Genomic DNA, 57523 nt, shown 5'->3' with positions numbered 1-57523 from the left:
GATGGACGGCGCCGCCGCGGACAGCGACCTGATGTTCCTGCTCACGACCAACCGCGTGGAAGTTCTCGAAGAAGCGCTTGTCGCGCGTCCCGGACGTATCGATGTGGCGGTGCACATCGACCGCCCGGACGCGCAGGCCCGCGCCCAACTGTTCCGCCTGTATGCCGCGAACGCACCGCTGGAAGTGACGACGAAACTTGCGGACGAGGTCAGCGAAGCGACCGAGGGCGTCACCGCTTCTTTCCTGAAGGAGCTCGTTCGCCGCAGTGTTCTGACTGCAGCACAGCGGGATTCGTCCTTGCCGTCCGTCTCTGCCGACGACGTCCGATCCGCGCTGGCGGATCTGCTCGACTCCTCCCAGGGTGTCACCCGTGCGTTGCTCGGAGCCGGTGACGAGCACATCCGCGACTCCGACGGCGAGGTCCCGGAGGAGTACTTCCCCGGCATCCAGAACCTCGACGGTCGTGCACGGTTCGGTGGAGAGCCGGGCGGTGCAGGTTGGTTCGCCTACGCGCCCGACAGTGACTGCTGACTACACCCGTAGTAACGGATCCCGGTCGCAACAGCGGCCGGGATCCGTCATCGGCGCTGCCTGTCCGGTCGCAAGCCGACGAACGTCAGTGCAGCGCCGACGAGCACCCACCCGGCGCACCACCACATCGACGCGCGGTAGGCGTCCGCCACCTGGTGCGGGATGCGGAATCGTCCCCGGACAGTCCGACCAGGAGTGGCAGCGCCGCGATCGCGAGGAGCCCCGCGGTCCGCGAGACCGCGTTGTTGATGCCGGACGCGACCCCGGACCGGCTGTCGGGAACGGCGGCGAGCACCGTGCCGGTGAGTGGCGCGACCAGCATCGACAGTCCGAAGCCCTGCAGCAGGACGCCGGGAAGGATGTGGAGCAGAAAGTTCGGTCGGTCGGGGGCGAGGGCGAGCAGTGCGAGTCCGGCGGCGAGCACCAGGGCGCCGTCGACCATCGGCGTCCGAGCTCCGTGCCTGGTGGCGTACCCGCCGAACCAGGAGGCGAGGAACAGCATCACGACCGACACCGGAACGGTCGCGGCCCCGGCTTCGAGCGGCGTCCACCCGGCGGTCACCTGCAGGTAGACGGCGAGGAAGAACATGCTTCCCGCGAGCGCCGCGTAGACGAACAACGTGACGACGTTGATCACCGTGAACACCCGACTGGCGAACAACTGCGGCGGCGTCATCGGGTGGGACCCGTGCCGCTGCGCCACCACGAACGCGACCCCCGCGACCACACCCACCACCGCTGCGGCGGGAGCGCCCTGCCCCGGCCATGCCGTCAGCGCCCAGGTGATTCCGGCGAGCGCGATTGGTGCCAGCAGCAGACCGGCGACGTCGTACCGGCCCGCGGCTTCGGCGTCCCTGGATTCCGGAGCAGTACGTAGCAGCCAGTGCACGAGCGCCGCGATCGGCAGGTTGACCCAGAAGGCGATTCGCCAGTCGATCCCGACCAGCCAGCCACCGAGCACCGGACCGCCCGCGGTGGCGACGCCGAGCATCCCGGTCCAGGCGCCGATGGCCTTCATCCGATCGTCCGGATGGAAGCCGGCTTGCAGCAGCGCCAGACTCCCGGGCGTCAGAAGCGCTGCGGCCACGCCTTGGAGTACGCGCGCGGCAACCAGCAGTTCGATCGTCGGCGCAACAGCCACCAGGACGGACGCCAGCGCGAATCCGACTGTGCCCCAGCCGAAGACACGTTTGCGTCCGAGTCGGTCACCCAGCGACCCGCCGACCAGGATGAGCGAGGCGAGCGCCAGCGTGTAGCCGTTGACCACCCACTGCAGTCCGGCGAGTTCGGCGTCGAGCTCGGTGCCGATCCGCGGGAGCGCGACATTGGCGACCGTGCCGTCGAGGAACACGAGCCCGGAACCAGTCACCGCGGTCGCGAGCAGCCGTCGTCCGGCGGGATCGGTCAGGCGCAGCGAGGTGGACACCGAAGCACCGTAGACCGACCGTGCAGCGGCCGTTGGTGCGACCGCCTTCATCGACTACGGGTGTAGCGGACGGTCCTGGTGAAGCAGTGCGCGCAGGGCACACGCGCACAGGTAGATCCAGAGCGGGCAGCCGAACGCGAACTCCACCGGCACCATCCCGGCGTTCCGGACGCTCCCGCCCTGACCGTCTGCGTCCGCGCCGGACAACAGCATCACCGACGAACCGATGATGAGAGCGGGCGCAGCAAGGAGCGCGTACCATTGGACCGGCAGGCTCGGGCGTCGCCGACCGGCGCGTCCATTCAGCGGAGGGATCGACATGCCCCACGGCGACATCACGCACATCGACATCCCGGTGGCCGACACGAAGAAGGCCTCGGAGTTCTACGGCAACCTCTTCGGCTGGCAGATCGCGGAAGTGCCCGGCTACGAGGGCTACCCGATGTGGCAGGCACCCAACAAGATCAGCGGCGGCGGCCTCGCGCCTCGCAGTGACGGTTTCACCCAGCCGCGCTCGTACGTCGAGGTCGACTCGATCGAGCAGACCCTCGCGAAGGTGAAGGAGACCGGCGGCGAGGTCGTGATGGAGAAGAACCCCATCTCCGAGACGAGTTGGTGGGCGATCTTCCGTGACCCCGACGGCAACGATGTCGGACTCTACGAGGGTGTCACCGACGCCGGCAGCTGAGTGCCTGTCACGTCGGGCGGTCCACCCAACGTGTGCCGGCCGGTTGCAATATGCCTGCGCCCGAGGTGATCTCGGCGACCGCGGGAGCCAGGTCGTCGAGGTCTCCGGCCAGGTGCAGCAACGCCCGGTCGAGGTAGTCGACGCCGAGCACACCGACGCCCCGGGCCCGCAGATCCGACTCGACCTTGCCGGCGTCCGCATGGGAGACCGACAGGTCGAAAAGGTCGTCCTGAGCCCGCCGGACGAGCGGTGCACCGTCGAGCGCCGCCGCGACCGCATCGCCGTACGCGCGGACGAGACCGCCGGCTCCGAGCAGCGTGCCGCCGAACCATCGGACGACAACCGCTGCGACGTCGCTGAGTTCGCGTCCACGCAGCACGTCGAGCATCGGGCCACCCGCAGTACCGGCAGGCTCGCCGTCGTCGTTCGACCGCTCGATCGAGGGTGTCGGCCCGAGGATGAATGCGCTGCAGTGATGTCGGGCGTCGTGGTGCTGCTTGCGCAGGTCGGCCACCAATGCGCGGGCGGCGTCCTCGTCGCCCACCCGGCGGACCACCGCGAGGAAGCGGGAGCGCTTGATCTCGATCGCGGCTACCCGGTCGGTGCGCGAGGAGAGAGTCAGGTAGCTGCTCACTGGCCCGACGGAGTCGGAACGGGATGCACCTTGGGGCGCATCAGCTTGCCTCCCGCACCCGGCCTGTGGCGCAGGTGGCTCATCCAGAACAAGACCGCGACGATCTCCAGAGCGAGCGCCATGAGGGCCATCTGCGCGAACGAGCCCGTGACATGTGGTGCGACGAACCCCGCCATGGAGCCGTTCAGCACCAGGGTGAAGAAAGTGAACAGGGACACCGTCGCCCCGCGGCTGCCGGGAAACATGTCGAGCAGGGTCAGTTGCAGTGCCGGGTAGGACGCGCCGGTTCCCACTGCGATCAGGGCCGGGCCGATGACCGCGTAGGGCAGACCCTGGGTCGCCGGGATGACCGCGAACGCCAGGTTCACGAGTGCGCCGAACAACGCGAATGCCATTGCGGCACTGACCAATCGGTTGATCGTGACGTGGCCACTCGTTCGCGAACTGATCCACGAACCGAGCACGACCCCTGAGATCATCGGCACGAAGAACATCCAGAAGTCCTGCTCGCCCTTGCCGAGCAGGTCCATCACGAAGATCGGCGCGGCGCCGATGTAGAGGAACTGGCCGGCGAAGCTCAGCGATGCGGCCCAGGACACCCGGTGAAAGGCAGGCGAACGTCCGGCTTCCACCAGGCCGCCGAAGATCGCCGAGGGGGTGAACGCCGTCCGCCGCTCACGCGGGTGCGACTCCGGCAGTACGAAGATCACCAACGCCATCAGCACGACAGCGACGCCCACCAGGAAGTAGAAGATCGCGCGCCACGACCCCATCGTCAGCAACCAGCCACCCACGATCGGCGCGACGGCCGGGGCCACACCGAAGATCATCGTGACTCGGCTCATCAGCCGCTGCGCCTCGGCGCCCTCGAACATGTCGCGGATCACGGCACGAGAGACGATCACTCCCCCACCGGCCGAAAGCCCTTGCAACACACGGAAACCGAGCAGCATCGGCAAGCTGGTCGAGAGGGCACAACCGACCGACGCGACGGCGTACATCGACAGGCCGGCGAGCATGACCGGGCGGCGACCGACCGCGTCCGAGATGGGACCGTGGAAGGGACTCATCAATGCGAAAGCGAGCATGTAGGCGGTCACGACCAACTGCATGTCGTCGGTGCTGACGGAGAACTCGCGGCCCCATCCTGCTGAACGCCGGGAAAGGAGTGTCGATCGAGAACGGGCCGAGCATCGACAACGCCGCCAACACGACCAGCAGCAACCAGATGCTGCTCTTCGTCGCCCGCTCCACGTCCACTCCCCTGCTGGTTCGAAAAGGCGAAGGCCCCGGACGGAGCCGGGGCCTTCTGCACGTGGTGCCAGGTGAAGGATTCGAACCTTCGTAGCTTTCGCGACGGATTTACAGTCCGCTCCCATTGGCCGCTCGGGCAACCTGGCGTAGTGCGCGTGTAAGGGTAGCAATCCGCCCGCGTCCGAGCCAATCGGATCCGGACGTCGTGGTGAGCAGTTGGTGGCCACCGCCTGAGTCGGTGGCCATCGGCGCAGTTCCAACTCCGCACTCAGCCACCAACCCGTCCAGGTCAGTGACGGGAGAGATCCGCATCTTCCGGCTTCACCTTGGGTGCCTTGGTGGCCAGCTTGTGCCCCCACCAGAGAGCCAGGAACAACGGCAGGCCCAGGTAGGAGGACAGCAGTCCCTTCATGTCGGGCGTCGAGGTCAGCCAGGCCTCGTAGTTCTGACCGATGATGACGAGCACACACATGCCGAGGGCGAGCACCGGGCCGAGCGGGAACCACAGCGCCTTGAACGGCAGGTCGTTCACGTCGCCACCCTGGGCCACGTACGCACGGCGGAACTTGTAGTGGCTCCAGGCGATTCCGCACCAGGTGATGAAGCCCGCGAGTCCGGACGCGTTCACCAGCCAGGTGTAGGCGACGCCGTCACCGGCGAGACTGGTGATGAAACAGAGTCCACCGATCGCCGTGGTCGCGAGCAGAGCCGGCATCGGGATGCCCCGCTTGTTGAGCCGACCGAAGATTGCCGGTGCTTTGCCGTCGCGCGCCAGGCCGAACAGCATGCGGCTGGAGACGTAGAGACCGGAGTTACCGGCGGACAGGATCGCGGTGAGGATTACCGCGTTCATCACGGCGGCCGCGAACGCAATGCCGGCCTGGTCGAAGACGAGCGTGAACGGGGCGATGGTGATGTCCTCGTTCTCCGACGCCGACAGCAGTCGCTTGTCGGTGTAGGGAATGAGGAAGCCGATGATCGCGATCGCACCGATGTAGAACAGCAGGATCCGCCAGAACACCGCGCGGATCGCCTTCGGGATCGTCTTCTCGGGGTTCTCCGCCTCACCGGAGGCGACAGCCACCATCTCGGTGCCCTGGAACGAGAAGCCGGCGATCATGAAGATCGCGAGGATGCCGCCGATACCGCCGACGAAAGGCGCCTCACCACGCGTCCAGTTGGAGAATCCGGGCGAGTCGCCACCCATGACACCGAGGATCATCAGCAGGCCGATACCGAGGAACACGATCACAGTGATGACCTTGATCGCGGAGAAGATGAACTCGCTCTCGCCGAACGCCTTCACGTGAAAAGCGTTGAGTCCGAACAGAATCGCCAAGAAGACGGCCGACCACACCCACGAGGGCACGTCCGGCAGCCAGTACTTCATCACCAGTGCGGCGGCGACGAGTTCGGCCGCGACGGTGATCGCCCAGTTGAACCAGTAGTTCCAGCCCTGCGCGAAGCCGAAGGACGGCGAGACGAAGCGGGTGCCGTACGCTTGGAACGAGTCGGCCACCGGCAGGAAGGTCGACATCTCCCCCAGACTCTGCATCAGCATGAAGACCATGAGTCCGATGAGGGCGTACGCCAGCAGCGCGCCACCCGGGCCGGCTTCGCTGATCGTGCCACCGGACGCGAGAAACAGACCGGTGCCGATCGCACCGCCGATGGCGATCATGTTCAGGTGACGCGCCTTGAGTCCGCGATGCAGGTCGTCGGTGTGACCGTGCTTGCTTTCCTGCTCGTTGACGGCCGTGGTCTTGTCTGACAAGAGCGGAGCCTCTCGGTTGTGGTGGCCCGCAGCACGGTATCGGATCGAGGCGGCCGACGGGCCTGCACGACCACCAGGCGTCCGCGTACGCTCGGTGCCGATCACGACTGCCCCGACCCGAAGGAGCCCGCCATGGCCGACTCATCGTTCGACATCGTCAGCAAGGTCGACAAGCAGGAGGTCAGCAACGCTCTGACCCAGGCCGCCAAGGAGATCTCGACGCGGTACGACTTCAAGAACGTCGACGCCAAACTCGAGTGGTCGGGCGAGAAGATCCTGATCGAGGCGAACGCGACCGAGCGCTGCCTGGCCGTGCTCGACGTGTTTCAGACCAAGCTGGTCAAGCGGGGCGTGTCACTGAAGTCGATCGAGCTCAGCAACGACGGCGAGCCGAAGCTGTTCGGCAAGATCTACCGACTCGAGGGCACTCTCAAGGAGGGCCTGTCGCAGGAGAACGCGAAGAAGATCAGCAAGATCATCCGTGACGAAGGCCCGAAGTCGGTCAAGGCACGCATCGAGGGCGACGAACTCAAGGTCAGCAGCAAGTCACGCGATGACCTGCAGGAAGTGCAGCGCCTGCTCAAGGCGTCCGACCTGGACGTCGCGCTGCAATACACGAACTACCGCTGACTCAGCGAGGAGACAGTTGCTCCGCGAGAAGGGAAAGTCTCCTTCTCGCGGAGCAAAACCCTCCTTGTTTCTGCGCTGACTTCGGTCAGGACGAACTGACCATCCGCAGTGCGATGTCGGCGAAATGGTCGGCGATGCGCTCCGGCGTCCACCGCGCGTCCGCCTCGTACCAACGCGCGACGTCCACGCACATCCCGCTGATCGCGTTGGCGGTCATACCCACCTGGTCGATGCTGAACACACCGGCGTCGACTCCGTCCTGGACGGTGCGGCGCAGACTGTGCTGGATGCGTCCGCGCAGACGCTCGATGACCTCGCGGTGCTCGGGCGTGAGTGCTTCGAGTTCGTAGTTCACGACGCGGGCCGTCTCGTGATCGATCGCGTGGGTGAGGACGAGTTCGTGGACGATCGCGCGCAGCCGCGTCCGGGCGTCGCCGTCGGCACCCGCTGCCGCCTCCACACGATCGGTGATCCGTTCGTGCCCGGCCCGACTGATCTCGAACAGCATCGCCTCTTTGCTGCGGTGGTGTACGTAGACGCCGGCCGGCGACAAGCCGGCGGCGGACGCGATGTCACGCGTTGTCGTCCCGTGAAATCCCTTGCGGGCAAAAGAGATCCGAGCAGCATCGAGTAACCGGTCACGCGTTGTCGTCGTGTCGACAGTCATCCGCTGCAGCTCCTTGTCGCCGGCCAAACCCTACGCGCTCGCCGCACAGGGTGCGCCCCACTCATTGACGAGGATTCACCGGAATGAGACGCTAAGCAAGCGCTTAGTCAGCGCTCCCGAGCCGCCTGTGTATAAGGAAGTACGCCATGCCCCGCAACGTCTACACCGAGGACCACGAGGCCTTCCGCGCCTCCGTCCGCGAATTCGTCGACCGCACCCTAAAGCCGCGTGCCGAGGAGATGCTCGAGCAGAAGGTGATTCCACGGGACATCTGGAAGGAAGCCGGCCGCCAGGGCCTGCTCGGCCTCGACATCCCCGAGGAGTTCGGCGGGGCCGGCGCGGACGACTACCGATTCAATGCGGTCGCCGCCGAGGAGATCGCCGCCTTCAATGCCGCCGTCTCCAGCTGCTTCGGCATCCACTCCGATGTCTGCCCGCCCTACCTGGTCGACCTGGGCACGCAGGAGCAGAAGCAGAAGTGGTTGCCGGCAATGGCTGCCGGCGACCTGATCTGCGCGATCGGCATGACCGAGCCCTCCGGCGGTTCCGACCTCGCCGCACTGAAGACCACCGGTGTTCGCGACGGCGACGACTGGATCATCAACGGCTCCAAGACCTTCATCACCAACGGCCACCAGTGCGACATCGCGATCGTCGCCGTCCGCACCGACCCGAGCAGGGGTTCGAAGGGCATCACGCTGTTCATGCTCGAGGCCGACATGCCCGGCTTCACCAAGGGCAACAAGCTGGACAAGGTCGGCCAGGTCGAGTCCGACACGTCCGAGCTGTTCTTCGAGAACGTCCGCGTGCCCGACGCCAACCGCATCGGCGAGGAGGGCATGGGCTTCATCTCGATGATGCAGCGCCTGCCGCAGGAACGCGTCGGAGCTGCCGTGTCGAACACCGCGCACGCCAAGCAGATTCTGCTGGAGACGATCGAGTACACCAAGGAGCGCAAGGCGTTCGGACAGTCGATCGGTTCCTTCCAGCACAACAAGTTCAAGATCGCCGAGCTGGTCACCCAGATCGAGGTCACCGAGGCGTACGTCGACGACTGCATCGCAGCCCATGCGGAGGGCAAGCTGACCCCGATCGACGCGGCGAAGGCCAAGTGGTTCTCCGCCGAGGTGCAGAACAAGGTGCTGGACGAGTGCGTCCAGTTGCACGGTGGATACGGCTTCATGAACGAGTACCGCGTGGCGCGCGCCTGGCGCGATGCGCGCGTCACGAAGATCTGGGCCGGCTCGAACGAGATCATGAAGGAGCTCATCGGGCGCGACCTCGGCCTCTGAGCGCCAGCCGGAGCGGAGCGTGACCCAAGATGCTGGACAGCGTCTCTAAGGAGCGAGCCCACCATGACGAAGGTGGCCACCCGATGGGGTGGCCACCTTCGTTTGCTACCACCGAGCAAACGCGGACCGGCACACCCGCAGTGGTCGAATAGCGATGAATTTCGTTGCACCTTCGATCACCGCGACACGAACCGCACCGACGGCACCTGCCGTCGCTGAACACGCACCGCGAATCCCGCGGGCGCGGCCCATGCGCAACAGCCGAATTCATCCACGCACGACCAACCGCAGCCGGATCGCGAGCCAACCCGCCGCCGGGACGGCGCGAACGTAGCCGGTGAACTCGATCGTCGGCACCCAACCCACCTTTCGTCTTTGTCACGCCCCGATGAGAGACACTGATCACATGTTTTCGGCTCCACCCAGGAGCGCATCCGACGAAGGGAACAGCAGTGACTGAAGCACGCACCGCGATCGTGACCGGAGCAGCCCGAGGAATCGGCGCAGCCGTGGCCGAGCGCCTGGCCTCGGACGGCTTCAAGGTCGCCGTGGTCGACCTCGACGAGGCCGCCTGCCAGAACGTCGTCGACAAGATCAAGGAATCGGGCGGCGAGGCCCTCGCCGTCGGTTGCGATGTCTCGAACGAGGAGGCCGTCAACGCCGCCGTCGAGCGCATCGCGTCCGAACTCGGTGCGCCGACCGGGCTGATCAACAACGCCGGCGTGCTGCGCGACAACCTGCTGTTCAAGATGAGCGCGGACGACTGGGACACCGTCATGAACGTGCACCTTCGCGGCAGCTTCCTGATGACCCGCGCGACCCAGAAGTACATGACCGAGGCGAAGTTCGGACGCGTGGTGAACCTCTCGTCGACCTCGGCACTGGGCAACCGCGGCCAGGCCAACTACGCCGCGGCCAAGGCCGGTCTGCAGGGCTTCACCAAGACCCTCGCGATCGAACTCGGCAAGTTCGGCATCACCGCCAACGCCATCGCCCCGGGATTCATCGTGACCGACATGACCGCGGCCACGGCCGAGCGCGTCGGCATGGACTTCGATGAGTTCCAGAAGGCCGCGGCCACCCAGATCCCGGTGGCGCGCGTGGGCCGTCCGGACGACATCGCTGCTGCGGCGTCGTTCTTCTGCCGTGAGGACGCGGGCTTCGTCAGCGGCCAGGTGCTGTACGTCGCCGGTGGACCGAAGGACTGAATCATGCGTGTTTTCAACGGAATCGAAGACCTCCAGGCCGCTGTGGGCGAACACCTCGGCTACAGCGAGTGGCATGAAGTCACCCAAGACGCGGTCAACCAGTTCGCTGAGGCCACCGGTGACCACCAGTGGATCCACGTCGACGTCGAGAAGGCGAAGTCGGGACCGTTCGGTGGCACCATCGTCCACGGGTACATGACGCTGTCGCTGTTGCCGATGCTCTCGTGGGAGGTCTACACGGTCGAAGGCGTGGAGATGGGCGTCAACTACGGCTCGAACAAGGTGCGCTTCCCCAACCCCGTTCCGGTGGGTTCGAAGGTGCGCGGCGGCTTCGAGATCGTGTCGGTCGAACCGTCGCCCCTGGGCTTCACCGTGACGACCAAGTGCGTCATCGAGATCGAGGGCCAGGACAAGCCGGCCTGCGTCGCGGAGACGCTGTCGGTGATCGTTCCCTGACGTTCGCCGAACACGACGGCGGTCCCGCTTCGGCGGGGCCGCCGTCCGTCCTTCAGGCGAGCAGCGTCTGCTGCGCCAGCGAGCGCATCTCCCCGGCGATCCGCCGGGTGAACGGCTCCCCCGGCTGCCAGTGAGCCATCGCGCAGTAGTGCACGGTGCGTCCGTTCGAGGTGATCGAGCCGAGGTCCACCCGCACTCCGTCGTCCGAACCCGTCTTGTTCAGCAGACCGGGTTCGTCGTCGATGTGGGCGAGCGGATCGAGCGCGAGCACACCGGCCGACAGACTGAGGTCGACGTTCAGCTTCATCCAGTCACGCACCCTCGCCGACACCACACCGTGGTGCACCAACCCCATGAACCGGATCAGCGACGCAGCCGAGCCGAGGGCGAAGGTCGGCGCCGTGTCCGGCCCACGCTCGTCACGGATGAAGTCGAGCAGTTCGTACGGGGTGACGTCGAGGCCGGTGGCGAACTCACGCACCCGGTCGAGCCCCGCCCGCTCCAGCAGCACGTTCGTGGCGAGGTTGTCGCTGACCACCGCGACCAGTCGGCAACAGTCCAGTACCGACAGGGCGGCAGCATCGAGGTGCTGCCACAAGCCCGAGTCCTGCACTCGCAGTACGGATTCCTTGGCGAGCAGTTCAGCCCCGTCCAACCGCTCGGCATCCAGTTCGGCGGCGACGTGCGCGAGCAGCAGCAGCTTGCCGACGGACGCGATCGGACGCACCGCATCCACGTCACCGACGCGGTGCAGTTCGCGACCGTCCGTGTCGACGACGAGCAGCGTGTGTTCGGTCCTCGACGTCATCGACCGAACCGCTGCAGCGAGGCGAGTGCCTCGTCGAGTTCGGCGGTGCCGTCGACGATGGCTCGTCGGACGTTTGCAGTCATGCGCCCGGATCGCAACGCTTCCTGCGCGGCGTCCGACGTCGCCTGCTCGGTGACCCCGACCGGGAAAGCGGCAGCCGCGATCTTCTGCGAGGCGAACTCGCCGAGGCGGTCGGCCAACTTCGGCAGCACGCGGAAGTAGCGCTCGACGTGAGGACGAACCAGTTCTGACGACGGCGCGACGAAGATGGTCTCTGCGATCGCGAGTGCCTCGTAGTTCGACAATGAGGCGTTGGACTCCAACTGGGTCCATGCCCATTCCTTCGCCTCGGGAGTCGGGCGAACAGCCTTGGCCCGCAACGCATTCTGTTCGCCGGCCATCGTGCGGTCTTGCGCCGCGAACGCGTCGATCGCCGCATCGTCCGCATGGCCGAGTTGGGCGAGACGGGTCAGTGCGGTCCACCTCACGTCCAGGTCGCCCGCGAGTGCGTCGGGTAGGTCCTCTGCAGCCACCCACCGGCGCAGCATACCCTCGTCACTCGAGGTCGCTGCCAGCAGACGACCAGGAGTGACCGCGCGCTCCGCGTCGGCCGCATCCAGCGCGACGGTCGCTGCAACCGCGATGCGCTCGGTCGCCTCCTGCCTCTCTGCGTCCGGCAGGAAGTATCCGAGCCTGCGCCGCACGAGACGAGCCGTCCAGTGCCGCAACGACTCGTTCTCCTCGGTCGGGAACGACGCCTCGAACACCGCCAGCACGGTTTGTGGGTCGACGGTGGACAGGGCCATGCCGTTGAGCAGGCCGGCCCAGACGACCTGCCTCACCTGCGGGTCTTCGACCTTCGGCAGTTCGTCCGGCATCGCGGCCAGGGTGTTGTCGTCGAACACCGGGATCGTCCAGGTGAGGTCGGAGGCGTTCGGCACCAACAGCTTCGGACGCTCCAGCCCGGTCAACGGCGTCTGCTCTCCTGACGTGGCACCGAGGGTGAAAACCGGTGTGCGCCATACCTCCTTACCGCCGCAGAAGCCTGCGATGTCGAGCATGTGCGGTCGGTCCGCCGGGTGCGCTTCGGGCGTCGTACGTACCGCCTCCACCACACCGATCGGGTCACCGTCGACCACGACGGCGATCTCGTCCGTGCCGGCGGTCTCGAGCCAACCCTTGGACCACGCGTCCAGATCGACATCGGTGTGCGCGCTGATCGCGTCCAGGAAGTCGGCAAGCGTCGCGTTGCCGTAGGAGTGATCACGCAGGTAGTCGCGCACTCCCCCGACGAATGCGTCGTCACCGACATACAGCGCGAGCTGACGCAATGCAGAGCACCCCTTCGCGTAGGAGATGCCGTCGAAATTGGTGAGCGCGGAGTCGGTGTCGTCGGCAGCGTTGCCGGCGATGGGATGGGTGGACGGCGCACGGTCGGCGGCGTAGCCCCAGTTCTTGCGACTGATCCCAAAATCGACCCAGGCGTCGTCGAATTCCGTTGCCGCGGAGCATGCTCGGTGCGCCATGTACTCGGCGAACGATTCGTTGAGCCACAGATCGTCCCACCACTTCATGCTCACCAGGTCGCCGAACCACATGTGTGCCATCTCGTGCAGGATCGTGTTGCTGCGTTGCATGATCTCGGCGCGACCGACAGAACCGCGGAAGATGTACTGGTCGCGGAAGGTCACGCAGCCGGGGTTCTCCATCGCGCCGGCATTGAACTCGGGCACGAAGAATTGGTGGTACTCGCCCCACGGGTAGTCGATGCCGAAGAGGTCCTCGAAGTAGTCCAGCCCCTGCTTGGTCACATCCAGCATCTGCGGGGCATGACGACGCAGGTCCTGCCCGAGCGAGGCTCGGGCGTGCAACGCGAGCGGAATGCCGCGGTGCTCATCACGCACCGTCTCGTAGGGTCCGGCGCAGATCGTGAAGAAGTACGTCGCCAGAGGCTTGGACGTCTCGAACTCCCAGCGACCAGGGGATGTCTGCTTCGCGGCGCTGTTACCGGCGACCACCCAGTCCTGCGGCGCGGTGACCGTCAGGTCGTAGCCGGCCTTCAGGTCGGGTTGGTCGAAGCAGGGAAAGATCTGCGGTGCCGCGTCCAGGAACGACATCCCGTACACGTACGCCTTCTCGTCCGCCGGGTCGACCGCACGATGCAGACCCTGACCATCGCGGGTATAGGCCATGCGAGCGGTGACCGAGAGTTCGTTGGCCTGCTGCAGCTGGGAGAGGGTGAGCCGGCCGTCCGAGATCGCGGATGGGTGAATATCGTTGCCGTTCAGCGTGATCGACTCGACCGACACTGCCTTGAGATCGATGAACGTGGACGCGCCTGGTTCGCTGCATGAGAAGCGGACGACGGTGCGAGACCCGAACTCGGTGTCACCGAGCGTGAGGTCGAGGTCAACGGTGTAGGAGATGCCGGCGATCAGCCGGGCGCGTTCGACCGCTTCGGTCTGCAACAGGATGGCCATACGCCCACTCTGCCAGGCGACCCGATGCTCGCTCTCAGGCCTGCCGCTGTCGCAGAGCCTCGTGCAGCACGATCGAACCGGCGACTGCTGCGTTCAACGAACTCGCGCCTCCGACCATCGGGATGCTGACCACCTGATCGCACGCCTCGCGCCAAGCCTGGCTGATGCCGCGGGTCTCGTTGCCCACGACCAGCAGCGTCGGTCCGGTGAGGTCGACCGCGCGCAGATCCTGCTCGCCGCCCTCGTCCGTGGCCAGCACTCGCCATGAATCGGGCTGTCCGGCAATCCAGTTCAGAACCACGTCGGCCGAATCGAGCCGGACGGTCGGGATGTTGAAGCACGAACCCGTGGACGCACGCACCGCCTTCGGGTCGTACGGGTCGGTGGCGTGCCCGGTGATGATCAGACCGGTCGCACCGAAGGCGTCCATCGACCGTTGCAGGGTGCCGATGTTGCCTGGTTGCGTCGGCCGGTCGAACACGACGAGCAGCGGATCGGGTGCGCGGAGTCGGTCGAGATCGTCCGGCGGCATTGCGACCACCGCGACGAGTTCGGGTGCGGTGTCGGCACGGTCGCCGAGTTCGCGCACCATGTCGGCGGGCATCTCGACCCGCTGACAGGACGCCTCGTCCCACACCCGCGCCGCCCACTTCGACCGGCGCCCGTCGTTCGGGCGGATGAGCGCGAGCAGCTCCCAGCCGCCATCGATCGCGAGCGTGATCGGCCGCACCCCGTGTACCAGGAACTGGGCCTGACGATGCCGCTTGGTGCGGTTGGTCAGCAACGCCTGCCACTGCTGGAAGGTCGCATTTCGGGTGTGGATCCGGGTCGGCGCGCTCACCCGGTCACGGTATCCACAACCGCCGTGGACGCACGGACGCCGCCGTGGTCGAGCCACGACGGCGTCCGTTTCGACGTCCTCGGGAAGCGGTCGCTGTTACGACCGGTTCCCTGGACTACGGGCGTCGTCACCTCAGGCGACGTCCGAGCACCCAGGCTCCGGCGAGGAGCATCGCGAACAGCGCACCGGCACCGGCGAACACACCGCCGTTGCTCGATGACGATCCGCCGCTCTGGTCACCGTCGGTCACGACGGGCGGGCCGGTCACCGTGCTGGTCGGCGTGCTGGTCGGCGTGCTGGTCGGCGTGCTGGTCGGCGTGCTGGTCGGCGTGCTGGTCGGCGTGCTAGTCGGCGTGCTGGTCGGGGTGCCGGTCGGGGTGCCGGTAGGCGAAGCCGTCGGCGACTCGGTGCCGGTGGGCGAAGCCGTCGGGGTCGACGTCGGGCTCGGCTGGTCCGCGGCTACCACGGTGAGCGGCATGGTGACGGTCGTGCCGGTCTGCGCGGCCTTGACGACGAGCTGCTGTGCTCCGGTCATCGCGTCGGCCGGGATCTTGACAGTGATCGTCGCGGTCTCGTTACGCGTGGGGAACGGGGGCGCCGTGGTCAGCACCTTCTGCACCGGGAACGTGCCGAGCGACTGGGTGCCCAGGAAGACCTCGACCTCGGTCGTGGTCGGGGCACCCGCGCTGGTCATGTCGAGCCCGGACACCGTGAACGTGACCTCTTCACCCTGGGTGACCGCCTTCGGCTGGTTCTCGACGGCCACACCGTTCTTGGCGAACGAGGGGCTTGCGGGGTTGTGCTCCTTGAACCATTCGACGAACAGCGACTGGTCGATCAGGCCGGAGTCCTTGCGCGTCGCGTCTGCCGCCTCGAACGCGGTGAAGTTGTCACCACCGCCGACCAGGAAGGAGTTGGACGCGACCGTGTAGGTCTTGCCCATGTCGAGGGGCTGCCCGTCGACAGTGACCGAGGTGATCCGCGAACCGGCGGCCGCGTTCGGGTCGTAGGTGTAGGTGACGTTCTTGCTCAGTCCGAGCTTGAGGAACGCACGCGAACTGCCCTCGGGCTGCCACTGCTGCTCCAGCACCTGCTTGAACTGCGCGCCGGTGACCTCGATGGTCTGCACCGTGTTGTTGAACGGCATGATCGCCGCGACATCGGCATAGGTGACCGTGCCGTCGGTGCCGTACTTCAGGTCGGCACGCACACCGCCGGGGTTCATCACACCGATCTCGACACCGCCGGGGCGACCCGGCTTGTTGATCGAGTCGACGTACGACTGGGCGATGAGGTTCGACAGGGTCGACTCGCGCAAGCGGTCGTCGCGGCTGCCGTCCGGCTTGAGGGCCGTGGTGATGTCGGCGGTGATCTTGCCGACCGGCTGCTTGCCGATGACATCGGCGCGCGCATTGGCGTTGTCGACGATCGTGGCGGCGGACCGGTAACGAGCGTCGGCTTCACAGGCCGCAGTGGTTGCGGTGACCTCGCGGTTGGTCACGGAGTACTGGGTGACCTTCTTGGTGGTCGGGTCATAACCGAGTTGCAGCACACCGAGGTGGGAGGCGTAGTAGTCGGTCTGGATGACCGGGCGCGTGCCGCCACCGGGAGCGGGTGCGTCCCAGGCGTAGATCTGGTGGGTGTGACCGGTGAAGATCGCGTCCACGCTCGCAGCGGTCCCGTTCACGATCTTGGCGAAGATTCCACCCCGCGCAGTCTGCGAGGCGAGGGTGGCGTCCCCGCCCCCGGCGGCGCCCTCGTGGTACTCGGCGACGACGACGTCCGCCTCACCGTTGGAGGCGTCACCGTCCTTGAGCTGTGCTGCGGTGCGGTTCACGGCAGCGACCGGGTCGCCGAAGGTGAGACCGCTGATGCCGTCGCCGGCGACCAGCGACGGGACGTCGGAGGTGACCGCGCCGACGACGCCCACCTTCACGCCGTTCACATCGATCACCTTGTACGCCGGCAGCGCCGGGGTGGTGGTGCCCGCCCGGTAGACGTTCGCTCCGAGGTAGGTCCAGTTCGCACGGGCCTGGACGCGTCCGGTGAGGTCGGCGAAGCCCTTGTCGAACTCGTGGTTTCCGACGGCCGACGCCTTCAGGTCGAGCGCGTTCAGGTAGTCGATCGCCGGCACGTCGTTCTGCGAAGCGGACGCGAACGGCGTACCGCCGACGTTGTCACCGGCCGACAGGAACGTCGCCCCGAGTTCGTTCTGCGCTGTGGTGACGGTGCAGGCGAAGTCCTTGGTGAAGTGACCGTGGAAGTCGTTGGTGTTGAGCAGGCTGATCTTGGTGAGATTAGGGCTGATCGGGCCGTCGCCGACGTTCGTGGCGGCGAGGGCCGAGGGCGATGCAGCGAACGACGCGGCGAGCGCGACGGTCGCGGCAGCGCCGAGCAGGCGGGCTGACTGCATGGAAGGAGCTCCTTGACGGTTCGGGGATGCGCCGCTGCACGGCCATCTCCAGCACGGACCGACTTCGGCTCGAGGGTCAGTCTGCACCTCACTGCCCGCCACGTCGACTGTTGTGACACAGCGTTATACGAACGTCCTTCGAGAGTTCACCCCGAACGTGCGACTCACAGACCTCGCTGCGCCATCGCCTGCAGTCGGGCGATGCGGTCGGCGGTCGAGGGGTGGGTCGACATCAGTCGGGACACGTCCTGCGCCCGGAACGGGTTCGCGATCATCATGTGGCTGGCGTTGACGACCTTCGGGGTCGGGGCCAACGGGGCGCGGGCAACTCCGTGTTCCAGCTTCGCGAGCGCGGACGCGAGCGCGAGCGGGTCGCCGGTGAGTCGGGAGCCGTCCTCGTCCGCGTCGTACTCGCGAGTGCGGCTGATCGCGAACTGGATGATCATCGCCGCGAACGGCGCGAGGAAGGCCATCAGCAGCATCGCGATGGGGTTCGGACGGTTCTCGTCGCTGCCACCCAGCGCGCCCGCGAACATCATCATCTGTGCGACGGAGGTGACGATTCCGGCGAGCGCCGCCGCGATGGACGAGGTCAGGATGTCGCGGTTGTAGACGTGCATCAGTTCATGCCCGAGCACCGCTCGCAGTTCACGCTCGTCCAGCAGTTCCAGGATGCCCTCGGTGCAGCAGACCGCTGCATTCTTGGGGTTGCGGCCGGTCGCGAACGCGTTCGGTGCCTGCGTGGGAGAGATGTACAACCGCGGCATCGGCTTGCCTGCGGCGTTGGAGAGTTCGCGGACGATGCGGTACATCTGCGGCGCCTGGATCTCGCTCACCGGGTAGGCCTGCATCGCGCGCAGGGCCAGCTTGTCGCTGTTCCAGTAGCCGTAGAACGTCGTCGCCACGCCGATCAGCGCGAACACCCAGATGAACTTGCCGCCACCGATGAGCGATCCGACACCCAGCAGCAGCGCCCAGATGGCGCCGAAGAGCAGGGCCGTCTTCAGGCCGTTGTAATGCTTGTGCACATCTGGATGAACGTCGCGGACGGTTCGCGTGTTCCATACCGCGTTCACCGTCGTAGGTTTGTGCTCATGCCCAAGCCGTTGGCCGAACTCGTCCACCCCAGCTGGGTGCCCAGCCTCACCCCGGCGGCGGACGCGCTGACTGCGTGCGGGGAGTTCCTGCGTGCCGAACTCGCCGCCGGCCGCGGATACCTTCCGGCGTCGGAGAACGTGCTGCGTGCTTTCTCCGGGCCGATGGACGAGGTGCGCGTACTGATCGTCGGCCAGGACCCGTATCCGACCCCCGGGCACGCCGTCGGCTTGTCGTTCTCGGTGGCGCCGGACGTCCACCCGATCCCGCGCAGCCTGATGAACATCTACACCGAGCTGGGGTCCGATCTCGGGGTGCCCAGGCCCTCGACCGGTGACCTGTCGCCGTGGAGCGAGCGCGGGGTGCTGCTGCTCAACCGGGTGCTGACCGTGCGACCGGGCACGCCCGCGAGTCACCGCGGCAAGGGTTGGGAGACCGTGACCGCCGCCGCGATCAGCGGACTGGTGGAGCGCGGCGGACCGCTGGTCGCGATCCTGTGGGGCCGCGACGCCCGCAACCTCGCACCGCATCTGGGTGAGGTGCCGTACGTCGAGAGCGCCCACCCGTCCCCGCTGTCGGCCCGATCGGGATTCTTCGGGTCGAAACCGTTCAGCCGGTGCAACGAGCTGCTGCAGCGCCAGGGCGCCGAACCGATCGATTGGAGTCTCCCGTGAGTTGGCAGCGCTACGTCGCGATCGGCGACAGCTTCACCGAGGGCATGGTCGATGAGCACCCGGACGACCCCGGCGCCTACGTCGGTTGGGCCGATCGGCTCGCCGCGCAGTTGGCATCCGATGCCCGCCCCGAGGGGCGACCGTTCGGGTACGCCAACCTCGCCGTGCGTGGCCGGTTGCTCGCCGACGTCGCGGGTCCGCAGTTGGAGGCGGCGCTTGCACTCGAACCCGACCTCGTGTCGATCGTGGGCGGTGGCAACGACATCCTGCGTCCGAAGGCCGACCTCGACCGCATCGCCGACGAACTCGAAGCAGCCGTCGAACGCATCCGATCGACCGGAGCCGACGTCCTGATGTGCACGATGGCCAATCCGAAGGGCGCGGCGGTGCTGCGCCGTCTGGCCGGACGCATGGGATCGCACAACGCGAACATCTGGGGCATCGCACAACGACAGGGCGCGTACGTGATCGACCAGTGGGGGCTTCGTTCCCTACGCGACGCCCGCATGTGGGGCATCGACCGCATCCACCTGTCCAGCCTGGGCCACGAACGCATTGCCGCACAGGCGTATTGGGCACTCGGCCAACACACCGGTGAACGTGACTGGGCGGTCCCGCTCGACCCCGCTCCCCCACTCGGCCGTCGCGAGTCGATCGCGGGTCACGCCGCCTGGGCCAAGGAGTACGCGGCGCCATGGGTGCAGCGGCGCCTGCAGGGGCGCAGCTCCGGCGACGAGGTTCAGCCCAAACGCCCGACGATCACGCCGCTCGACTGAGTCCCCGGCGGGGACCTTGGTCCCTGGGTCGACCGGCGAAGCAGGCGTACCGTCGAGAGCACGATGTGTACGTATTGCGGGTGTGAGTCGATCACGATCATCGGCCGGTTCATGGATGAACATGTGGCCATCATCAACGCGAACGGCGAGTTGCGCCGGGCCGTCGAAGCCGCCGACCGCCACGGCATCGAGCGCTCGGCCGACCTGCTCGCCGGACTGCTGTTCCCGCACACCGAAGCCGAGGAGGCCGGCGTCTTCACCGTGCTGGCCCGCGACGAGGACTTCACCGAGCACATCGAGCACCTGTGTGCCGAACACGACAGCCTGGACGCGCAACTCAAGCGCATCCGCGCCGGCGCCCACGACGAGATGCACGCGTTCGAGATCGCTCTGCGAGAACACATCAATCGGGAGGAGAACGGTCTCTTCCCGGCCGCGGCGATCGCGTTCGCCGGCCCGGAGTGGGACGAGGTCGACGCGCTGACGCCGCCGGCCGCGGTGTGACGAGATGACGTCACGGTCTGTCACATCAGGACGCCCCAGCGCGGGGTCGCGCGGCCGCTGGGCGATGCGCGATCGCCCGTCGGTGGTCTGGCTGATCCTCGCGTTCGTCGTTGCCGTCAACCACCGCTTCATCCCCGAATCCCGTTGGCTCATGGTGCATCTGGTGATGCTTGGCGCGGTCACCCACTCGGCGATGGTGTGGAGCACGCACTTCACGCAGGCCTTGCTGAAGTCGCCGGAGTCCATCGATCCGCGCAAGCACCAGACGCTGCGCCTGGCCATGCTCTTCGCGGGTGTCAGCTCGATCACGATCGGCGTCCCCACCCTGTGGTGGTGGCTGGTCGTCGCCGGGGCGTGCCTGGTCGTCGGCGCCGTCTGCTGGCACGCCGTGCAGCTCGGACGTCGGTTGCGCGCCGCGCTGCCCGGCCGCTTCCGGATCACGATCCGCTACTACCTGCTCGCCGCCGCGTGCGTCCCGGTCGGGGCGACACTCGGTGTGCTGCTGGCCCGTGGACCCCAGGAACAGACTCACGCCGAACTGCTGGTCGCGCACTCCATGACGATGGTGCTCGGCTGGCTCGGGTTCACCGTACTGGGCACGCTCGTCACCCTGGGGCCAACCATCCTGCGTACCCGGATCGATGAGAAAGCGGAGGCCTACTCGATCCGCGCTCTCCCCTTCTTCGCGATCTTCCTGGCGACCACGGTCACCGGCGCGTTGCTCGACAACCGGCCCACGCTGCTCGCCGGCCTGTTCGGCTACGTGCTCTGCGTCGTTGCCTGGGCGGTACCGCTGGTCCGCGCCTTCCGCGGCGCCAAGCAGCGGCGGGAGTTCGCCGCGTGGTCGACCGGCGCCGGGGTGCTCTGGCTCGTCGCCGCTGCCGTCACTCTGCTGGTGCGGGTGGCGCGTGACCCACTCGTCGAGATCTCCGCGTCCTACGGCCGGGTCGCCTCGATGGTGGTCGTCGGGTTCGCGCTGCAGCTGGTCACCGGTGCGCTGTCGTACCTGATCCCGAGCGTCGTCGGCGGCGGACCTCGCGTCCTGGCCGCCGGACGTTCGGTGTTCGAGAAGTGGTCGACCGCGCGGCTGGTGCTGATCAACGGTGGGTTGCTGCTGTGCGTGCTGCCGGTCCCCAGCGCCGTCCGTGTCGTGCTGTCGGTCGTCGTCCTGCTTGCCCTCGCTGCATTCATCCCGTTGATGTTCAGGGCGATTCGGTCGATGGTCCGCACCAGGATCGCGCTCGCGACCGGTGCCCCGACCGAGCCGCCGGCCGCGCTGTCCGGCTCGCGTATCGTCCAGGCGCTGTCCGCCGCACTCGCACTTGCGGTGGCCGTCGTCGCAGGCCTCGCACTCAACCCGGTGATCCTCGGCGGCACGCCCGACCAAGCCCTGTCGCCGTCGTCCGTGGTTGCGACCGGCCGGACGACCACGGTGCAGGTGACCGCGCACGACATGCATTTCATGCCGAAAGCGGTGCAGGTGCCGGCAGGCGACCGCCTGGTCGTCGTGCTGACCAATCGGGACACCAAGAACTCGCACGACCTGACGTTCACGAACGGCAAGGCCACCGACCGGCTGCGTCCGGGTCAGAGCCAGACGCTGGACGTCGGTGTCGTCGGTGCGAGCACCCAGGGTTGGTGCAGCGTCCTCGGGCACCGACGGATGGGGATGGTGTTCGACGTCGTCGTCACCGGAAAGCCTGCGGTTCAGGCCAATTCACCTGTCCCGGCAAATGCGGAGCAACCGTTGCGCCCGGACGACCGGGCCCCGAGGTCCGTCGTGGACGCTTCCCTTCCTCCCGCGCCGAGCACGAAGGTGCACAGGCTGCGATTGCCGATCGTCGAACAGGAGATGGAGGTCGCACCCGGCATCAAACAGAAGCGCTGGACGTTCGGCGGCACCGTCCCCGGCCCGACGCTGCGCGGCAGGATCGGTGACACCTTCGAGATCACCTTGGTCAACCAGGGGTCGATGGGTCACTCCATCGACTTCCACGCGGGCTCGCTGGCACCGGACCGGCCCATGCGGACGATCGCGCCTGGTCAGTCGCTGGTGTACCGGTTCACCGCGACGCGCGCCGGCATCTGGATGTATCACTGCTCGACCATGCCCATGTCGATGCACATCGCGGCCGGCATGCACGGTGCGGTGATCATCGACCCGCCGAACCTGCCGACGGTCGATCGGGAGTACGTGCTCGTGCAATCGGAGGCGTACGTGAACGGCGACGGCCGATCGAAGGTCGCCGAGGTCGACGGTGATGCGGTCTCCGCCGAGAAGCCGGATCTGGCGACCTTCAACGGAATTGCCAGCCAGTACGACCACCGGCCGTTGACCGCGAAGGTGGGCGAACGGGTCCGGATCTGGGTGCTGAATGCGGGTCCGAACCGGGGCACGTCCTTCCATGTGGTCGGCGGCCAGTACGACCGGGTGTACTTCGAGGGCAACGACCTGCTGAACGGCGGGCCGGGCGGTGCGCAGTCGCTCGCGCTGGCGGTGGCGCAGGGAGGGTTCGTCGAACTCACGCTGCCGGAGGCCGGCAACTACCCGTTCGTGTCACACGTGATGGTGGACGCCGAACGCGGTGCTCACGGCATCCTGCGGGTCAGCCGGTAGCAGCAGCCACCGGCGCCGTACGACGCCCGAGGCGCAGCCGTTCCAAGGGCAGGAAGGCGAACAGGCAGACCACCGTCGGGATGAAGTGGATGCTCAGCAGCGCGAACGTGCTGGCGTGGAAGACGAACCAGAATCCGACGTACGCGTACAGCGGACGACCGCGCAGCACGAGCATCAGCGGCGCGAGGAACTCCGCGATCAGCGAGATCCACTGGAAGACATAGGTGACCTGGGGGACGCTGGTGAGCGGCTCGGCGATGAATGACCCGCGCCGGGTGATCGCCCAGACGAGTACCGCCGAACTCGCCCAACCCCAGCCTGCTTCCTTCACTTTCGCGACGGCCGCGAGGAAATAGGTCGCTGCGACCGAGATCTGGATCATCCGGACCGTCCACCCGTTGCGCTGCAACGCGTCTCGCGCGTCGGTGATCCGCCCAGCGGCGAGCGGGAGCACGAACAGGGCGACCAGCAACGCGAGGTGGTCGTGGTTGATCTTGGCGTAGGAGTAGGCATTGCTGAGCCAGTCGAGCATCCCGAAAGCGACGACCCATCCGGCGCTCTTGGGTTTGATCCCGAGCAGGCCAAGGACGGCCCCGACCGCGATCACGATCTGCAGTACGCGGACATACACCGCGTTCGGTTGCGGCAGGTGCAACAGATCGCGGATGGGCAGCGGCTGGTAGAGGTCGGCGGGGATGTTCCCGTGACCGATGGGGAACGCCGTCAGCCAGAAGATGTCGAGCAGCACCACGAGATACACCAGCCGCCGCATCCAGATGATGCGTTCGGTGGGCACCTGCGGGAAGGCCCAGTTCACGAGAGATCCTTCGGGTCGTGGGGGTCGACGACCTGCCAGGTGGCCAGCACCACCCGCTGCGGCTTGCCGTGGGCCGCGCCGCCACGCAGTTGTTGCACCGTGTCGACGAGGTAGATCACCCGGTACCCCGGCGGGTTCGACAACGACCGGGACGCCGCGACCGCGACGGCCTGCAGGCGCTTGGGCTCGGCGAGGATGCGGGTCTCCTGACCCTCGATCTCGGCTCGTTCCAAGCCGATTCCGCCGGCCCCCAACGGCACGACGACCCTGCGTCCGTCGACGGTGTCGGCCTCGATGCCGAGTGAGCGCACCTGCCCGTCCGGGTTCACCCCGAACGCGAACATCACCATCGGGCCGATCGGCCACCACCGGTCGTTGCCGACTGCGGAGCCAAGGACGAGGGCGACCACCAGTACGAGCATCGCGGCGACGCGAGCCCACAACCCGACCGTTCGAGTCGGCGAATCGGTCTGCTCGGGCACGTCCGTCAGCATGCCAGCAGCGGGCGCGACGACACCGACAGGTCAGGCATCGGCGAGCAGGTTACTGACCGTCCGCAGCGCCAATCCCCTTGCGACACACTTCGGTACGAAGTCCTCCAGGGCGAGAACAACCTCCTGGGTCGCCGTGCCGCGTCCGTCGTGGCAGAGCACGATCGCACCGTCGGACAGTTCGGCTTCGAGTCGTTCGGCTGCGGCTGCCGACTTGCGCCCGGGCAGGTAGTCGGACCACAGGACCATCCGCAGCCGCTGCATCGTCGCCGCGTGCAGCACCGGCGCGTCGAACCGGCCGTACGGCGGACGCATGAGCACCGGCGTGTACCCGGTGAGTTCGGTGATCGCCTGCTTGGTGCGCTGCATGGAGCCGGCCAGTTCATCGGGCGTCAACTGAGCCATGTCGCGATGGTCGGCGCCGTGCACGGCGAGCTCGTGACCTTCCCGCGCAATGCGACGGGTCAGTTCCGGATGCTTGTTCACGTGATCGAGCAGGACGAAAAACGTCGCTCTGCAACTGTTCTCGACGAGGTTGTCCAGAAGCGCGGGTGTGTAGCGCGGGTCGGGACCGTCGTCGAAGGTGAGCGCGATGCCGGGGTTCGAGCTGCGCCAGACGACGTCCGCCCGGAATTCGCCGGTGCGCGGCGACGGCGGCGACAGCCGGTACGACGGCTCACGGTTCGTGCGCTCGTGTTCGTCGATGGCGAAGGCTGCGCTCGCGCCGGTGGACAAACTGGCCGCAGCAACCCCACCGGACATGAGTAGCGCCCGCCGTCGGCTCACCGAAAAAGAACCCCTCGTTTCCCCCATGTTCACGATTATGGCGACGCTGCGACGATCGCGCCACGCGAATGCCGGCGGCGGCCCGTCGCTGGAGGTCGGTGGGGCGGCCGTTCAGGACATCGCTGCGCGGATGGCAGCGGCGAACTCGTCGATGTCCTGCTCGGTGGTGTCCCAGGAACACATCCACCGCACTTCCCCGACACCCTCGTCCCAGAAGTAGAAGTGGAAGTCTCCCATCAGCTTCTGCGACACCGACTTCGGCAGGATCGCGAAGACCGCGTTCGCCTGCACTGGGCGGGGCAGGATGACGCCGTCGATGTCGCGTACCGCTTCAGCCAGCCGGGTGGCCATCGCGTTGGCGTGGCCGGCGTTGCGCAGGTACAACTCGTCGGTCAGCAGCGCCTCGAGTTGAGTACTGACGAAGCGCATCTTGGACGCCAACTGCATCGACTGCTTGCGCAGGTACTTCATCCCGGTGACGACCTCGGGGTTGAGCACGAGCACCGCTTCGCCGACCATGAGTCCGTTCTTGGTGCCGCCGAACGACACGATGTCGACGCCGGTGTCGGTGATCATCTCCTTGAAGGTGACCGCGAGGCTCGCTGCCGCGTTCGACAGACGAGAACCGTCGACGTGCAGCACCCAGCCGTTCGCGTGGACGCGCTCGGCGATGTGGGCGATCTCCTCGACCGTGTAGACCGTGCCGAGTTCGGTGGACTGGGTGATCGAGACGACCTTCGACTGCGCGTGATGCTCGTCGTCCTTGCGCACCCCGACCGTGTCGATGAGTTCGGGGGTGAGCTTGCCGTCCGGGGTCGGCACGGTCATCAGCTTCAGTCCGCCCATCCGCTCGGGCGCTGCGCACTCGTCGACGTGGATGTGCGCTGTCGCAGTGCAGATCACCGACTCCCACCGCTGCGTGACCGCCTGCAACGCAACGACATTCGCTCCCGTTCCGTTGAAGACCGGGTAGGCCTCGGCCTTGTCGCCGAAGAGCCCTTTGAAGGTCTCCTGCAGACGGGCGGTGTAGACGTCGTCGCCGTACGCGGTCTGGTGTCCACCGTTCGCCCGGACGATCGCGGCGAGCACCTCGGGGTGGATGCCGGAGTAGTTGTCACTGGCGAATCCGCGGTCGGTCGGGTCGTGCAGCACATCGAGTTCAGTCACACCCACAATCCTCTCAGCCCCCTCGTGCGGCTCTGGCCTCCCCCGTGGTCCCGCTGTTCACGGTCTCCGCTGAAACGCACGCCTGAGGAACCAGCGCGTACACGCCGGGCCATCCCGACGAAGCACTCCGCCGACGGCGGCCGTACCAGCCACTTCGCACGCGCCAGAGGTTTCGACGCAGGCATCCTCCTGCGTCGGACGCCTGGCTCAACCAGCGAAAAGACCAGCCGCCATCGCTGGTCGAGCCGAACGCCGGAGGAACGAAGGCGTACGCGCCGACACCCGGTGAGTGACACGGCCTCTCAGTCGAACGGAATGTCAGCGGGGGGCATGCGGAGTGCGCCGTCGAGGCGGATGACCTCGCCGTTGAGCATCGGGTTGGCGACGATGGAGTCGACGAGCTGCGCGTACTCCTCCGGGCGGCCGAGCCGCGAGGGGTGTGGCACCTGAGCCTCGAGGACGCTCTTCACGTCGTTCGGGAGGCCGGCCATCATCGGGGTCTCGAAGGTGCCCGGGGCGATCGTCATGACTCGGATTCCCCTGTCCGCCAGGTCTCGTGCTGCCGTCAGCGTGAGACCCACGACGCCGCCCTTGGAGCTGGCGTACGCAGCCTGTCCGACCTGGCCGTCGAAGGCAGCGACAGACGCGGTCATCACAACCACTCCACGGTCACCCTCGACCGGCTCGTTCTCCGCCATCGCCGCCGCAGCCAGCCGGAGCACGTTGAACGTGCCGATCAGGTTGATCTCGACAACGGTACGGAACTGCTCCAGGTCGTGCGCGCCGCGCTTGCCCACGATGCGCCCCGGGGTCGCGACGCCGGCGCAGTTGACGACGATGCGCAAATCACCGAGTTCCCTGGCTGCGTCAACCGCGGTTTGCACCTGGGCCTCGTCACGCACATCGGCCGCGACGAAACGGACACGGTCGCCCAACTCGTCGGCCAGGCTCTGCGCCTTGGACGACGCCAGGTCGGCCAGGACCACAGCGGCGCCCTCGGCGTTCAGACGGCGCGCGGTCGCTTCGCCGAGGCCGGAGCCACCACCGGTGATCAGGGCAACGGTCGTGTCGGTGATCTTCATCGGAAGTCCTTGTCTCGAAATCGAATTCACAGTGAAGCGAGCAGGTGACGCGAGATCACCAGGCGCTGGATCTGGTTGGTGCCCTCGAAGATCTGGGTCACCTTGGCCTCGCGGAAGAACCGCTCAACCGGGAAGTCCTGGGTGTAGCCGGCGCCGCCGAGCACCTGGACGGCGTCGGTCGTCACCTTCATGGCGGCGTCCGTGGCGACCAGCTTCGCCACCGCGGCCGCCTTGCCGAACGGGCGGCCGGCGTCCTTCAGGCGCGCGGCGTGCAGGTAGGTCGCGCGGGCCGCACCGACCGCGGCGTCCATGTCGGCCAGCATGAACGCCAACCCCTGGTTGTCGGCGATCGCGCGGCCGAACTGCTGACGCTCCTTCGCGTACGCCACGGAGTGGTCGAGTGCCGACTGTGCCAATCCCGTTGCTGCCGCGGCGATTCCGAGACGACCGGCATCCAGTGCGCTGAGCGCGATTGCCATCCCCTGACCACGCTCACCGATCAGCGCGTCAGCACCGACCGGCACGTCGTCGTAGACGACCTCCGCCACCGGGTCACCGTGCAGACCCATCTTCTTCTCGGGTGCACCGAAGCTCAGTCCGTCGGCATCGGCGGGCACGACGAAGCAGGACAGACCCTTGCCCGCGGTGTCGTCCGTGCGTGCGAACGTCGTGTAGTAGTCGGCGTGAGCAGCATGGGAGATCCACGCCTTGGTGCCCTTGATCCGCCAGTCCTCGCCCTCCTGGACGGCACGTGTGCGCATGTGCGCGATGTCGGAGCCGAACTCCCGCTCCGACAGGCCGTAGGCGCCAAGTTGTTCCCCGCCGAGCATCCCCGGCAGGAGTACCTCCTGTTGTTCGCGAGTGCCGAACTCGGCCACCGGGTACGCGGTGAGGCAGTGCACGCTGACGCCGACAGCCACCGCCATCCAACGCTGTGCGATCTCCTCGACCACCTGCAGGTAGACCTCGTACGGCTGGTCGGCGCCGCCGAACTCCTCCGGGTAGGGCAACGACAACAGCCCGGCGCGGCCGAGCACACGGAACACGTCCCGCGGCGGGGTGGCCGTCGCCTCGTCCCCTGATGCACGTGGCAGGACCTCCCCATCGGCGAGTTCGCGGGTGAGGTCGAGCAGATCTGTCGCCTCATCGGTCGGCAGCAGGCGTTCAACGGGCATGACGGCAAGGCTACTGACCACCGCACACGGTGTGACGGGGACCACCTGCCGCCTCGACGACTGCAATATTTACGGTCTAGGCTGGATCAGACCGAAAGTTTTGTATGGAGGTGACCTCAATGCGTGTTTTCCCAAAGGTCCTGATCGACCAGGCCCATAGCAGTGCGTGGTCGCTCGACCGCTGCGTCGCGGCGACGATGAACCCCGCCAATCCGGCCGACGCCAGCCTGTCGATCGCGGTGAGCGCGTTGGAGGCACGCGGCTTCGAGGTCGCCGGACTCACCTCCAGGTTCACCCCGGACGCCTTGTCGGACGCCGACGTGTTGGTCATCGACCATCCGGCCGAGGCGCGTGCAGAGCGGGTGATGGGCGACCTCCCACCGGTGCTCGAACCGGATGAGATCGATGCCGTCGTCCAGTACGTGGAGGCGGGTGGCGGACTCATCGTGTTCGCCGAGTGTGAACAGGACACCTACGGCAACAACCTCAACGAGCTCCTCGCCCGATTCGGACTTCGCGTCGAAAGCACGCTGGTTCACGAGTCGGCCGACGGCGGACGCCGCCACCACCGCAATGCCACCTGGGTGTTGGGTGAGATTCCGAGCGGCCACGGCCAGGGAGTCCTCGCCGGTGTCGACGAGCTCTGCTTCTACCGTGCCGGCGTCATCGACATCAGTGACTGCCCCCAGGCGCAGGTGCTCGCCTCGTCGAGCGCGACCGCGCACCCCGCCGGTCGTCCGCTCGCAGTGGCAACGCCGTTCGGTGCCGGACGCGTCGTCGCCCTCGCAGACTCCGACCTCGTCGGTGACGACTCCATCGAAGAACTGGACCACTCCCGCTTCTGGACGAACATCGCCACCTGGGCGTCCGCCGGACGACGGGCGGCCCCGCGGGAAGTGAACGGGTCGCAGACCGCGAACCTGCCCGAATGGCAGCGCCTGAAAGCTGCCGTGCTCGAACTGCGTGAGATGCAGAGCAAGGACGGTTCGATCGACGGCACGGCACACTCGCATGAGCAAGCCCGCGAACTGGTCGAGAAGATCGTCACCGAGATCAACTCTCTCGCAACGCTGTTCCGGCACGAGCACGAGTACCTTGCGGCACTTCCGGCCGACTTCCGCAGGTGGGTCGACGGCGGGTTCGGAGTACCGGACTTCCTGGATTCGCTCGTACTGTTCCGCCCGGATCAGCACCGCCTCGACGGCATCGAGCACCTCGTGCTGTTCCCGATGTACACGCAGAACGGCAACCCGAACCGGGTCTTCGAGGCGCTCTTGGTGACCGTCCCGTGGCCGGAGTGGCTGGCCGATGTGGAGCGCGAGTACGTGAACTCGGCGTTCGTACCGGTGAACTTCCTCGACTTCACCCCCGGATACGACACCAACTGCGCGGTCCTCTTCCCCGAGACGGTCGCGGTCCGCGAGGTACCGAAGTTCCACTGGGGCGCGATCTTCTGCGACCGCGAGGGTGCCCGCTTCCGCCGCGTCGTCGAAGCGGCGTCCGACCTGCTGCACCTGCAGTTGCCACCGGACGGTGAGCGCCTGCTCGCCTCCCAGGAACTCGCGCAGTCGACGTTCGCGATGTGGGACCTCATCCACGACCGCACGCACAGCCACGGTGATCTTCCGTTCGATCCGTTCATGATCAAGCAGCGGATGCCGTTCTGGATGTACGCGCTTGAGGAACTGCGCTGCGACCTGGCGACCTTCCGTGAGGCCGTCAAGCTCGAGGCCGAGGGGCAGCCGTACGCCAAGTCGGTGCAGTTGGCCATCCTGTTCGACCGGCTGTTCCGCTTCCCGATCACCGGCGACAGGGTGCGCAACTACGACGGCCTCGGCGGACAGCTGATGTTCGCCTACCTGCACAAGCACGACGCCCTGCGCTGGACCGACAACAAGCTCTCCTTCGACTGGCGTCGTGTCCCCGACGTCGTCGTCGCGCTCTGTGAGGAGGTGGAGACGTTGTACCGCAGCGGGATCGATCGTTCCCGCGTGGGCCATTGGCTCGCGTCGTACGAGTTCGTGACCCGATACGTGGCGCCGCACCCGGCGTCCGCCTGGGCGAAGGGAGCCCAGGAACTTCCGCTTGACGGTCCGGTGAAGGCCTTGGTCGACCTGGTGCAGCCCGACGAGTTCCCGCTCAACGTGTTCTACGAGGCGCTGCGCAAGAAGCTGTCGGGTGTCATCGAGTCGACCCGCGGCATCACCGCGGCAACCGATGCCTCGAGCACACCGGTCGTCGCATGAGCCTGCCGAAGGGCGCGGTCGTCGTCGTGACCGGTGCGTCCGGTGCGCTGGGTCGGGAAACCAGCCGCCGGTTGATCGACGCCGGTGCCACGGTGATCGGTGCCGGCCGTGAGAGCGGCTCGCTCATGAAGATCCGCGAGGAACTCGGGGCACGTTTCGTGCCGACCGCCATCGATCTGATCGACGAACCGGCAACGCTCGCGTGGGGTCACGAGCTCGTGACCGAGTACGGCCGTATCGACGGCCTGCTGCACCTCGTGGGCGGATGGAAGGGCGGCAGAGGCATCGTCGATGCTGACCTCACGGAATGGGATTTCCTGAACGACAACCTGATTCGCACACTCCAGCACGCCTCCCGTGCCCTGCACGACGCGCTGCTCGATTCACCGGACGGACGTCTGGCGATCATCTCCTCGACCGGTGTCGCGAATCCGACGGCGAAGAACGCGGCCTACGTTGCCGCAAAGGCAGCCGCGGAGGCATGGACCGGCGCGGTGGCCGACTCGTTCGACGGTTCTTGCGCCGCGGCCGTCGCGGTTCGGGTGATGGCGTTGCTCACCGCGCAGATGCGGGAGGCGAAGCCGGACGCGAGGTTCGCGGGCTTCACGCCGACGAGTGACGTGGCCGATGCCCTGTTGGCGTTGTGGGACGAACCGGCCAGGACACTCAACGGCCGCATCCTCGACCTCACGACCTGACGCCGAAACCACGCAGGGCGAACCCGATCCGGGTTCGCCCTGCGTGGTCAGGAAGGTCAATAGATACGGACGTCGGTGCCGATGCCGAGGTACCCCGAGCCCAGCAGGTGGTCCTGAGCGGCGGTGCTCAAACGGCAGCAGCCGTGCGATGCCGGGTACGGCGGAATACTGGTGGAGCCGTGGATCGCAACGCCACTGGAGGTGAAGAAGCGCGGCTTGTACATGGACCCGAGGGGCCCGGTGACCCAGCTGTTGGTGCTGGTCTCCGTCGTCGACTTACGGAAGACACGGAAGGTGCCCTTGGGGGTGATCGCCGTTGCCCAACCGTTGTAGTACCGGAAGCGTTCGCCGTTGCCGGTGCTGGTGTTGAGGGCGACCTGGACGACCCCACCCCGAACGACCATCAACAACTGCTTGGCGAGGTCGACCTCGATGCCGTCCAGCTTGAGCCGGCTGGTTGCACGTACTTTCGGCAGACCGCTGTCCCACAGGGCCTGATCGACGTAACCGGTGCGGGCTCGTCCGTGGGCCTTCTGCAGCGCGTACGTCGCCTGCTGGGTCAGGAGTCCGAAGCTACCGTCGGGGGTGCCGAGCCAATAGCCCGAGGCCGTCAGCACTCGCTGGTAGTGAAGGACACGAGCACCAGTCGACCCGATCTTCATGATGATGGTCGACGCTTCTGCGGATTCGGTCGTCGCCAGCGAGGCGCCGCCCGCGAGGAGGCCGCCTCCGGCTCCGAGAATGAGGGAGCGTCGGCTCAGGTCGATGGTCACGGCTGTCCCTTGCAGAAGTGGAATTTGTCGGATGGACACGCGGCGCAAGGCGGTGTCACGACCCATCTTGCCCCGTGCACACCGCCCCGCGCCAACTTGTGGCGAGATCGTGACCAAGTGTCGATCAGTACACCCGCACCTTCGTCCCGATGGCCAACCGTCCGGTGGCGAGCAGATGGTCCTGGGCTCGCGTGGTGAGCCGGCAGCAGCCGTGCGATGCGGCGTGCCCGGGAATGCTGGGCGAGCCGTGGATCGCGATCCCGCCGTTGAAGTAGCGCGGCCGGTAGAGCCCGCCGAGGGCGCCGTAGTCCCACCCGTTGCTTCCGCCACGGAAGATCGAGAAGGTTCCCGACGGTGTCGTCGCGCGGACCCACCGCCCTTGGTAGGAGAACCATTCGCCGTTGCCGGTGCTGGTGTTGAACACCGAGTGCACCGCTGCGCCGCGGACGACCAGCAGCAGCTGACGCGTCTTGTCGATCTCGATGCCGTCGTGGCGATACCGGCTGTAGGTGCGCCGGCGCAGATGCACCTTCGTCCACGTCCAGTAGTCGACCCGTCCGGTGCGGCGGGCTCCATACGCCTTCTGCAGAGCCATGACGGCCTGCTGGGTCAGCGCGCCGTAACTTCCGTCGGCCGAACCGCACCAGAAACCTGCCGCTGCGAGCGAGGTCTGCACCGCGCGCACGTCGCTCCCGGTCGATCCGTACTGCATCGGTCGATACGACCCCGTGGCGCTCGGTGCTGCGAACGCCCCCGACGACTGCGCGACCTGTGCCGTCGCAGCCGCCCCCAGGACGCCCCCGATGCCGAGGACGGCCGTGCGTCGGCTGATCTGTGCTCCCATGATGATTCCCCCTTCGATTCGTGCTGTGCGGCCTCCCCCGAGGCCACCTCCCGTTCGGGATGGCTTCATGGTGTGCCTGGTTTCCGCATGCGTCGATGGGGAGAACTCCCCTACGCTCGTGCGCCGTGAGCACACCTGCGATTCCACGGCCGGCACGATGACCGAGCTGTCCGGCCGCGCGACTGTGCTGGTGAACCCTGCAGCGGGCGCCGGGACCGCCGGAACCTCTGCTGAGACGGTCGTGGTCACGCTGCGCGACCTCGGCTTCGAACCGACCTTGGTGCGGACCACGAGCGCCCAGCACGCGATCGAGGTCGCGGCTCAAACGGCTGCGGACGACATCGTCCTCCCCTTGGGAGGCGACGGGATGATCTCCTTCGTGGCCCAGGGTTGCGTGCAGTCCGGGGCGCTGCTCACTCCGCTTCCGGCCGGACGCGGAAACGACTTCGTCCGCGGTCTCGGACTGCCGCGCGACACTCTGGCGGTGACCCGGTCCCTTGCCTCGGCCACGGAGCACCGGATCGACGTGGGGATCGCCGGTGAGCGAGTGTTCGTAGGCACCGCGACCGCAGGTTTCGACGCACTCACCAACGAGCGCGCGAACCAGTTACGACGGATCCGCGGGCCGGTCGTGTACACCGCGGCCGGCGTTCGAACTGCGCTGACCGTCAAGCCTTTTCGATTCGCAGTGCGAACCGACGGTCCGGGCGGCGCGCGGGAGGAATCGTTCGAGGGCTGGAACGTGCACATCGGGAATTCCGGCCGCCACGGAGGCGGCCTGACCGCAACGCCCGGTGCCGATCTCACCGACGGCCTGCTCGACGTCCTTGTCTCGCGTGGACGTCGGTTCGATCAACTGGCGGCGTCCGCGCTGCTGGAACGCGGCGGCCAGCATGTCCGGTTGCCGTATGTCGACCGGTGGCGGGCGACGAGGATCGAACTGATCGCGACGGACGCCGACGGCCGGCCATTGGTGCTGTTCGCCGACGGTGACCCGCACACCCGAACCCCGGTGACGGTCGAGGTGCGTGCAGGCGCGCTGCGCTTGTTCCACTGAACGGCGAAGGTCTGCACGGACCGTGTCCGTGCAGACCTTCGCCACAGCCGGGTCAGTGACCCGAGTTGATGCCGTTGTCCTTGGTGAGCGGCTTCTCGTTGTGCCCGTGCGAGCGGTACAGGCGCGCCTCGTCCTCGTCGGTGATCGTGCCGATCCCCGGGCCGTAGGAGAAGACAGGGCCCTCCTCCTGCTCCTTGCGTCCGATGATGTTGAACAGGATGTTCATCAGAATCGCGCAGATCGCTGCTGACGTGATGCCCGAGTCGAAGATCGTGCGGAACCAGCTCGGGAAGTGCTCGTACGCTCCACGCTGCACGATCGGCAGCATGCCGAAGGCGAGCGAGGTCGCCACGATCACGATGTTGGCGTTACCGCTGAAGTCGACCTCCTTCAGCGTGCGGATACCGGACGCGGCCACGGTGCCGAACAGCACCAGACCAGCACCACCGAGAACCGGCATGGGAACCGCCGCGATCGCTGCGCCGAGCTTGGGCAGCAGGCCGAGCAGGATCAGGATTCCACCGCCGTAGGCGACGACGTAGCGGCTGCGGATGCCGGTGATCGCGACCAGACCGACGTTCTGCGCGAAGGCGCTGAGCGAGAAGCCGTTGAAGACGGCGGCCAGGGCGGTCGAGCCGGTGTCGGCACGCAGACCGTTCGCGACGGTCTCGCGGTCGGCCGGCTTTCCGGTGATCTCACCGAGGGCGAGGATGTCGGCGGTCGCCTCGACCATGATCACGAGCATGCAGATGACCAGGGAGATGACCGCGCTCGTCTCGAACTGCGGCGTCCCGAAGTGGAAGGGCATCGGCACCTGAAAGGTCTTCGCGTCGCCGATGGTGGAGAAGTCCGCCATGCCCATGGGGATGGCGACGAGCGTGCCGAGCGTCAGGCCGAGGATGATCGCGATGCGGCCGAAGAAGCCGGGCAGGAAGCGGTAGATCAGCACGACGATCAACAGCGTGATGAATGCGAGTGCGTAGTTCTTCGGCTGGCCGAAGCTCTCGCTGCCGACACCGCCGGCAGCCCAACCGACACCCACCGGGATGAGCGACAGACCGATCATCGTGATCACGGTCCCGGTGACCACTTCGGGGAAGAAGCGCAGCAGTTGGGTGAAGACCGGGGCGAGCACCAGGCCGACGAGGCCGGAGATGATCAGCGCGCCGTAGATGATCTGCAGACCCTCGTGCCCCTGGTTCTTGCCGGCGATCGCAAGCATGCTCGAGACCGCGACGAACGAGGTGCCCTGGACGATCGGCTGACGTGCACCGAACTTCCAGAAGCCGATCGTCTGCACCAACGTCGCGACACCGGCCATGAACAGCGCGGCGGACACGAGGTAGAACTGGTCGCCCGGCGGAAGCTTCAGCGCTCCGCCGATGATGATCGGCACGGCGACTACGCCGGCGTACATCGACAGGACGTGTTGCAGACCGAACATCAGCGACGGCCCCGGGGCCATCGGCGTGTCGACGGGATGACGCCCGTCCTTCGCCACGGCTTCACTCATGCGCGTACTTCCCTTCACCCGGCGTGACCGCCGCTGCCCGGTTCCGTATGACGGAACTCACATTTCGTATGTTGAACAATGGAGGGTGCCCGGGTGAACGTCAAGAGGCTTCCACGATGCGGGTCGGGATATACCCGCGAGATGTGCCGATGAGCCTCACGCGGACGCTTGACGCGCCAGGTCGTGCGCGACCTCGACGGCCGTCGTACGCATCAGCCGGACGGCGCGCTCGCGCACCTCGTCGCTCATCCGGGCCGACGGCGCCGACATCGACAGCGCCAGCTGCACCTCGTCCGAGGGCACCGGGACGGCGACGCACTGAACACCGATCTCCATCTCCTCGATCTCGAACGCCCGGCCGGTACGACGGATCTCGGCGAGTTCGGCGATGAGCGTGTCGGGGTCCGTCATGGTGTTCGGGGTGTGCGCGGGCATTCCGGTGCGCGACAACAGTTCTCGCACGTCGTCGTCCGGCATTCCGGCCAGCAGTGCCTTGCCCCCTGCCCTACAGTGCGGGTGGACGTGCTTGCCGAGCTCGGTGAACATCCGCATGGCGTGCGGCGAGGGCACCTGGCCGACGTACACCAGCATGTCTCCGTCGAGGGTCGCCAGGCTGACGGTCTCACCGAGAGCCTCGACGATGCTGCGCAGATGGGGTGCGCACCCGGCGCCGAACACCTCCAGCGCGGAGTTGCCGAGCGGGATCAATCGAGCGCCGAGGGCGTAACGCCGGTTCGGTAGCTGCCGCAGGTAGGAGCGGCCGACGAGGGTTCGCACGAGGCGGTGGATCGTCGGCATCGGCAGTCCGGATGCCTCGGCGAGTTCGACCAGCGCCATCGAACCACCCGCCGCCCCGACCAGCTCGACGATCTCCAGAGCGCGCTCGACCGATTGCACGCCACCCGTCTTCGACTTCGGAGTCACCTTCGTGGACATCGATGCCACCTTCTTGTGAGATATCGACGGACAGCCATGGCTATTCCGCACAATGGAACATATCCTCCACGAAGCAGAATCTGCCACCCATCGCGGCAAGGAGTTGTTCGTGGAAGTGCCTGAGTTCGTTCCAGATCTGACCGCAGCCCTCGATCGACGCCTCGAGCGGGTCGACGAAGACCTTGCCACGAACTACCCCGGGGACGCGACGACCAGGCAGCCGATCCATACCGTCTACGTGCCCGGCGACCTGTTCACCGCAGACACGATTGCGCAATGGGGCGGGCAGGCGATCGACCTGCTCGACCGCTTCGCGCCCGACGCAGCGGCCCTGGCTGCCGCCGTGGGTGTGTCCGGGGACGAGGTGGCCCCGGTCTACGACCGGATCCGAGAGAAGCTACGCAGCAACCCGATAGAGGACTTCCGGGTCGACTTCGAGGACGGCTACGGCCGCCGATCCGACGACGTCGAGGACGAACACCTGGGCGCCGCGATCGCCGCCCTGCGCACCAGCCTCGACCGACCCGATCGTCCGCTGCTGTGGGGCATCCGGTTCAAGTGCTTCGAAGCCCCGACCCGCGCCCGAGGGGTGCGAACGCTGGCTGTCTTCATCGCTGCGATGGCCGACCGCGCGTCCGACGGACTGACGCTGACTCTGCCCAAGGTCACCTCGGTTGAGCAGGTCGAGGCGATGGTGGAAGCCTGTGACCGCATCGAGGACGAAATGGACCTGCCCCGCGGCACGATCACCTTCGAGATCCAGGTCGAGACCGCACAGGCCATCATGGCCGGCTCGGGAGCCGCGCCCCTCGCACCCATGATCCGCGCCGGCGAAGGGCGCGTCACCTCATTGCACTACGGCACCTTCGACTACAGCGCGGGTCTCGGCATCGCCGCCGCGTACCAGTCGGCCGACCACCCTGCCGCCGACCACGCGAAGAACGTGATGCAGGTCAGCACCGCGCAGACCGGCGTCCGGATGTCCGACGGATCGACGAATGTCGTGGCCTTCGGCGACGCCGACCAGGCGCACGCCACCTGGAAATTGCACTACGACCTGGTGGAGCGTTCGCTCGTCCGCGGCATCTATCAGGGCTGGGACATGCACCCCGGCCACCTGCCGACGCGTTACCTGGCCAACTACCTGTTCTTCCGCCGGGCGATGCCGGACGCGTGCAAACGCCTGTCGGCGTACATGGCCAAGACCGCCGGTGACGTGATGGACGAGCCCGCGACCGCCCGGATGCTCGCCATGGCGCTGCTGCGCGGCGTGCACTGCGGTGCGATCGACGAGCACGAGGTGCGCGAGGCCAGCGGCCTCACCCTCGACCAACTGCTCGAACTCACCCGCTGAACTGTCGACGAAGGAATCCTGATGAGCAACAACGAATTCGACCTTGTCATTCGTGCTCGGCGCGCGCTCGTCGACGGCGAGCTGCAGGCGGTGGCCGTCGGCGTGCGCGAAGGAGTCGTCGCCGAGATCGCCGGGCTCGAGGAACTCTCGGCCATCGACGAGATCACGCTGCCGGACGAGCAGGTGCTGCTGCCGGGCATGATCGACACCCACGTCCACATCAACGACCCCGGCCGCTCGGACTGGGAAGGCTTCGAGACCGCCACCCGGGCAGCACTGAAGGGTGGCTACACGACGCTGGTCGACATGCCGCTCAACAGCCTCCCCTCGACCGTGTCCGTCGAGGCCTTGGAGACGAAGAAGGAAGCCGCACAAGCGAACTGCTTCGTCGACATGGGCTTCTGGGGCGGTGCGATACCGGGCAACAAGGCCGACCTGGAGCCGCTGCACCGCGCCGGCGTGTTCGGGTTCAAGTGCTTCCTGGCCGACTCCGGTGTGCCGGAGTTCCCACCGTTGGACGCCGACCAGCTGAACGAGTACCTCGACGAGATCGCGCGCCTGGGCTCACTGATGATCATCCATGCCGAGGACCCGACGACGCTCGAATCCGCGCCGGTCGTGCCCGGCCGCGCCTACTCCGACTTCCTCGCCTCGCGACCGGACGCGTCCGAGGTGGAAGCGATCCGCGTCGTCATCGACGCTGTCCGCCGCTCCGGTGCGCGGGCACACATCCTGCACCTCAGTTCGGCCGAGGCGCTGCCGCTCATTCGCGAGGCCAAGCAGGAAGGTCTGCCGCTCACGGTCGAGACCTGCCCGCACTACCTGTCCTTCGACGCCGACACGATCCGTGAGGGTTCGACGGCGCACAAGTGCTGCCCGCCGATCCGCAGTCTGGACAACCAGGACCGCCTCTGGGACGCACTGCGCGACGGCACGATCGACTGCATCGTCTCCGACCACTCCCCGTCCACCGCAGAGTTGAAGCAGATGGAGATCGGCGACTTCGCGACCGCCTGGGGCGGCGTCTCCTCCATCCAGGTCGCGTTCACCGCGGTCTGGACGGCGGCGCGGGCGCGCGGCTTCGAGCTCACCGACGTCGTCCGGTGGATGTGCGAGAGGCCGGCCGAGATCGTCCGGATGCAGGGCAAGGGGGCGATCGCCCTCGGCCACAGCGCCGACCTGATCGCGTACGCGCCCGACGAACGATGGACCGTCGACGTCAACGAGCTCGAACACCGGAACAAGATCTCGGCCTACGACGGACTCGAGCTCAGCGGACGCACCCACACCACCTGGCTGCGTGGCGTGGCGGCGACGACCGATTCGGCGGACGGGCAGTTCCTGCGGCTCGGCGAGGGCTGACCCCTCACGGTGTGCCATCGGGACGTTCGCCAGACTGTCCCGATGGCACTGGACGAGGGAGGGGCGACCGTGCGTGAGGAACGGGGGTGCGGCGCGCCTTCGTGCTGGCCACCATCGCTGCGATCGCCTACTCGGGTTGGATACTCGCCCCGTTCCTGAACCCGGGCCACGACGAAATCCGTTCCTACGTCAGCGAACTCGCGGCGGCGAACGAACCCTTCGCATTGTTCTACCAAGCTCTGGACGCGACCGCGGGCACCGCTCTGGTCATCGCCTCCGTCCTCATTCTGCGCAGCAGCCGGTTCGACCGGCGGTTGTCGATGCCTTTCGTCCTGCTCGGCATCTTCGGGTTCGTCACGATCATCGACGCGCTCCTGCCGCTCAGTTGTACCCCGACCTCGGACACGGTCTGCGCGATCGAGGAATCCCTCGGATTGGTGCCGATCGCGCACAAGATCCACACCGTCAGCAGTTCGGTCGCGGGCGTCGTCGCCGCCGGCTCGGTGCTGTGGACGATCGTGGTGCGTGCGCGCAACGCCGATCTGACCCCGCTCGGCAGCGCGTCGACCGCACTCGGCCTGATCCATCTGGTCACACTCGGTTGGACGACACTCGAGGCCCTGGGCGTGTTCCACCTCGCGCTCGGCATCGCACAGCGCATCTCGCTCACGGCGCTGGTGCTGTGGTGGCTGATCCTGTTCACCGATCGCGTGCCCGGCGTGTCCGGAACGTCTCGGCGTACGGTCCCGGCGCACTGACGCTGCCTGTGCGGCGTAGCGTGCGTCCGTGCTCGACTCGTACGTCACCGGCGTGCTGACCGGTCTCGGCCTCATCGTCGCCATCGGCGCGCAGAACGCGTACGTGCTCCGTCAAGGCATCCACCGACAGCACGTCGCGATCGTCGTGGCGATCTGCGCACTCAGCGACGCGCTGCTGATCATTCTCGGAGTCGCCGGTGTCGGTGCGCTGATCGCGGATCACCCGACTGCGCTCAACATCATGAAGTGGCTCGGCGCGGCCTACCTGGTGTGGTTCGCGATCACGTCCTTCCGTTCTGCGCTGAAGCCACAGGCGTTGGAACTGTCCGGTCCGGTGAAGCGCTCCGGTGTCATCGCAACCACGTTGGCGCTGACCTACCTGAATCCGCACGTGTACCTCGACACCGTGCTGATGCTCGGGAACATCGCCAATCAGCATGGTGCTGACGGACGTTGGTGGTTCGCAGCCGGTGCCGTCACCGGTTCGATCGTGTGGTTCAGCGCGCTGGGGTTCGGTGCGCGAGCGGTCGCGCCGGGGATGTCGAAGCCGTCGGTGTGGCGAGTGCTCGACGTGATCATCGGCTGCATGATGCTGCTGATCGCGGTGCTGCTCGTGCGTTCCTGAGTACTCCACAGTCCCCCGCGTGGATCCGCCCGACCCGGTTCGCCATGCCAGGGTGTAGGCCATGTTGACCGCGTTCGCCTTCGCCGGCCTCGGGCTGGTGCTCGGCGTCGGGTACCGCAAACAACTCCTCGCCGGACGCTGGCGCCGCGACGACGACCCGAGAGCGCTGCCTTCGTTCGGGTGGGTCCTCCTCGTGACACCGGTGGTCATGGGTTGGATCGGTCACCACGTGTCGATGCTGTCGTGGTGGGCGGTGCCCGCGTACGTCGTGCTTGCCGCACTCGGGGTGCTGCTGGCGGCGATCGACTCCGACGTCCACCGGTTGCCGGACAAGCTCACCCTGTGGCCGCTGCCCGTTCTCGCCGGTCTGCTCGTCATCGCCTCCGCCGGGCTCGATGACTGGTCGCGAATGCTGCGTGCCGGAGCGTGCGGAGTGGCCGTGGCACTCGGGTTCCTGGTGCTCGCGCTCGCCGCGCCGTCCGGGCTGGGACTCGGCGACGTGAAACTCGCCCTTCTGCTGAGCTTCACCCTCGGATGGCTCGGCGTCACCGCCGTGGCCACGTGGCTGTTCTTCGGTTTTCTCGCCGGCGGGCTCTGGGCGCTCGCATTGCTCGTCACTCGTCGAGCAACGCGCAAGACCTACATCGCCTTCGGGCCGCCATTGCTGCTCGGCGCCCTGCCCGCCATCCTCGGCGTGGTCACCTTGTGAGAGCCGAGATTCGGATTCGGAGCCGGAGACAGGAGTCGAACCCGCGACATCCTCATTACAAGTGAGGCGCTCTACCAACTGAGCTACACCGGCACGTCTGCACGCGGCAGACCAGGGACGATCGTACCTGTTGTCGGACCCTCGTTTTCCGCGTCCCACCCGCGTAGCGTCGACACATGTGGAGGCCCACTGGCGCAAGCCCTGAACGTCACACCAACGACAGCCGCACCTTGCGGTCGGGGTTGTCGACGTTCAGATCGACCAGGCAGATGCTCTGCCAGGTGCCGAGCATCAGTCGTCCGTCGATCACGGGCACCGTGGCGTAGGGCGGGATGAGCGCGGGCATCACGTGTGAGCGACCGTGACCGCGACTGCCGTGCCGGTGCATCCACCGGTCGTCTGCCGGGAGCAGGTCACGCAACGCGGCGAGTAGATCATCGTCCGAACCGGCTCCGGTCTCGAGGATCGCGATGCCCGCGGTGGCGTGTGGGACGAAGACGTGCAGCAGTCCGTCCCCGCCGGTCTCGGCGACGAATGACTCGCATTCGCCGGTCAGGTCAAGCACCACTTCGGCACTGCCACTGTGTACGGAGATCTCTTGGGAAAGCATGCCTCCACCGTAGGCTCGGAACGCATCGCCAGCGCCTCGGCGAGCCACCTGCAATGAGTTGACCGGTCAACTGGCACAGTGGGAATCGTGACCGAACGACCCCGCCGTGAAGTACCCGATCCTCGCCGCCGTCTGCCGACGGCGGTCGATCCAAAGGACCTCGGACGACGGGCGCGACGGGCGATAGCCGGCGGGCAGCCGACTGTCCCGATCGGCCTGCGCGGCCAGGAGAGCGGACCCACCGACAGTCACACCCGACTCGTCATCGATCTCGGACTGCGCGTCGGCGAAGCTCTGCTGTCGACGGGGTCCAGCGCCGCCGACACCACGAACGCGGTACTTCGCCTGACCCGTGCCTACGACGTCCGCTCACTGCATGTCGACATCACCTACACCTCGCTGATCGTGTCTCATCACCGCGGTGTGCTGCGCGATCCGATCACCGTGATGCGGATCGTGCCGGTACTGCAACAGGACTTCACCCGGCTGGAACGTCTGCAACGCCTCGTGCGCGACGCCGAGGACGGAACGCTGGAGATCACTGACGCGCACGATCGGCTCGATGAGATCACTTCGACCGAACATCCGTATTCGCGGTTCATCGTCACGCTCGCTTCGGCCATGCTCGGTGCCGCGATTGCCGCCCTGCTCAGCGGCGACCTGCTGCTGGTCGTGCTGTCGGCGCTCACCACGGCTGTCGTCGACCGGACGGTGCGGTTCCTCGGACGCCGAGGTGTTGCCGCGTTCTTCTGCCAGGCCGTCGGCGCCGCCATTCCGACGATGGTCGCGGTCGTCCTGTATTTCATGGCGAACAACCTGCAAGTGGAGATGTTCAGCAACCTGCGCCCGTCCGTGGTCGTCGCGTCAGGAGTCGTCGTGCTGCTCGCTGGCCTGTCTGCCGTCGGCGCGGCCCAGGACACCATCGACGGCTACTACCTCACGGCGGCCGCCAAGACGTTCGAGGTGCTGATCCTCAGTGGCGGCATCGTGGCGGGCGTGCTGTCCGTACTCGCCCTCGCGCAACAGATCGGTATCGACATCGCGATCAGTTCGACGCTGACCTTCTCGACGAACCCGGCCATCGGTGTCCTGTGTGCAGCCGCGATCACGTGCTCCTTCGCGATCGGTTCGTACTCGGGCGGGCGCACGGTACTGCTGTCGACCGCCGTCGGCGCGTTGGCGTGGGTCGCCTATTACCTGCTCACCGAGGCGAACGCGTCCGTGCAGTGGTCGGCGGGCTTCGCCTCCCTGCTCATCGGAGCGCTCGCGACGCTGATGGGCTGGCGCCTGCGGGTGCCGTCACTGGCCATCGCGACAGCGGCGATCGTCCCGCTGCTTCCGGGTCTGACTGTGTACCGGGGCATCTTCGAGCTGGTGAACATCCGCTCCGACATGATGCAGGGCGCGGCCACGCTGTTCGGTGCCGTGATGATCGGTCTCGCGATCGCGTCGGGAATCACCTTGGGCTCGTTGCCAGGGCGCCTCAGCCGGCCGGACGACGTGTTGACCAAGCGCCGCGTGAAGGTGCTCGACACGCTCAGCTGAACAGACCCCCGCGGGACGCACGAACCCCCGGCGGACGGTGTCTGCCGGGGGTTCGTCGGTGATTCGGGATCAGAGCACGTGACGGTTCAGGTAGGTCTGCAGGTAGCGAACCGTGGTTGCGTCGAGGTAGCTCGCACCGTTGCGCGGGGCGCCCATCTTCACCTGCAGGAGGCGGACGCTGTTGGAACCGATCCAACCGTCCTGGTGGGCGCCGATCTTTGCCTGCAGCGCACGGCGGGTGTAGGGACCGAACGAGCCGTCCTGCACGGTGCCTACCCATTTCTGGACCGCGCGGGTGGTGTTCGGACCGAACGCGCCGTCGACGACCAGCTTGCGGGACGCGGTGCGCGACGTGGTGGTCGTCGTCGTGGTGGCGGTGGTCGTCGGGGTGGAGGCACCGAGCACCATTCCGTTGGTACGGGTCAGACCGGCACGGCGGGAGCACACCGGCCAGGCGCCAGGGCCCTGCACGCGCAGGGTGTTCTGGGCGATCCTGATCTGCTGCTCGCGGGTCGCCAGGTGCGCGTACGACGCGTAGGCGGTGCCGCCGAAGCCGCGCCAGGTGGTGTAGGAGAACTGCAGACCGCCGTAGTAGCCGTTGCCGGTGTTGATCCGCCAGTTGCCGCCGGACTCGCACTGCGCGACGCGGTCCCAGACGTTCCAGCCGAGTGCCGACTTCACGGCGGTGGTGGTCGCAGCGGCCTGCGCCGCCCCGGTGCCGACGAACGCCGACGTGCCGACGGTCGCGGCGGACAGCATGAGGACGCCGGCCGCGCGGCGACCGGTGGTGCTGGGCTGCTTGGCGGCAGCGTGCTTGGGGGTGTAGCTCAAGGGGTTCCCTTTCCTGACGACGCCTGCGGGGTGAGCTGTCGGGTTAGGGCGGTCAGGTTGCCCCGTCGGCGACGCCGACTTCACCCCGAGATCCGGTGCGGATCGTAAGTGGTTCCCCCGCCCTCATGCCCGGGTGACGGGCCGTGCCGGATGAGGTTGAGCGCCCCGGCATCCAAAGGACAAATGGACCGATCTGGAATTGTTCGAGCCGGCCGAAAGGTCAAGCGCCGGTCAAGAAGTGCCGGATCAGGATACCCGGGGTGGGTGTCCCCGCCAACCCCTTGTGAGTCGATGGTCCAGGCGGGTTTCCGTCAGGGCCAGTTCGGCGGAATGGAGGGGATGATGCCCGATCCCGGCACCTGGGTGACGTCGTTGTAGGGCCACCAGTGCATGGGCACGTCCAGGTTTGCGGAAGCGAACAACGCACACCCCATGAGAAGGGCGACCGACGCGATCACGACTGCGAGAGTGACTTCCTTGGTGCGGGCGACGGTGCGCACCAGACTGCGCGAACCGCGGCGGGTGGCCGTACCACCGACGCCCCACCACGCCGAACAGATCGCCACCAATGTGCCGGCTGCGATGGCCGGTGGACGCCCGTACGCCGAGGTCGTGAGGCCCACCAGGTCACTGACGAACGCGACGGCGACCGTAGTCACCGCGCCCAGGAACACCGGGATGATCGCGACCAGCAGGGTGGAGAACGCCGAGACGAGCGCGTGCCAGGGCGACAGCGCCATGGCGACGGCGGTGTCGCTGCGGCGAGGTCCGGCAGCGTACCGACGCAGCACCATCGAGGTGATCGACTTGTCGTTCCAGCGGGCGGCGAACACCCACGCCAAGATCGCGAACCACGCGACGATCGGCAGCACCATCGACAGTCCCACCGTCGCGAGCATCAGCGCCAGGAGTGTCCAGGTACGGGCCGGCTGGCCGATCCGCGGGTCGCGCGCAGGAGCGGATTGCTGCTCGGTCGGCACTGCGCCCCACGCCACCGGCGGCGCGTCGAGGCGTTGCTGCGGCTGGATCCACTCGGTGCGGGGGTGCTGGGTGCGAACCGGAGCTTCCTTGTGATGCAACGGTTTTGCCGCCGACTGTTGACCACGAGGTGACGTTGCCGGGCGCCGCGAATGACGTTGGACGATCTCACCGGTCATCCCACCTCGGGCGAAGACGTCGAGTTCGCGCAGGATCTCCCCTGCCGACGGACGCTGGTACGGGTCGGGCGACAGCGCGGCTTCCAGCAGCGGCCGGATGCGCGGGTCCACGTTCGTCAGATCGGCCTGGCCGCGGGCGACCCGGTCGAGAATGACCGGCATCGGACCCTTGCCGAACGGTGCCCTGCCGGACGCGGCGTAGGCCAGCGTTGCCGCCCAACCCCACCAGTCGGTGGCCGGGCCGACGGCGGCGCCGTCGATGATCTCCGGCGACAGGTAACCGGGCGTTCCCATGACCAGCCCGGTCTGCGTCAGTCGCGAGTCGTCGCCGATGTGGGCGATGCCGAAATCGATGAGGACCGGTTCGTCACCGACCATCAACACGTTGCCGGGCTTCAGATCGCGGTGCACGACGCCCGCGGAGTGAATCGCATCCAGAGCCTCGGCGAGACCCCGACCCAGTCGGGCCAACTGCTCGGCACCGAGCGGACCGCGTTCGTCCACGACCTCATCGAGCGGTGGGCCCGGAACGTACTGGGTGACCAGATAGGGCTGGTCCCCGTCGGCGTCCGCATCGATGACTCCCGCGACACCGGGTGCCCGCACGCGCGACAGGGAGCTGACCTCGCGCCGCAGTCGCTCGCGGGCCTTCTCGTCATAGGCGACGTGGGCTCGCAGCACCTTGATCGCGACCTCGTCGCCGTTCGGGGCGAGGGCCCGGAACACGACGCCCATGCCGCCCTCCCCCAGGCGTCCGAGCAGTCGGTACGGTCCGATCCGGCGCCCCCCTGGCGCCCCTTCCGCAACAACGGGATCGCGCAGTCCCGCGTCCGACGCCGGGGTGAACTCGGTGGTCTCGTCACCGTCGACCTGAGCGGGTCTGCGCGGCCGGCCACCGGGCAAGCGGTGGCCGCTCGTCGTGGACTCGGGTCGTGCAGGCGTCATGGCTCCACCGTAGGTCGTGCGTCTCATGGGGGTGGACAGGCACGCCCCACGGGGGCAACGGACACCGGGCGACAGGAGTTTCCCCGGGCCGGGTCAGGAACTGATGTAACCCTCGAGTGCGTCCCGCTCGGCCTGCAACTCACCCAGGCGCGCCTTGACGACGTCACCGATGCTGACGATCGAGTTCAGGCGCCCCTCTTCGACGACCGGAAGATGACGGATACGTCGATCGGTCATCTTCACCGCGACCTCGTTCAGTTCGTCGCCCTGACCGCAGGTGTGCACGTCGGCAGTCATGACCTCACTGACCGGGAGTTCCATCAGCCCGTCGGCGCGGTCGGCGAGACGGCGCACGACGTCGCGTTCACTGACGATGCCGGCGATCCTCTCGGAGTCGGCCTCGTCGACCACCACCACCGCTCCGATGCCCTTGTCGCGCAACAGCGCTACGAGATCGGCCACCGAGGCCGAGCCGGGAATGGTGACGACGTCAGTTCCTTTGCCTCGCAGCACATCCGAAATACGCATGAGCCGAATGTAACCCTCGTCACACCGGTTTCGGCCTCAGCGGACGCGGACGTCTCAGGCCGTGGTCGCGACCGGTCGCGCAGGAGCCGTCGACCCGCGAGCGACGAGCTCGGGATCGAAGAGCATCTCGCCACGCGGGTGCCGATGACCGGCGATCTCCTCAGAGAGCGCGTGCACGATCGCACCGCTCAGGCCGCTGATGTCCTGTCGGATCGTGGTCAGTGGCGGGGAGGTGTGCTGGGTGAGCAGGGACCCGTCGTAACCCACCACCGAAACATCGGCTGGCACCGAAAACCCCTGCAGCTCAGCCGCTTTGATCGCTCCGAGCGCCATCATGTCGGATCCGCAGATGATCGCGGTGACACCGCGTTCGAGCAGACGCCGCCCGGCGAGCTCGCCGCCTTCCACCGAGAACCAGGTCTGTTCGATCGCCAGACCGCCGTCGTTCCCCGCCTGTCGCTGGAACTCCTCCACCTTGCGCAGACTCGGCAGGTAGCGCGACTGGCCGGTCGCCAGACCGATCCGGGTGTGCCCGAGCTGGCGCAGGTGATGCAGCGCCATCCGAACCGAGCTCGCTTCGTTGGTCGACAGCGACGGCGCGTCGATCTCGTCCCGGTGCCCGTTGACCATCACCATCGGCAGACCGCGCTCGCACAGTCGCGCGTAGTGCGAGATGTCCGCCGTCGTGTCGGCGTGGCGACCGCTGACGAACACCACCCCGGCAACACCGCGCTCCTGCAGCATTTGGACGTACTCCTCCTCCTGGGCACCGCCGGGCGCCTGCGTACACAGGACGCTGGTGTAGCCGTGGGCGGAGAAGCGCCCCTGGAGGGTCTGCGCGATCATCGCGAACACCGGGTTGGTGAGTTCGGGGACGATGATCCCGACCATGCCGACGGCGTGCCGCCGCAGGTTGCTCGGCCGTTCGTAGCCAAGAACGTCGATCGAGGTGAGCACGACATCCCGGGTCGAGTCGGACACATTGCCCTTGTCGTTGAGAACGCGACTGACGGTCGCCTCACTCACGCCTGCATGTGCGGCGATGTCAGAGAGCTTCGCCATGACGGCCCCCGTCCTTCCAGAGCCACAGCGCGAAGCCCGGGCCGTTCGTCTCCACCCGGATCCCCGATCCGTCGGCACTGATCCCGCGCCCGGCGAGCAGTCGCCCGCCACCGATACCGGGAAGGTCTTTTTCGTCCAGCTCGAGGCTCGTACCGGCGTCACGGGCGACGTGCACCAGCACCGACTCCCCCGCGACCTCACGCAGAAACGTGATCGTGTCGTCCTCGACGCGCACCCACCGCAGACCGCCGTCGCGCAGAGCCGCCGAGTCCCTCCGGGCGGCGACCAGCTGCTGGGCATCGTCGAAAATCTGTGAATCCCAATCGGATTCGTTCCACGGCATCGGACGGCGGCCGTCTTCGGCGAAGGCGCCCTCCATGCCGATCTCGTCGCCGTACGTGATCATCGGGATGCCCGGCATCGCCATCACCAGCGTCAGCGCCACACCGACCTGGCGCGTGTCGGCGCCGACCAGAGTCCGCACCCTGGTGGTGTCGTGCGACCCGACCAGGTTGAAGTTCGCCCGCCGGGTCGACCAGGGCACCATCGCGTTGAACTCGGTCATGGTGTCGACGACGTCGGGACCTCCGAGCCGCGGCACCATCAACGGGTTCCCGAGGAACGACGGAGCAAAGTCCTTGTCGCGCAACCAGGTCCATACCGGACGGGTGAACCCGGAGTAGTTCATGACTCCGTGCCAACCCTCGCCGGACGCGTCCAGGTAGTGATCGTGGGCGTGCTCGCCGACGAGATACGCATCGGGCTTGGCATCGACGACGGTCGCGCGCATGTGGGCAGCAACCTCGTGGTTGACGTCGTGGTCACGCAACCGTCCGGTCATGTTCGCGACGTCGACCCGCCAACCGTCCAGCCCCGAGTCCCCTGCGAGCCAGCGGCGAACCGGTGCCTCAGGACGGTCGAAGAGTTCCTCGCGCAGCGTCGGCGACGCGTGGTTGAGCTTGGGAAGGCTCGATACACCGAGCCACTTCTCGTAGTCACCCTGCTCGTCGAAGAAGTAGTGATCTCGTTGGGGGGCAGCCGGATCCGCGGACGCCGCGATGAACCAGTCATGCGTGACGCCGGTGTGGTTCGTGGTGATGTCACCCAGCACGCGCAATCCGCGAGCATGCGCGGCACGCACCAGCGACGCGAAGGCCTCGTCGCCGCCGAGCACCGGGTCGACGGCATCGAACGTCGCGGCGTCGTACCGGTGGTTGGAACGCGCGGGGAAGACCGGGGTCAGGTAGAGCGTGGTGACACCGAGCCGCTCGAGGTGATCGAGGTGCAGCTCGACGCCGGCGAGGTCGCCGCCGTACCACTGGGCACCGATATGTCCCCGCCGTGTGTCGACCGGGTCGCTCCAGTCGGCCGGCTCGGCCCACTCGGGCGCGGGGCGATCGCCCGCCTTCGCAAAGCGGTCGGGGAACACCTGGTAGACGACACCGTGCCGAGCCCAATCCGGGGCCAGGCCGAAGGTGGTCAGGCGGAAGTCGAAGACGTCCGGGACGTCACGCCGGGACAGGCCGGCGGCGTCCAGCCAGAGGTAACCGTCCGTCGGACCGCTCATGATGAAGCGGTATGAGGTCACCGGGTTGTGACAGACGACGTCCGCGCTCCACCAGGTGTCGGTCGCGGTGCGGGAGGTGATTCGGGCGGCCGAGAACTCGGGTTCGCCGTCGGTCACTTGGCGCACGTGCATCTGGTCGATGTCGTGGCCGTGGGGCACGCGGACCCGCACGGTCACCCGCTCACCGGGAGCGGGCGCCGCGCGGTCGACGTACAGCGCAGAACCGTCGTGGTGCGGCCGGGCCAGGAGGTCCGGCGTCGGCATTACTTCACCGAGCCTTGCGTGAGGCCGCCGACCAGCTGACGCTGGAACACCAGGTAGAGCACCATGATCGGGATCGAGCTCAGCACCGATCCGGCCGCGAACTGGCCGAACAGGGCGTTGCGCTCGTTGCCCTTCGTCATGCCCCACAGTCCGACGCCGAGCGTCTGGGCGTCCTTCTCGGTCAGGAAGATCGACGCGAGCATGAACTCACCGAACAAGCCGACGAACGACAGCATGAAGACGGTCACCAGGATCGGTGTCACCAGGCGCAGCGTCATCGTGAAGAAGATGCGCGCGTGCGATGCGCCGTCGACCATCGCGGCCTCGTCCAACTCCTTCGGCACGGTGTCGAAGTAGCCCTTGAGCAGCCAGACATTCGAGCCCATCGCGCCACCCATGTAGACCAGGATCAGACCGAGCGTCGTGTTCAGGCCGAATGCAGGCAGCACCTCACCGATCTTGCTGAAGGTGATGTACAGACCCACGAAGGCCAGCAGCGCCGGGAACATCTGCAGCAGCAACAGGGCCATCAGACCGACCCTGCGCCCCTTGAAGCGCAGCCGCGAGAACGCGTACGCGGATGCGGCGCCGATGAACACCGACAGCACGCCGCCGACAAGCGCGATGAACAGTGAGTTCTTGTACCAGGTGAGGAACGGGCGCGCGTCGTCGCTGAACAGCGTCCGGACGTTGTCGAACGAGAAGCCGGTCGGGAACAGGCTGGTCGTCGACAGCGATCCGGCCGGGTTCAACGCCGCCGAGACCACGAACAGGATCGGGAACATCGCGAAGGCGAGCGCCAGCAGTGCGAGCGCGTGCCGCCACCACACACCACCGGAGCCGCGGCGCGGCTTGGTGGGGGTGTTGGTCGGGTCGTCGTCACCGGTGGCGGCTGCGACGACCATGGGGTCGGGAGCAGGAGTAGCGCTCATCAGTTGACCTCTTCCAGGGCCTTGGTCTTCATGAAGCCGGGGAAGCTCAGCAGACCGACGATGATGAAGATGATCACGGCGACCGCGGACGCCAGACCGAAGTTGGGGTTCGCCCCGTCGATCGCGAGGCGGTAGGACATCGTGATCAACAGGTCGGTCGAACCGGCCGTCGAGTTGCCGTCGGTGAACGGGCCACCGGCGGTCAGTAGATAGATCAGTCCGAAGTTATTGAAGTTGAACGCAAAGGACGCGATCAGCAGCGGTCCGACGGCGACCAGCAGCAGCGGCATGATCACCGAGCGCAGGGTGCGGATCGGGCTGGCTCCGTCGATCTTCGCGGCTTCGAGCACGTCACCCGGAATCGACTGCAGCGCACCGGTACACACGACGAACATGTACGGGAAACCCAGCCACAGGTTGGTCAGCAGGATCGCTGCACGCGCGGCCCATGGGTCACCGAACCAGTCGACGTTGAGGCCGGTGAGGTCGTTGATCAGACCGAACTCCTGGTTGAACATCGAGGCCCAGACCAGCGCCGAGACAAACACCGGGATGGCGTAAGGGAGGATCAGCAGCGAGCGGTAGATGCCGCGTCCCTTGATCCGGGAGTCGTTGAGCAGCAGCGCGAGCAGCATGCCCAGGACGAAGGTGGTCAGTACCGACAGCAGCGGGAAGGCGATGTTCCAGGCGAAGACGCTGAGGAACTTGCCACGCAGCGCCTCGTTGGCGAACAGCGACTTGAAGTTGTCGAAGCCGACGTTCTCCTTCCAACCCACGGCCAGCGGCGAACCCTGGCCGCTCTGCGGCACCCAACGTGCGTCCTTGGCGACGTAAACCGTGCCGGTCTTGGAGTCCTTCAAGGTGTCGGACTTCTTGTCCCAGACCAACGTCGGTCGGCCCTCGAACGCCTGACTGATGCCGTTGGCCTTGATGCCGCCGGTCTCGGTGGGCACCGCGAACTGCTGCAGGTCCTTGCGCTTGTTGGCCTCACCGAGGTTGAGGATCCGGTAGTCCGGGGCCTCGAGGATGCGGCCCTTGTCCATCTCGTCGGTCGACTGCTTGAGGCCGTCGGTCGGCAGGTCCTTCAATCCGTCCTTGGTGCCGAGGAAGGTCTTGCCCTTGTCGTCGGTCAGCAGGAACTGCAGCGGTGCGGACTCAAGCGGCTGGTCCTTCGGCACTGCGACCGCGAGCTGATACGTGGGCGAACCGGGCACCTGCTCCACCGAGTAGGCGACAACCTGACCGGTCGCCTCCTCCTTGGAGGCGATGTGGCCCTGGCCGTAGTTGGTGAACGCGGTCGCGCCGGTGTAAACGATCGGCCACACCTGCAGACCGAGCAGCAGCAGCAGGCCGGGCAGGAGGTACTTCATCGGCACCGCCTTGCGTGTGCCGTAGACGGCCAGCACCAACAGCGCCACAAGCGCCGTCGCGACGACCGCGAGGCCGTAGCCCTTGTCGGCGAGCTTGGTCGCCAGGTAGAACAGGCCACCCAGGACGGCCGCGAGAATCGGCCACTTGAGGTAACTGATCGGGTTGGGGCGATCCGCGCGCAGCGCTGCTGCGGTCTCCTCGCTCATCGACGTCGTCATTGTCGTCTTTCTCTCGGGCACATCAGGACTGATCAGGTGCTGACAGCGACGATGGCAGCAGCTGCACCAGCCGCCGCCATCGTCGTCATCGGTTCAGATCACTGACCGGACTTGATGCCGGATTCGATCTCGGTCTGAGCCTTGGCCATCCGAGCGGCCGGGGTGCCACCCTTGCCCGAGACGACGTCCGCGAACGCCAGACCCAGCGGCTTCCAGACGGCGTTCATCGCCGGGATGTTCGGCATCGGCTTGCCTTCCTTGCCGGCAGCGGCCCACGCCTCGACGTCCTTGTCGCTGCCCTTGACCGCTTCGTACGCAGCGGTCAGAGCCGGCGGACGCTTGCCGGTCTCGAACATCGCGACCTGGGCGTCCTTGGTGGTCATGAACTGGGTGACGAAGGCCTGGGCGACCGCGGTGTTCTTGGCCTTGGAGGACACGTAGAACATCTGCACACCGAGGAACGGCTTCATCGCACCGCCGCCCTCGAGGGTCGGCAGCGGGTCGATGGCGTACTTGATGCCGGCCTTCTGGAAGGCGGGGATCGACCACGGACCGGTGATCTCGAAGGGGGTCTTGCCGGTGGCGAACAGGGTGTCGGCGTTGGTCGAGTCGATGTTGGTCGACAGCGCGCCCTCCTTGCCCAGTGCCGCCATGGCCTGCGCGCCCTTGACCGAACCGGCGCTGTTGACGATCACCTTCGCGGCGTCGTAGTCACCGTTGGCCTTGGTGCCGAAGATGCCACCGCCGTCGAACGCGGACAGGAAGGGGTAGCTGTTGTAGGCGTTGCCCTCCTTGCCCATCTGGTTGGACAGGATGTTGGTGCACTTCTTGGAGCTGACGCAGTCCTTGCCGGCCTTCACCAGGTCGGCCATCGTCTTCGGCGCGGTCGGCGCGAGCGCGGTGTTGCGGACGAGGGCCAGGCTCTCGACACCGTAGGGAACGGCGTAGGTCTGGCTGTTGTACTTGGCTGCGGCGGCGGCGTTCTTGTCGAAGCCGGACATCACGTTCGCCGGCACCTGCAGGGTCGCGATCGAACCGTTGGCGACGAGCTCACCCATCCAGTCATGTGCACCGAGGATGACATCGGGGGCCTGACCGGCCTTGAACGCGGTGCCGTACTGGCCGCGGACGTCGTTGGAGATCTGGACGGCGACCTTGACGCCGTTCTTGGACGCGAACTGGTTCGCTAGCTTGGTGACGACCGGGGCGGTCGTCGCGTCGGCCCAAATCACCAGGTCGGCGTTGGCGTCGCGCTTGGCGTCCTTGGTGCCGAGGGTCTCGGCGGCGGTCGGCGCTGCGGACGAGTCGGTCGCGGAGCCCGACGACGTCTGGCTGCCGGCCGAGGTGTTGGTGCTGGAGGTGTTGCTCGAGTCCGAGCCTCCGCCGCAACCGGTCAGAACGAGGGCCGCGCCGGTCAGGGCGACAGCGAAGGTGCGCTTCATGAACTCTCCTTGTGCTCAGGGGGTCACCGTTGACTCCCCCTGTGATGCCGATCACTATGCCAGCGCCACGTCACTTTCTGCAAGATCTTGCAGCAATGTTTTCCATCCACCGGGTCACAGTTCGGCAACACTCCTGAAATCACGGGCCGATGGCCTCCATCGACCATTCGGAAACCGCCGACATCAGTGGCTTTCTTGCCGTTCATACGTCACGATGTGACACGGACAACACCAACCCCGGCGTTGTCGGTTTCTTTCACAGACACCTTTACAACGGATCGTCCGGCACGTTCCTGCCGGTGAAGGAGCACACCATGGCAACGGTCACCTACGACCAGGCCACCCGGATCTACCCGGGTGCCACCGAGCCCTCCGTCGACAAGCTGAGCCTGGAGATCCAGGACGGCGAGTTCCTGGTTCTCGTCGGCCCGTCGGGCTGCGGAAAGTCCACCTCCCTGCGCATGCTGGCGGGTCTGGAGGAGGTCAACAGCGGACGCATCCTCATCGGCGACCGCGACGTCACCTCACTCTCGCCCAAGGAGCGCGACGTGGCGATGGTCTTCCAGAACTACGCGCTGTACCCGCACATGACGGTCGCCGACAACATGGGCTTCGCGCTCAAGATCTCCGGGGTCGACAAGGGCGAGATCCGCAAGCGCGTGGAGGAAGCCGCCGACATCCTCGACCTGCGTCCTTACCTGGACCGCAAGCCGAAGGCGCTCTCCGGTGGTCAGCGTCAGCGCGTCGCCATGGGCCGTGCCATCGTCCGCTCCCCCCAGGTCTTCCTGATGGACGAGCCGCTGTCGAACCTCGACGCCAAGCTGCGCGTGCAGACCCGCACCCAGATCGCCTCCCTGCAGCGCCGCCTCGGCGTCACCACCGTCTACGTCACCCACGACCAGGTCGAGGCCATGACGATGGGCGACCGTGTCGCAGTGCTCAAGGACGGTCTGTTGCAGCAGGTCGACACCCCGCGCCGCATGTACGACCACCCGAACAACGTGTTCGTCGCCGGCTTCATCGGCTCCCCCTCGATGAACCTCATCGACATGGACATCACCGACGCAGGTGTGAAGTTCGGCAACGCGGTCCACCCGGTGGCCCGCGACACCGTCGGTGGCGCCAACGGCAACAAGATCACCGTCGGCGTGCGCCCCGAGGACCTCGTCCTGTCCGGCAACGGAGAGGGACTGGCGGTCGAGGTGGATGTCGTCGAGGAACTCGGCGCGGACGCCTACATCTACGGCCACTTGGCCGGCAGCAAGCCAACCGCTGCGGACAAGCCGCTCGTCGCCCGTGTCGACGGCCGCAACGTGCCCATGAAGGGTGAGACCGTGCACTTCGTGCCCAAGCCCGAACACGTGCACCTGTTCGACATCGAGAACGGTCAGCGCCTCGGCGACTGATCCGATCGAACAACGACGCAGCCCCGGTGAGCACACGCCCGCCGGGGCTCGGTCGTTGATGGATCACTGTGTCAGTGCCACGATGAGCCGGTGGCACTCGACATCAGGGCTGGACGGCCGTGGCCGGCGTTGCTCGACCTGCCGTGGTCGACCCCGCTCGAGGAGTGGCCGGAGAACATTCTGGCCGCCCTCCCCCGCGGCATCTCCCGACACGTCGTCCGCTTCGTGCGGATCGAGGGCCGGATCATCGCGATCAAGGAGATCAAGGAAGACATCGCCCGGCGCGAGTACGAGATGCTACGCGCGCTGCGCCGTCTCGACCAGCCGTGCGTCGAGGCCGTCGGCGTGGTGGCCGGTCGCACCGACGACGAGGGCAACCCGCTGGACGCCTGTCTGCTGACCCGGCACCTGCAGTTCTCGCTGCCCTACCGAGCGATGCTGAGCCAGTCACTGCGGCCCGACACCGCCGACCGCCTGATCGACGCCCTCGCGGTGCTGCTGGTGCGGTTGCACCTGGTCGGTTTCTGGTGGGGCGACGTGTCGTTGTCGAACACGCTCTTCAAGCGCAACGCCGGGGAGTTCGCGGCCTACCTGGTGGACGCCGAGACCGGCGAGCTGCGCGAGAAACTGTCGAAGGGACAACGCGACCACGACCTCGACATCGCCCGGGTCAACATCGCCGGCGAGCTGATGGATCTGCAGGCCGGTGGCTTCGTGCCGATGCAGGTCGACCCGCTTTCGGTGTCGGATCTGATTCTGTCGCGGTACGACGAACTCTGGGCCGCGCTCACCGAGGTCGAGAGCTTCGAGATGGGCCAGCGATGGAAGGTCGAGGAGCACATCCGCCACCTCAACGACCTCGGCTTCGACATCGGCGAACTCGACATCACCACCGACTTCGACGGCACGCATGTGTCGATCCAGCCGAAGATCGTCGACGCCGGCCACCACGCGCGCCGTCTGCTGCGGCTGACCGGCCTGGCCGTCGAGGACAACCAGGCCCGCCGACTGCTCAACGACCTGGACGCGTTCACCGCCAGCCAGGACCGTCAGAACGACGACGAGCAACTGGTCGCCCACGACTGGCTCAGCCGCATCTACGAACCCATCACCCGCACCGTTCCGCCGGCGATGCGCAAGAAGCTCGAACCGGCCGAGATCTTCCACGAGATCCTCGAGCACCGCTGGTACATGGCAGAACGCGCCCAGCAGGACATCTCGATCGAGAACGCCGCGCGCGACTACGTCGACCACGTCCTGCCGAACAAGCCGGACGAGGCGTCCGTCGTCGGCGTGGACACCCAGGAACTCCCCGTCCGGGCGGAGTGACGTGCGCCTGATCCGGGTCTGAGCGTGATGCCCGGGTAATGCAAACCGCGGATCGAAACCCCTCGGTAGCGCAAACCGCGAGCGATGAGCCGCGGTTTGCACTACCGGGACATTTCAATCCGCGGTTCGGGTAGCTCGTTTGGGTAGCTCGTTTGGGTAGCTCTGAGGTGGGGCGTCAGCTGAGCTGGCGACCGTCGGCGTCGGGAAGCTTGCGCATCGCGATCAGGATGATGTCGATCAGTGCCCAAATGCCACAACCACCGAGGGTGATCAGCTTCAGCACGCCGAGCCCGGTATAGCCCAGGTAGAAGCGGTCGACGCCCAGGCTGCCGATGACGATCGACAGGATCAGCGCCATGATCCACTCCTTGTCGGAGAAGACCCCCGGCACCTGCTTGGCCTGGAAGGCGTGACCGCCGCTCGCTGCACGCACCAGCGTTTCCGGCTTGAGCTGGCCACTCGCGGCCATCGCCTGCAACTGCCCGTAGCTCATCGGACCCTGCTCGGCGCCCATGAGGTTGACGAAGAAGCTGTCACCCTGCGGACCACCGGAATGCGCGGCCGGAGCCGAGCCGTATTGCTGGTCGAACTGCTGGCGGTCCTGCTGGCCGTACTGCTGGCCGTACTGCTGCTCACCGAACTGGCCGGACTGCTGCCCGTAACCCTGCTGGTCGTACTGCTTGCCCGCGTTGGGGTCGTTGTTCGCGTAAGGATCCTGATGGGACATGAGTGCCTACTTTCGGTGAAGGACGATCAGCTGCTGGAGGAGGACGACCCGACGCCGACGGCGACGACGAGCACGACGTACAGCGCGACGAGAACCAATGAAACGGCGGCGGACGCGATCGCGAAGTTCTTCGCCTTGCGGGCCGACTCGTGTGCGCCGGCTGCGTCACCCATGGACCACTTCGAGTTCACCTGGGTGGAGAACACGATCGATGCGATGCCGAGCGGAAGGCAGCACAGCACGGTCGACAGGATCGCCCAGACCAGATAGTTGTCCGGCGGCGGTCCGACCGGGGACTGATAACCGTACGGACTGCCGTACTGGTTCGGATACTGCGGCTGACCGTACTGCTGGCCGTACTGCTGGCCGTACTGCTGGCCGTACTGCTGCCCGTACTGCTGGTCGTACCCGTGCTGCGGCTGGCCGT

53 protein-coding genes, 2 tRNA genes and 1 riboswitch (2 of these 56 only partly in view) are annotated in these 57523 nt (G+C 66.9%); of the genes, 21 read left to right on the top strand and 34 right to left on the bottom strand.

Features of this window, described 5'->3' with window-relative positions:
* Positions 1-532: the 3' portion of an AAA family ATPase gene (locus tag MF407_RS02300; RefSeq protein WP_239701128.1), read on the top strand. 986 nt of this gene lie to the left of the window's left edge; the window shows 532 of its 1518 coding nt (coding positions 987-1518); its start codon lies off the left edge, out of view; it ends in the stop codon at positions 530-532.
* 85 nt (positions 533-617) lie between these two features.
* Here the strand turns inward: MF407_RS02300 and MF407_RS02295 are convergent, their stop codons facing one another.
* Positions 618-1958 (bottom strand): MFS transporter, encoded by a 1341-nt coding sequence (locus MF407_RS02295; protein WP_239701125.1) that lies wholly within the window; start codon positions 1956-1958, stop codon positions 618-620.
* Between the two features lie 54 nt (positions 1959-2012).
* The gene (locus tag MF407_RS02290; protein ID WP_239701123.1) at positions 2013-2279 is read right to left on the bottom strand and encodes a hypothetical protein; all 267 of its coding nucleotides are present in this window, start codon (positions 2277-2279) and stop codon (positions 2013-2015) included.
* Between MF407_RS02290 and MF407_RS02285 the strand changes: the two genes are divergently transcribed.
* On the top strand, positions 2278-2646 hold the full coding sequence (locus MF407_RS02285; protein ID WP_239701122.1) for a VOC family protein: 369 nt from the start codon (positions 2278-2280) through the stop codon (positions 2644-2646). The two genes, MF407_RS02290 and MF407_RS02285, sit on opposite strands and share 2 nt — an antisense overlap.
* A 7-nt stretch (positions 2647-2653) precedes the next feature.
* Here MF407_RS02285 and MF407_RS02280 read toward each other — a convergent pair whose 3' ends face one another.
* The 4 genes from MF407_RS02280 to MF407_RS02265 form a co-directional block, all read right to left on the bottom strand.
* Entirely contained in the window at positions 2654-3280 is a 627-nt protein-coding gene (locus MF407_RS02280) for a YigZ family protein (RefSeq protein WP_205744661.1), read from the bottom strand.
* Positions 3277-4392 carry a multidrug effflux MFS transporter gene (locus tag MF407_RS02275; protein ID WP_239701121.1) on the bottom strand — a complete coding sequence of 372 codons (1116 nt, stop codon included), beginning with the start codon at positions 4390-4392 and terminating at the stop codon, positions 3277-3279. Before MF407_RS02275 ends, MF407_RS02280 begins: the two co-directional genes overlap by 4 nt.
* 204 nt (positions 4393-4596) lie before the next feature.
* Positions 4597-4680 (bottom strand) — tRNA-Tyr (locus MF407_RS02270).
* 143 nt (positions 4681-4823) lie between these two features.
* A complete protein-coding gene (locus MF407_RS02265) occupies positions 4824-6308 on the bottom strand; it encodes an amino acid permease (protein ID WP_275578163.1) in 1485 nt (494 codons plus the stop codon).
* A 132-nt stretch (positions 6309-6440) separates the two neighbouring features.
* Between MF407_RS02265 and MF407_RS02260 the strand changes: the two genes are divergently transcribed.
* Complete coding sequence (locus MF407_RS02260; protein WP_129624555.1) at positions 6441-6938, top strand: YajQ family cyclic di-GMP-binding protein; 498 nt, start codon at positions 6441-6443, stop codon at positions 6936-6938.
* A gap of 85 nt (positions 6939-7023) precedes the next feature.
* On the opposite strand, the gene MF407_RS02255 is transcribed toward MF407_RS02260, so the two are convergent.
* Positions 7024-7605: a TetR/AcrR family transcriptional regulator gene (locus MF407_RS02255; protein WP_129624556.1), complete on the bottom strand. Its 582-nt coding sequence runs from the start codon at positions 7603-7605 to the stop codon at positions 7024-7026.
* Positions 7606-7751: 146 nt separating this feature from the next.
* Here MF407_RS02255 and MF407_RS02250 point away from each other — a divergent pair, with 146 nt between their 5' ends.
* From MF407_RS02250 to MF407_RS02240, 3 genes are all read left to right on the top strand, one after another.
* Positions 7752-8897, top strand: a complete 1146-nt coding sequence (locus MF407_RS02250) for an acyl-CoA dehydrogenase family protein (protein ID WP_129624557.1) — start codon at positions 7752-7754, stop codon at positions 8895-8897.
* Positions 8898-9349: 452 nt separating this feature from the next.
* Complete coding sequence (fabG, locus tag MF407_RS02245) at positions 9350-10105, top strand: 3-oxoacyl-ACP reductase FabG (protein ID WP_211345217.1); 756 nt, start codon at positions 9350-9352, stop codon at positions 10103-10105.
* Between the two features lie 3 nt (positions 10106-10108).
* Positions 10109-10561, top strand: a complete 453-nt coding sequence (locus MF407_RS02240; protein WP_239701120.1) for a MaoC family dehydratase — start codon at positions 10109-10111, stop codon at positions 10559-10561.
* Positions 10562-10613: 52 nt separating this feature from the next.
* On the opposite strand, the gene MF407_RS02235 is transcribed toward MF407_RS02240, so the two are convergent.
* From MF407_RS02235 to htpX, 5 genes are all read right to left on the bottom strand, one after another.
* A complete protein-coding gene (locus tag MF407_RS02235; RefSeq protein WP_239701119.1) occupies positions 10614-11369 on the bottom strand; it encodes a serine hydrolase in 756 nt (251 codons plus the stop codon).
* Positions 11366-13849 carry an aminopeptidase N gene (gene pepN, locus MF407_RS02230; RefSeq protein WP_239701116.1) on the bottom strand — a complete coding sequence of 828 codons (2484 nt, stop codon included), beginning with the start codon at positions 13847-13849 and terminating at the stop codon, positions 11366-11368. Before pepN ends, MF407_RS02235 begins: the two co-directional genes overlap by 4 nt.
* A gap of 34 nt (positions 13850-13883) precedes the next feature.
* Positions 13884-14690 (bottom strand): TrmH family RNA methyltransferase, encoded by an 807-nt coding sequence (locus tag MF407_RS02225; RefSeq protein WP_239701114.1) that lies wholly within the window; start codon positions 14688-14690, stop codon positions 13884-13886.
* A gap of 127 nt (positions 14691-14817) precedes the next feature.
* On the bottom strand, positions 14818-17103 hold the full coding sequence (locus tag MF407_RS02220) for a bifunctional UDP-sugar hydrolase/5'-nucleotidase (RefSeq protein ID WP_239701112.1): 2286 nt from the start codon (positions 17101-17103) through the stop codon (positions 14818-14820).
* Between the two features lie 164 nt (positions 17104-17267).
* A complete protein-coding gene (gene htpX, locus MF407_RS02215) occupies positions 17268-18131 on the bottom strand; it encodes a zinc metalloprotease HtpX (protein WP_129624563.1) in 864 nt (287 codons plus the stop codon).
* A 66-nt stretch (positions 18132-18197) separates the two neighbouring features.
* Between htpX and MF407_RS02210 the strand changes: the two genes are divergently transcribed.
* The 4 genes from MF407_RS02210 (at position 18198) to MF407_RS02195 (ending at position 22769) form a co-directional block, all read left to right on the top strand.
* On the top strand, positions 18198-18872 hold the full coding sequence (locus MF407_RS02210) for a uracil-DNA glycosylase (RefSeq protein ID WP_129624564.1): 675 nt from the start codon (positions 18198-18200) through the stop codon (positions 18870-18872).
* A complete protein-coding gene (locus MF407_RS02205) occupies positions 18869-19648 on the top strand; it encodes an SGNH/GDSL hydrolase family protein (protein ID WP_239701109.1) in 780 nt (259 codons plus the stop codon). Before MF407_RS02210 ends, MF407_RS02205 begins: the two co-directional genes overlap by 4 nt.
* A 63-nt stretch (positions 19649-19711) precedes the next feature.
* A complete protein-coding gene (locus tag MF407_RS02200; RefSeq protein ID WP_129624565.1) occupies positions 19712-20152 on the top strand; it encodes a hemerythrin domain-containing protein in 441 nt (146 codons plus the stop codon).
* Positions 20153-20216: 64 nt separating this feature from the next.
* Entirely contained in the window at positions 20217-22769 is a 2553-nt protein-coding gene (locus tag MF407_RS02195) for a multicopper oxidase domain-containing protein (RefSeq protein ID WP_239701105.1), read from the top strand.
* Here the strand turns inward: MF407_RS02195 and MF407_RS02190 are convergent.
* The 6 genes from MF407_RS02190 to MF407_RS02165 form a co-directional block, all read right to left on the bottom strand.
* Complete coding sequence (locus MF407_RS02190) at positions 22759-23586, bottom strand: HTTM domain-containing protein (protein ID WP_129624567.1); 828 nt, start codon at positions 23584-23586, stop codon at positions 22759-22761. The genes MF407_RS02195 and MF407_RS02190 overlap by 11 nt on opposite strands.
* Complete coding sequence (locus MF407_RS02185) at positions 23583-24068, bottom strand: hypothetical protein (RefSeq protein WP_129624568.1); 486 nt, start codon at positions 24066-24068, stop codon at positions 23583-23585. The genes MF407_RS02190 and MF407_RS02185 overlap by 4 nt, the downstream gene beginning before the upstream one ends.
* Before the next feature lie 42 nt (positions 24069-24110).
* The gene (locus MF407_RS02180) at positions 24111-24863 is read right to left on the bottom strand and encodes a polysaccharide deacetylase family protein (protein WP_239701103.1); all 753 of its coding nucleotides are present in this window, start codon (positions 24861-24863) and stop codon (positions 24111-24113) included.
* A gap of 111 nt (positions 24864-24974) precedes the next feature.
* The gene (locus tag MF407_RS02175) at positions 24975-26030 is read right to left on the bottom strand and encodes a low specificity L-threonine aldolase (RefSeq protein ID WP_239701101.1); all 1056 of its coding nucleotides are present in this window, start codon (positions 26028-26030) and stop codon (positions 24975-24977) included.
* 302 nt (positions 26031-26332) lie between these two features.
* Positions 26333-27112: a 3-hydroxyacyl-CoA dehydrogenase gene (locus tag MF407_RS02170; RefSeq protein ID WP_239701099.1), complete on the bottom strand. Its 780-nt coding sequence runs from the start codon at positions 27110-27112 to the stop codon at positions 26333-26335.
* A 26-nt stretch (positions 27113-27138) separates the two neighbouring features.
* Positions 27139-28287 carry an acyl-CoA dehydrogenase family protein gene (locus MF407_RS02165; protein ID WP_239701096.1) on the bottom strand — a complete coding sequence of 383 codons (1149 nt, stop codon included), beginning with the start codon at positions 28285-28287 and terminating at the stop codon, positions 27139-27141.
* 119 nt (positions 28288-28406) lie between these two features.
* Between MF407_RS02165 and MF407_RS02160 the strand changes: the two genes are divergently transcribed.
* Positions 28407-30533: a DUF6421 family protein gene (locus tag MF407_RS02160; protein ID WP_239701094.1), complete on the top strand. Its 2127-nt coding sequence runs from the start codon at positions 28407-28409 to the stop codon at positions 30531-30533.
* Positions 30530-31231 carry an SDR family NAD(P)-dependent oxidoreductase gene (locus MF407_RS02155; protein WP_239701093.1) on the top strand — a complete coding sequence of 234 codons (702 nt, stop codon included), beginning with the start codon at positions 30530-30532 and terminating at the stop codon, positions 31229-31231. Before MF407_RS02160 ends, MF407_RS02155 begins: the two co-directional genes overlap by 4 nt.
* A gap of 56 nt (positions 31232-31287) precedes the next feature.
* Here MF407_RS02155 and MF407_RS02150 read toward each other — a convergent pair whose 3' ends face one another.
* A complete protein-coding gene (locus MF407_RS02150; RefSeq protein WP_239701091.1) occupies positions 31288-32004 on the bottom strand; it encodes a L,D-transpeptidase family protein in 717 nt (238 codons plus the stop codon).
* Between the two features lie 124 nt (positions 32005-32128).
* On the bottom strand, positions 32129-32848 hold the full coding sequence (locus tag MF407_RS02145) for a L,D-transpeptidase family protein (RefSeq protein WP_239701090.1): 720 nt from the start codon (positions 32846-32848) through the stop codon (positions 32129-32131).
* Between the two features lie 118 nt (positions 32849-32966).
* Here MF407_RS02145 and MF407_RS02140 point away from each other — a divergent pair, with 118 nt between their 5' ends.
* Entirely contained in the window at positions 32967-33905 is a 939-nt protein-coding gene (locus tag MF407_RS02140; RefSeq protein WP_239701089.1) for a diacylglycerol kinase family protein, read from the top strand.
* Positions 33906-33957: 52 nt separating this feature from the next.
* Here MF407_RS02140 and MF407_RS02135 read toward each other — a convergent pair whose 3' ends face one another.
* Positions 33958-35418 (bottom strand): nucleobase:cation symporter-2 family protein, encoded by a 1461-nt coding sequence (locus MF407_RS02135; RefSeq protein WP_239701088.1) that lies wholly within the window; start codon positions 35416-35418, stop codon positions 33958-33960.
* 156 nt (positions 35419-35574) lie between these two features.
* Positions 35575-36354: an IclR family transcriptional regulator gene (locus MF407_RS02130; RefSeq protein WP_239701087.1), complete on the bottom strand. Its 780-nt coding sequence runs from the start codon at positions 36352-36354 to the stop codon at positions 35575-35577.
* Positions 36355-36463: 109 nt separating this feature from the next.
* On the opposite strand from MF407_RS02130, the gene MF407_RS02125 reads away from it, so the two are divergent.
* From MF407_RS02125 to MF407_RS02105, 5 genes are all read left to right on the top strand, one after another.
* On the top strand, positions 36464-37708 hold the full coding sequence (locus MF407_RS02125; RefSeq protein ID WP_239701086.1) for an aldolase/citrate lyase family protein: 1245 nt from the start codon (positions 36464-36466) through the stop codon (positions 37706-37708).
* 21 nt (positions 37709-37729) lie between these two features.
* Positions 37730-39070, top strand: a complete 1341-nt coding sequence (allB, locus tag MF407_RS02120; protein ID WP_141929246.1) for an allantoinase AllB — start codon at positions 37730-37732, stop codon at positions 39068-39070.
* Positions 39071-39156: 86 nt separating this feature from the next.
* Positions 39157-39828: a DUF998 domain-containing protein gene (locus MF407_RS02115; protein WP_239701084.1), complete on the top strand. Its 672-nt coding sequence runs from the start codon at positions 39157-39159 to the stop codon at positions 39826-39828.
* Between the two features lie 28 nt (positions 39829-39856).
* Positions 39857-40453, top strand: a complete 597-nt coding sequence (locus MF407_RS02110) for a LysE/ArgO family amino acid transporter (RefSeq protein WP_239701083.1) — start codon at positions 39857-39859, stop codon at positions 40451-40453.
* Between the two features lie 61 nt (positions 40454-40514).
* Complete coding sequence (locus tag MF407_RS02105) at positions 40515-41162, top strand: A24 family peptidase (RefSeq protein ID WP_239701082.1); 648 nt, start codon at positions 40515-40517, stop codon at positions 41160-41162.
* Between the two features lie 20 nt (positions 41163-41182).
* Here MF407_RS02105 and MF407_RS02100 read toward each other — a convergent pair.
* Positions 41183-41255: transfer RNA gene (locus MF407_RS02100), tRNA-Thr, on the bottom strand.
* Positions 41256-41370: 115 nt separating this feature from the next.
* Entirely contained in the window at positions 41371-41772 is a 402-nt protein-coding gene (locus MF407_RS02095) for a secondary thiamine-phosphate synthase enzyme YjbQ (RefSeq protein WP_129624584.1), read from the bottom strand.
* 87 nt (positions 41773-41859) lie between these two features.
* Here MF407_RS02095 and MF407_RS02090 point away from each other — a divergent pair, with 87 nt between their 5' ends.
* The gene (locus MF407_RS02090) at positions 41860-43317 is read left to right on the top strand and encodes a threonine/serine exporter family protein (RefSeq protein WP_168990132.1); all 1458 of its coding nucleotides are present in this window, start codon (positions 41860-41862) and stop codon (positions 43315-43317) included.
* Positions 43318-43386: 69 nt separating this feature from the next.
* Here the strand turns inward: MF407_RS02090 and MF407_RS15505 are convergent, their stop codons facing one another.
* The 8 genes from MF407_RS15505 to MF407_RS02050 form a co-directional block, all read right to left on the bottom strand.
* Positions 43387-44148 (bottom strand): transglycosylase family protein, encoded by a 762-nt coding sequence (locus MF407_RS15505; RefSeq protein ID WP_275578161.1) that lies wholly within the window; start codon positions 44146-44148, stop codon positions 43387-43389.
* 4 nt (positions 44149-44152) lie between these two features.
* Positions 44153-44321, bottom strand: a riboswitch (cyclic di-AMP (ydaO/yuaA leader).
* 138 nt (positions 44322-44459) lie between these two features.
* On the bottom strand, positions 44460-46250 hold the full coding sequence (locus tag MF407_RS02080) for a serine/threonine-protein kinase (RefSeq protein ID WP_239701081.1): 1791 nt from the start codon (positions 46248-46250) through the stop codon (positions 44460-44462).
* Between the two features lie 93 nt (positions 46251-46343).
* Positions 46344-46778: a CBS domain-containing protein gene (locus MF407_RS02075; RefSeq protein WP_239701080.1), complete on the bottom strand. Its 435-nt coding sequence runs from the start codon at positions 46776-46778 to the stop codon at positions 46344-46346.
* Positions 46779-46832: 54 nt separating this feature from the next.
* Complete coding sequence (locus MF407_RS02070; RefSeq protein ID WP_129624589.1) at positions 46833-47840, bottom strand: LacI family DNA-binding transcriptional regulator; 1008 nt, start codon at positions 47838-47840, stop codon at positions 46833-46835.
* Positions 47824-49671: a glycoside hydrolase family 13 protein gene (locus tag MF407_RS02065; protein WP_239701079.1), complete on the bottom strand. Its 1848-nt coding sequence runs from the start codon at positions 49669-49671 to the stop codon at positions 47824-47826. Before MF407_RS02065 ends, MF407_RS02070 begins: the two co-directional genes overlap by 17 nt.
* Positions 49671-50603, bottom strand: a complete 933-nt coding sequence (locus MF407_RS02060) for a sugar ABC transporter permease (protein ID WP_129624591.1) — start codon at positions 50601-50603, stop codon at positions 49671-49673. The genes MF407_RS02065 and MF407_RS02060 overlap by 1 nt, the downstream gene beginning before the upstream one ends.
* Positions 50603-52180: an ABC transporter permease subunit gene (locus MF407_RS02055; RefSeq protein WP_239701078.1), complete on the bottom strand. Its 1578-nt coding sequence runs from the start codon at positions 52178-52180 to the stop codon at positions 50603-50605. Before MF407_RS02055 ends, MF407_RS02060 begins: the two co-directional genes overlap by 1 nt.
* A gap of 110 nt (positions 52181-52290) precedes the next feature.
* Complete coding sequence (locus tag MF407_RS02050) at positions 52291-53634, bottom strand: maltose ABC transporter substrate-binding protein (protein WP_129624593.1); 1344 nt, start codon at positions 53632-53634, stop codon at positions 52291-52293.
* A gap of 314 nt (positions 53635-53948) precedes the next feature.
* Between MF407_RS02050 and ugpC the strand changes: the two genes are divergently transcribed.
* Positions 53949-55040, top strand: coding sequence for a sn-glycerol-3-phosphate ABC transporter ATP-binding protein UgpC (gene ugpC, locus MF407_RS02045; protein ID WP_239701076.1), 1092 nt, complete (start codon positions 53949-53951; stop codon positions 55038-55040).
* 90 nt (positions 55041-55130) lie between these two features.
* A complete protein-coding gene (locus MF407_RS02040) occupies positions 55131-56369 on the top strand; it encodes a DUF4032 domain-containing protein (RefSeq protein WP_129624595.1) in 1239 nt (412 codons plus the stop codon).
* Between the two features lie 175 nt (positions 56370-56544).
* Here the strand turns inward: MF407_RS02040 and MF407_RS02035 are convergent, their stop codons facing one another.
* Together MF407_RS02035 and MF407_RS15500 are read right to left on the bottom strand one after the other, a co-directional pair.
* Positions 56545-57096, bottom strand: a complete 552-nt coding sequence (locus MF407_RS02035; RefSeq protein WP_239701075.1) for an NINE protein — start codon at positions 57094-57096, stop codon at positions 56545-56547.
* Between the two features lie 26 nt (positions 57097-57122).
* Positions 57123-57523 carry the 3' portion of a CD225/dispanin family protein gene (locus MF407_RS15500; protein WP_129624596.1) on the bottom strand. It continues 139 nt past the right edge of the window, so the window shows 401 of its 540 coding nt (coding positions 140-540); its start codon lies beyond the right edge, outside the window; its stop codon occupies positions 57123-57125.

The sequence above is a fragment of the Yimella sp. NH-Cas1 genome (genome assembly GCF_022359705.1).
Lineage (GTDB): Bacteria > Actinomycetota > Actinomycetes > Actinomycetales > Dermatophilaceae > Yimella > Yimella lutea.
The sequence above is the reverse complement of the archived record's forward strand: the minus strand, read 5'-3'. Positions and strand labels throughout refer to the sequence as shown.

What these genes read in the sequence shown, in the direction of transcription:
- MF407_RS02285 (WP_239701122.1), top strand. Translation starts at nt 2,278, where the DNA reads ATGCCCCACGGCGACATCACGCACATCGACATCCCGGTGGCCGACACG.
- MF407_RS02290 (WP_239701123.1), bottom strand. Translation starts at nt 2,279, where the DNA reads ATGTCGATCCCTCCGCTGAATGGACGCGCCGGTCGGCGACGCCCGAGC.
- MF407_RS02275 (WP_239701121.1), bottom strand. Translation starts at nt 4,392, where the DNA reads ATGCAGTTGGTCGTGACCGCCTACATGCTCGCTTTCGCATTGATGAGT.
- MF407_RS02260 (WP_129624555.1), top strand. Translation starts at nt 6,441, where the DNA reads ATGGCCGACTCATCGTTCGACATCGTCAGCAAGGTCGACAAGCAGGAG.
- MF407_RS02255 (WP_129624556.1), bottom strand. Translation starts at nt 7,605, where the DNA reads ATGACTGTCGACACGACGACAACGCGTGACCGGTTACTCGATGCTGCT.
- MF407_RS02250 (WP_129624557.1), top strand. Translation starts at nt 7,752, where the DNA reads ATGCCCCGCAACGTCTACACCGAGGACCACGAGGCCTTCCGCGCCTCC.
- MF407_RS02240 (WP_239701120.1), top strand. Translation starts at nt 10,109, where the DNA reads ATGCGTGTTTTCAACGGAATCGAAGACCTCCAGGCCGCTGTGGGCGAA.
- MF407_RS02235 (WP_239701119.1), bottom strand. Translation starts at nt 11,369, where the DNA reads ATGACGTCGAGGACCGAACACACGCTGCTCGTCGTCGACACGGACGGT.
- pepN (WP_239701116.1), bottom strand. Translation starts at nt 13,849, where the DNA reads ATGGCCATCCTGTTGCAGACCGAAGCGGTCGAACGCGCCCGGCTGATC.
- MF407_RS02220 (WP_239701112.1), bottom strand. Translation starts at nt 17,103, where the DNA reads ATGCAGTCAGCCCGCCTGCTCGGCGCTGCCGCGACCGTCGCGCTCGCC.
- MF407_RS02210 (WP_129624564.1), top strand. Translation starts at nt 18,198, where the DNA reads ATGCCCAAGCCGTTGGCCGAACTCGTCCACCCCAGCTGGGTGCCCAGC.
- MF407_RS02200 (WP_129624565.1), top strand. Translation starts at nt 19,712, where the DNA reads ATGTGTACGTATTGCGGGTGTGAGTCGATCACGATCATCGGCCGGTTC.
- MF407_RS02195 (WP_239701105.1), top strand. Translation starts at nt 20,217, where the DNA reads ATGCGCGATCGCCCGTCGGTGGTCTGGCTGATCCTCGCGTTCGTCGTT.
- MF407_RS02170 (WP_239701099.1), bottom strand. Translation starts at nt 27,112, where the DNA reads ATGAAGATCACCGACACGACCGTTGCCCTGATCACCGGTGGTGGCTCC.
- MF407_RS02165 (WP_239701096.1), bottom strand. Translation starts at nt 28,287, where the DNA reads ATGCCCGTTGAACGCCTGCTGCCGACCGATGAGGCGACAGATCTGCTC.
- MF407_RS02160 (WP_239701094.1), top strand. Translation starts at nt 28,407, where the DNA reads ATGCGTGTTTTCCCAAAGGTCCTGATCGACCAGGCCCATAGCAGTGCG.
- MF407_RS02155 (WP_239701093.1), top strand. Translation starts at nt 30,530, where the DNA reads ATGAGCCTGCCGAAGGGCGCGGTCGTCGTCGTGACCGGTGCGTCCGGT.
- MF407_RS02145 (WP_239701090.1), bottom strand. Translation starts at nt 32,848, where the DNA reads ATGGGAGCACAGATCAGCCGACGCACGGCCGTCCTCGGCATCGGGGGC.
- MF407_RS02135 (WP_239701088.1), bottom strand. Translation starts at nt 35,418, where the DNA reads ATGAGTGAAGCCGTGGCGAAGGACGGGCGTCATCCCGTCGACACGCCG.
- MF407_RS02130 (WP_239701087.1), bottom strand. Translation starts at nt 36,354, where the DNA reads ATGTCCACGAAGGTGACTCCGAAGTCGAAGACGGGTGGCGTGCAATCG.
- allB (WP_141929246.1), top strand. Translation starts at nt 37,730, where the DNA reads ATGAGCAACAACGAATTCGACCTTGTCATTCGTGCTCGGCGCGCGCTC.
- MF407_RS02105 (WP_239701082.1), top strand. Translation starts at nt 40,515, where the DNA reads ATGTTGACCGCGTTCGCCTTCGCCGGCCTCGGGCTGGTGCTCGGCGTC.
- MF407_RS02095 (WP_129624584.1), bottom strand. Translation starts at nt 41,772, where the DNA reads ATGCTTTCCCAAGAGATCTCCGTACACAGTGGCAGTGCCGAAGTGGTG.
- MF407_RS02080 (WP_239701081.1), bottom strand. Translation starts at nt 46,250, where the DNA reads ATGACGCCTGCACGACCCGAGTCCACGACGAGCGGCCACCGCTTGCCC.
- MF407_RS02075 (WP_239701080.1), bottom strand. Translation starts at nt 46,778, where the DNA reads ATGCGTATTTCGGATGTGCTGCGAGGCAAAGGAACTGACGTCGTCACC.
- MF407_RS02070 (WP_129624589.1), bottom strand. Translation starts at nt 47,840, where the DNA reads ATGGCGAAGCTCTCTGACATCGCCGCACATGCAGGCGTGAGTGAGGCG.
- MF407_RS02065 (WP_239701079.1), bottom strand. Translation starts at nt 49,671, where the DNA reads ATGCCGACGCCGGACCTCCTGGCCCGGCCGCACCACGACGGTTCTGCG.
- MF407_RS02060 (WP_129624591.1), bottom strand. Translation starts at nt 50,603, where the DNA reads ATGAGCGCTACTCCTGCTCCCGACCCCATGGTCGTCGCAGCCGCCACC.
- MF407_RS02055 (WP_239701078.1), bottom strand. Translation starts at nt 52,180, where the DNA reads ATGAGCGAGGAGACCGCAGCAGCGCTGCGCGCGGATCGCCCCAACCCG.
- MF407_RS02050 (WP_129624593.1), bottom strand. Translation starts at nt 53,634, where the DNA reads ATGAAGCGCACCTTCGCTGTCGCCCTGACCGGCGCGGCCCTCGTTCTG.
- ugpC (WP_239701076.1), top strand. Translation starts at nt 53,949, where the DNA reads ATGGCAACGGTCACCTACGACCAGGCCACCCGGATCTACCCGGGTGCC.
- MF407_RS02035 (WP_239701075.1), bottom strand. Translation starts at nt 57,096, where the DNA reads ATGTCCCATCAGGATCCTTACGCGAACAACGACCCCAACGCGGGCAAG.